Origin of the sequence: Legionella sp. 227, assembly GCF_043161935.1 — a bacterium.
Classification (GTDB): domain Bacteria; phylum Pseudomonadota; class Gammaproteobacteria; order Legionellales; family Legionellaceae; genus Legionella; species Legionella sheltonii.
This window is the reverse complement of the sequence record NZ_CP171154.1, coordinates 3,830,139-3,887,809: the sequence shown is the minus strand read 5'-3', so window position 1 is coordinate 3,887,809 and position 57,671 is coordinate 3,830,139. Positions and strand designations below refer to the sequence as shown.

Here is a 57,671-nt window from a genome sequence, read left to right as displayed (position 1 = left end):
TCAGGAGGTTGGAAGGGTATTTATTTTAAGTCCAATCATAAAATAATGGTGTAGCAGGCAAACTATTTCAACCAATCATTGAGAATATCGATGATTTTTTGTGCTTGTTCCGCACTAGAAATGTTAAATTTAGATTTTTGCCAGTATTGATTATTTCGTTTTTGATAACGGCGAATTGAAAATTTAACTGGACCAAAATCATTTTGCGCGTTATCCCAATCCTGGTATTTGAACATAATAGTAGTCCAGGCTCCTTTGCTTAATACTTTCTTATCCAGCTCTTTAACAGTTTCTGTTCCATTATCATTATATCCAATAGTGATTTCATCTATGCTTGCAGTCATGTCGAGTCTTGCCTCAATAAATATCCAAGAAAAAAAAGGTACATCGAGAATGATGTATCTCTTCGCCAAAATCTTGAGAGTTTATCTTATTTTTTTTACTTACCATAGTATTGAACTGTGATTTGTTATAATAGAATTATTGAATGGATTGCAGTTTCCCATTAACAAAAGTCATGGTTACGGAAGGTTGATACTCCCCAGGTTGATAGATCCAAACTTGAGGTTTTTCTGCTGTGGGTACCACTTCATTGATAAATGAATTATTTACTATAGAAGGAGAGCCGCACGCATAATATACTTTCTGGACGGGATCGCCGGCTTGAATGTTCGCGCCTTGGCAGACTGAAACTGAATTACTGTCCGAACCATTCATTTTAATGGAGCGTACTTTTTGGTTCACAATATCTATTTCAAGCTGAACCCCACCGCTACCTGTAGGTACATTCCATACTCCATAAAAAGCAGTACTCGTTCCCATGTTATTGTAAATGAGTTGTTGCACGGGAATTCTTTGGAGTACCGGTTGATTTGATTCTTGTTGGCTCACTGGTTGACCACAGGCTGCAATGACTTCATCGGGTGTCATACCGATATTAATGTATCCGTGGTTTTGTGGACAATAATAGGATTGAGTATCAGCAAATAAACTAAGAGGTAAAATGATTAATGCAAAGCCGGTACTACTGAGGTACGTCAATTTCATAATTTATTCCTGATATTCCTCTGCATAAAAATAAGTATAGTTGCTTTTATAATAATCTCCAGGGTAGGTTTGCTCTGATAAATAGGGTGATAATTTTTAATAAGACTATAATGATGAAAGGAGAAAAATCAAAACCGGAAATGTCAGGAACAATCTTTCTACCGAGTTTTAACAAAGGCTCTGTCAACAAACGTAAGAGGTCTGCAATTGGACCTTGCCAATTGGGATTAACAAAACTCATGATGACGCGAATGAGTATGGCAAAAAATAAAATGTCGCAAGGCTGAATGATTAAGTCAGCAATGATATAAATCAGTATGAAACCAATCGGGATTAACCCTTGTAAGGCAAGAAGGCTAATGCAGATGATTTTTAATAATTCAACTAAAAATAAGGTAATAAATGCGGGGACATCATATTTTTGGCCTGGTTTATAGGGTTGCTTTGACAGGGTTTGTATTGGATTGACTATCGGATTTGTCATTTTATAAATGAGTTGGTTTACAGGATGAAGTGCGCTAACACGCAAATACCGTAAGGCAATACGAATCCATAAACTGAAAATAACCAGTGAAAAAAATAAAGAAACAACAAAAAGTGTCACTGCGATAAGACCCGACATATTTTTCTCCTGAAGCAACTGATTTTGCAAGATTATATCGTGTTGCCTTATTTTTGTCGCTCACCAAATAATGCTTGGCCGACTCGGACTATGGTGGCACCTGCTTTAATTGCAGGGACAAAATCATGACTCATTCCCATGGATAAAGTATCCATGTCTAGACCAAGTTCTTGATTGAGTGAATGCATGAGCTGATTGAGCTCAATAAATAAATCATATTGTGCTTGCATCTCTTTTTGTGGTGGGGGAATAGTCATCAAGCCTCTTAACTTGAGATGCGGAAGTTGACTTACTGCCAAAGCGAGTTCAGCAGCATGTTCCGGAGGAATTCCAGATTTAGTTTTTTCATCTACCAGATTAATTTGTAAACAAATATTGAGTGGGGCTAAATTGCTGGGGCGATATTCATTAAGATAATTAGCAATTTTAAGGCGACTGATGCTGTGGACCCAATGAAACAAAGTGGCAATGCCTTTTGTTTTATTACTTTGAATAGGGCCAATAAAATGCCAACATATGGGTATATTATTTAAGGCATTGATTTTTGATTGGGCTTCTTGAAAATAACTTTCTCCAAAATGAGTGATCCCCAGCTGAAATAATTCGTGAATCGCCTCGATACTTTGTTGTTTACTCACCGCGAGCAATAAAACACTTCCTGGTTTTCTTCCACATTCCAGTTCAGTTTGTGTGATTAATTGTTTTATTTGATTTAGACTTTGTTGAAGACTCATGATCATTTAAATACATTTGGAAAACCTCAACAATAGCAAAAGAAACACTGTTTGCCGAGTGTTACTTGGTTTCTAGGAGATTCATCCCAAGCCAAGCAAGTGATTTCTAAAAATGGCTCTTATTAAAAAATTTAGAAAATTGACTTGTTGAATTATTTAATTAAGATCAGTTAGTGATTTAACGATCAATGCACCATGACCCAATCTGTTATTGTTAAATAATCAGGATGAACCAAACAATGGATATAGCAGAATTATTAGCGTTTTCAGTAAAAAATAAATCTTCGGACTTACATATCTCTGCGGGATTGCCGCCCTTAATTCGTGTGGATGGGGATTTACGTAAAATTAATTTGCCAGCCATGGAACACAAGGAAGTAATAAAAATTATCTATGATGTGATGAATGATAGACAAAGGAAGGAGTTTGAAGAGAGTTTGGAAACCGATTTTTCTTTTGAAATACCCAATTTGGCTCGCTTTAGGGTGAACGTATTTCATCAATTACGTGGTGCAGCAGCTGTTTTTCGTACTATTCCTTCTGAAATTTTAAGTATGAGCGATTTGGGTTTACCCTCTATTTTCGAGGAAATGTCCAGTTACCCTAAAGGATTAGTTCTTATTACTGGTCCAACAGGGTCAGGAAAAAGTACTACCCTGGCCGCCATGATCGATTACATTAATTCCAGTCGTTATGATCATATTTTAACTGTTGAGGATCCAATAGAATTTGTACATCAAAGTAAAAAGTGCTTGCTAAATCAGCGCGAGGTTCATCGAGATACACTGAGTTTTAACGCTGCTTTGCGTTCTGCACTGCGTGAAGATCCTGATGTGATTCTGGTGGGGGAGTTGCGTGATTTGGAAACGATCCGTTTAGCCATGACTGCTGCTGAGACTGGACACTTGGTGTTTGGCACCTTGCATACTAATTCGGCAACTAAAACCATTAACCGGATTATCGATGTGTTTCCCGCCGAAGAAAAATCCATGGTACGTTCGATGTTGTCTGAGTCATTGCAAGCTGTAGTTGCACAAACGCTATTGAAAAAAAATGGGGGAGGGCGAGTTGCTGCGTTGGAAATCATGATTTGCACTGGCGCAATACGAAACTTAATTCGCGAAGATAAAGTGGCTCAAATGTATTCCTCCATCCAAACAGGCCAAGGTAAAGGAATGCAAACTTTGGATCAGCATTTAACAGAGTTGGTGAAAAAAAATATTATTTCCACTCATACGGCACGTGATGTGGCTATTGATAAAAACCTATTTTAAAAAATAGGTTTTCTTGAGAGGTAGTGATTTACGACCCTCATCCTGAGGAGTTTATGGCGAAGGATCTCCTGGTTGCAGCATCCCACTTAATCATTATGCTCTGCGACACACTGGGGATCCCTCACTATGTTAGGGATGATATTCTTAGAGAGGGGCTAAGTACCTAAGCATTTTTTTGTAATTCAATTAATTGCGGTATACCCTGTTCAGCAAGTGCAAGCATAGTGTTTAATTCATCGCGATTAAAATGTCTGTCTTCCGCCGTTCCTTGAACTTCAATGAAATGTCCTGCTTCGTTCATCACAATATTCATATCGGTTTCAGCCAGGACATCTTCTGCATAATCCAAGTCGAGTACGGCTTGGCCTCGATAAAGTCCTACAGAAACGGCGGCAATATAATGGAATGCAGGCATTTTACGTATTTTTTCTCGCTCAACCATCCAATTGATTGCATCTCTCATTGCCACACAAGCGCCAGTAATGGCCGCTGTCCTTGTCCCTCCATCTGCTTGAATCACATCGCAATCTAAGGTTATCGTATTTTCACCTAAAAATTTTAAATCAACACAAGCTCTCAAAGAACGGCCAATAAGACGCTGGATTTCCATAGTTCTACCGCCTTGTTTCCCCTTACTTGCTTCGCGTTCTGTACGACTGTGTGTTGCGCGTGGAAGCATGCCATATTCAGCGGTAACCCAACCTTGGTTTTTTCCTTTAATAAAACGGGGAACTCCATCGATTACAGAGGCATTACACAATACTTTGGTTTGCCCAAATTCAACAAGGACAGAGCCTTCAGCGTGCTTTGTATAATTTCTAGTTAATTTAACAGGGCGTAGTTGATTGGCTTCACGGTTACTTGGGCGCATTGGATAATCCTCGCAAAATTGAGAATTATACCGCTTAACTTCCTGAGTTGCATCCTAAAGTAGCGTTATATAAATAAAGAAGTGATTATTGTTTTATTATGAAGATGTTTCATGCTTTCTAAAAATAAAAAATACATGTTTAAACGGTGAGTAAGTTTATAAACACGTAGAGTTATTTTGATGCAAAAAATTCTTTAAATACCTATTGAATAACAATAGTTCATCGTGCTATGTTCGAGATCCAATTTTAAAATAAAAATCCATTATGAACTATCGTAGTCATGAAATCAGTGTTGCACCTTTTGCAGATTTATCTGCAAGCACGCTGTTTGTCTGCGATTTAGTTGCTTCTCAAACTATTATTTCTTCTTTAGTGATTTTCTTGCCTTCCTTTCCCTAGGGCGGTCTTTCATTATCCGCGCCTCCCTAGGGAGGCGGGACAAGCGGGTAATGAATTTATTTGAATCAACTATTGGAGAATATTATGACCCAAGCTAAATTTGAGTCCCATAAAGAAGACATGCCCCCTAAAGAAAAGAAAAACAATCTCAGTGTGTTCCAAAGCATCTTCTCTGGAAGTGTTACAGGTGCTTTTGAAGTGTTGGTCGATCATCCGTTGTGGTCGATAAAAACGCGAATGCAAAGAGGAGAGCCGTTCACGCTAAATCCACAAGTATTGTATCGAGGTATTTTGCCAAATGCAGCCAGTATGATCCCTATAACTTCAGTGCAAGTGGGTTTGAATCGTTTTTTCCAGAATTGGTTTTTTGGCAATAAATATGAGCTATCTGATCGCCAAAGATTGGTTAGTGCTTTTGCTGCCGGGGTAGGCTCTGCGCTGATAAGTTGTCCTACAGAAATGGTGATGACCCATCAAAAAAAGGGTTTCTTCTCAGCAGGAACCGACTTGGTGAAGCAAGGGGGTTGGTCTCGTCTTTATACAGGAATGTTGGCAACGATGCTGAGAGAAGGAATGTTTTCTACCTTTTTTCTGGCAGTAACTCCTGCATTGAAAAACCAAATAAAAGGGCATTATTCAAACGATTACTTTGCATCGCTGTTCGCTGGGATAGTGGCAGGAGTAGGTGCAACATTGGCTTCACAACAGTTTGATGTGGTGAAAACAGCCCAACAGTCCTCAGTTGCTACAAACCCAGCTGGTTTTTTCAAAACCACCCAAAATCTCTATGCAACACATGGTGCTTCTATATTTTTCAAAGGTGGTTTGCCACGAGGCTTGCGTGTGATGTCTGCGGTGACACTTATGAGTTGGATGAATGAAAAAATGAGCGAGTTGTTGTCTCAAAATCAGCCATCCGAAGCAGTCACACCATCATCATCAAGTAAATAATTTTTAGTCCCGAGTTTAATTCGTTAACTCGGGTACTTACTTTGGGGTATTTGTTGATATTCACAGGTTATCGCAACGGAGTCATAAGTATTATTACTGCTGATAATTGCTGTACCCTCCGGATCGGCCCACTTACCAGAGACTCGTTCATTATTCTTTAATACAACAGGAAGACTAGCAAAATATTGGGATCCTTTGTAATCCCAGTAAATATTGGAATAGCTAAAACCACTTTTATCTTTACAAATCATTACTTGATCATTTTTAAGACTGTATTTAGCGTGAATTTTTTCTCCATAAAAGAGTTTAATATTATAAAAAGGTACCGAAAGGTCCACTTCGTTTGCCTTCACAATATCACTGAATGAAAAGCACAAAACACATATCGTTAAAACATTGTTTAAATTCATCTCATTCTCCTAAAATTATCTTTATGGCCGACTTTGTGAATGCCACAAGGCCGGGAGTTTTAGCTTTAGCACATTTTGAGGTTAAGAGTGAAGCAAAGTTGCACGAACAACTTAGAGCGGATGAAGAATTTAACTTATATTTTTGAATTAGGTAGAAATTTTATTCGATTTTGTTAAATTGGCATCCTCTATGGAGTATGTTTTATTTTCCAATTGCTTTAAATTGGGGTATATTCGCGCAAGGTTTATTCATTGGTATTTACAATGCTTCAAAGTATGACGGCTTTCTCACGAGTGCAAAAGCAGATTGAAGAGGGTCATTTTTGTTGGGAAATCAAGTCAGTTAATCATCGTTATCTTGATGTTTCATTTCGTTTGCCCGAATCGTTCCGATTTATAGAACCACAATTACGCGCTTTATTGCGAGATAAGATAAATCGAGGGAAATTGGAGTGTCAGCTGAAATATCAAGATACAAGTTCTAATAATCAGTCTATGCTTATAAATATAGGCATGGTAAATGCATTAGTGAATTTAGGGGAGAAACTTTCCATATCACACCATTTGCCGAACGATTTAGGGGTTAGTCGTGTTCTTTCTTGGCCTGGGGTAGTCCAAGCCAGTGTACCTGATGTGGACGCGTTAGGTGAAAGCGCGCTTTCCTTATTTAATGAAGCGATCGAGCAATTAAAGCAGATGCGGTCTACTGAGGGTGCTGCATTAAAAGCGCACGTGGAGGCGCGTTTAAGTGAATTGGGTCGGGAAATTAAGCATGCTCGCTCTATAGTATCAACACAAGCAGAGCAAGTTAAAGATAAGTTATTGACCCGGCTGCACTCAGTGAAGATTGAGGTTCAGGATTCACGAGTAGAACAGGAAATTGCTTTAATTTTGACTCGTATTGATGTGAGTGAGGAACTCGATAGATTAACGACTCATGTTGATGAAGTGAGTCGGACGTTAAATTGCGATAAAATAGCAGGCAGACGTCTTGATTTTTTGATGCAAGAATTAAATAGGGAGGCGAATACGCTAAGTTCAAAGTCTGACTCTGTGGATTTAACTCAGAGTGCGGTGCAAATGAAAGTTTTAATTGAACAAATGCGTGAGCAAATTCAAAACATTGAGTGAGTATTATTGTGGGTGATTATTCCGGTAATTTATTTATTGTTGCAGCACCTTCTGGGGGAGGCAAAACAAGTTTAGTAAAAAAGTTAGTGGAGTCCCTTGAGGATATTGAGGTATCCATCTCGCATACGACGCGAGCCATGCGACCTGGTGAACAGCATGGAGTGAATTACTTTTTTATTGATGAAAATGAATTTATACGTATGATTGATGAGAGTGCTTTTTTAGAGCACGCCCGTGTTTTTAATCATTTGTATGGCACGTCGATCAACCAAATTACCGAGCGTTTGCAAAAAGGTATCGATGTTGTTTTGGATATAGACTGGCAAGGGGCAGAACAGATTAGACGTTCCTTTCCAGATGCGGTGAGTATTTTTATTGTACCGCCATCTTTAGATGTATTAAAACAACGATTATTAGATCGTCGGCAAGATAAGGATGAAGTGATTAGCGATCGGATGAGAAAAGCGCAAGATGAATTGAGCCATTATCCCGAGTTTGATTACCTAATCGTAAATGATAATTTTGAAAAGGCGGCGATGGAATTGGAGGCGATTGTCATTGCAAACCGCTTACGTATTGAGCGGCAGATAAATAAACAATCAAAATTGCTTTCTTTCCTGATGTCATCGCAGTAAAATGCGATGTTTTGCTACTGGAGAATGAATTATGGCGCGAGTTACCGTTGAAGATTGTTTAAAAAATGTTGCGAATCGATTTGAACTGGTTATGGTGGCTACTAAGCGTGCGCGCCAAATTGCAGTTCGAGGCGATCAACCTATGGTTGAATGGGAAAATGATAAACCTACGGTTGTGGCTTTGCGTGAAATAGCTGAAGGTTTGATTACCCCTGAAATTTTGGATAAAGAATAATTTTTAGATAACAAAATCATTTGGCTTGGGTGAAGTGAAACGGAACCCAGGCTTTTAGGTGACTAAAATGTTCCGGGTTCCGTTTCACTTCACCTATGTTATGAATCATGAAAGATCATGATTTATTCGAGGCGTCTTAAATGGTGTGAATTTAGGGGTAAAGGGGTACGGTCATGTTAGATACTAGGGAGTACTGCGTGAGCTACTTTAAGGAGCTCGATGAAGAGCTGAAATGCTATCTTGAGCAGTCGCAAATAGAAAAATGTTACCAAGCCTATTTGGTCGCTGAAAAAGCACACCAAGGTCAGATGCGTCGTTCCGGCGAGCCCTATATTACTCATCCTGTCGCAGCAGCCCTAATTCTTGCCCGAATGCGCTTGGATTATCAAACAATCATGGCGACTTTACTCCACGATGTTGTTGAAGATACTTCCGTCAGTAAAGAAGATTTAACACACCAGTTCGGCGAAGAAATTACCTCGCTTGTTGATGGTGTTACCAAGCTGACCAAAATAAAATTTGAATCAAAAGCTGAGGCCCAGGCCGAAAATTTTCGTAAGATGGTCTTGGCTATGGTCAAAGACATCCGCGTAATTATTGTTAAGCTGGCTGATCGTTTGCATAATATGAAAACTCTTGGTGCAATGCCTTATGCAAAACGTCGGCGAATTGCCATTGAAACCCTGGAAATTTACGCGCCCATCGCGAACCGTTTGGGAATGCACTCAATTTATGTTGGTCTTGAGGATTTGGGATTTCAAGCTTTATATCCTATGCGTTATCGAGCGATTAAATCTGCAGTGGAAAAATCTCGTGGTAATCGGCGTGAATTAACCCAGACGATTGAACGTGATTTGCAATTGGCTTTAGCACAATTAAATATTCCTTATGAACAAGTATTCGGTAGACAAAAGCACTTATACAGCATTTATAAAAAAATGCGCCAGAAGAAAGCCTCATTTACTGAGATTACCGATGTTTTTGCTTTCCGCGTAATTACTGAAGATATTGATTCCTGTTACCGTATTTTAGGTGCTTTACATTGTACCTACAAACCTGTTCCACAACGCTTCAAAGACTATATCGGTATTCCTAAAGCAAATGGGTATCAATCCTTGCATACCACTTTATTTGGGCCTTTTGGAGTTCCTCTGGAAGTGCAAATTCGTACTCGTGATATGGATAAAGTTGCTGATAATGGGGTGGCTGCACATTGGATTTATAAATCATCTGGCCTTGAAGTCAATGAAGCGCAACTGCGTGCAAGAGAATGGGTACAAAGCCTCTTGGAAATGCAACGCAGTACAGGTAGTTCATTGGAGTTTATTGAAAACGTCAAAATTGATTTATTCCCGGATGAGGTATACGTTTTTACCCCCAAAGGCCATATTATGGAATTACCTAAGGGGGCGACACCTGTTGATTTTGCTTATTCAGTTCATTCCGGAGTGGGTAATAGTTGCGTGGCAGCGAAAGTCAACAGAAAATTAGTCCCCCTCAGCATTCCTTTATCCAATGGGCAGACCGTTGAGATAGTGACGGCGGCCGGTGCACATCCTAACCCGGCATGGTTAAATTTTGTGGTTACCGGTAAAGCGCGTTCTAATATCCGTCATTTTCTGAAAAGCCAACAAAACACCGAATCAATTAGTCTAGGAAAACGTCTACTGGAACAATCATTAATTGAACTATCTAGCGATTACGCCAAAATACCACCAGAATCATTGCAAGCGCTATTGAGTGACCTGCATTATAAAACGATGGATGATTTGCTCTATGCGATTGGTATAGGCAACCAAATGGCGATGGTAATTGCCAAAAGATTGGTAGTCAGCCAAGACTCTAATGAGTTAGACAAAGGAATTAAAACACGACCCTTGGCAATCAAAGGCACAGAGGGAATGGTGGTTCATTTTGGCGAATGCTGCCAACCTATTCCTGGAGATAATATTGTTGGAAAATTCCAACAAGGTCGAGGAATTATTGTTCATAGCAGTGATTGCACCACGTTAAAAAATTCTCGAACCAGTCCGGAGCAATTCGTTGCCTTACGTTGGGATGAACAAGTTGAAGGAGAATATTGGGTTGATATTACTGTTGATGTGGTGAATGAGCGCGGCGTTTTGGCTGCGCTGGCAACTGCTATTGCTGAGTCAGGCTCCAATATAGGTAATATCAATGTAGATCCACGTGATGGTCGGCACAATGCGGTTACCTTTTCAATTAGTGTTGTAGATAGAACGCATTTGGCCCGGGTAATGCGTAGGTTGCGAGCAAATAAAGTGGTGATGCGTCTTTATAGAAAAAAACAAGGGGATAATTAATGCGACCTATAAATACAAAATTGGCTCCCGAAGCTATTGGAACCTATTCACAAGCCATTCAATGTGGCGATACAATCTATCTATCAGGACAAATACCACTTGATCCTGTAACAATGCAACTCTGCAGTGAAGACATTAAACTGCAAATTACTCAAGTTTTAGAAAATTTGTCGGCTGTTTGTGAAGCGGCTGGTGGTAGTTTGGCACATATAGCGAAATTGAATGTTTACCTTACCGATTTACGCCATTTTCCTCTAATTAACGAAGCAATGAGTCGTTACTTTGCAGCACCTTACCCTGCAAGAGCGGCAATAGGCGTTTCTGCATTACCCCGTGGTGCTCAGGTCGAGATGGATGGTATAATGGTTTTATCTTCAAAGTAAATTCATTTAAAAAGTAGTCTAATATTAGTATTGTAGTCTGGGTGAAGCGAAAGCAAAAAACCTCGTCAACCAATGACAGCGAAATGCTCGGGTTTCGCTTTGTGCTTTATTCAGGCTGTAACTTTATAGTCAGAGTTCGTGTATGAGTATTATTTCCCTTCATGGAGTGTCCCTCAATATTGCGGGTAATCAGTTATTAGATAATGCCGATTGGCAGATCCAACCCTACGATCGCATTGCATTAGTTGGGCGAAATGGAGCGGGTAAATCCACGCTTCTAAAACTTTTGCAAGGTGAGTTGACTCCAGATAGTGGTCAAATCAATCAACTTTCTGGTTTGCGCGTTGCTGGTTTGACTCAGGAAGTTCCAATTACCGGAGAAGAGTCTGTTTATCATTTTCTAGTGAAAAGTCTTGGTGAAGTAGGCGAGGTTTTATCACGTTTTAATGAACTTTCCCAATTGGGTGATATGGAGAAATTGGCCGCATGTCAGCAACAGATGGATAATTTACATGCATGGGATAAATTGCCACAAATCGAGACGATGGCCAGTCGTTTAGGTATCACAACTCATGAACGGATGAATAATCTATCAGGAGGGATGAAACGTCGTGTATTACTGGGGGCGGCATTAATTGCGACAGCGGATTTGTTACTTTTAGATGAACCGACAAACCATTTGGATATTGAAGCAATCGAATGGTTAGAGTCTTATTTGAAAAGTTTCAAGGGATCTGTGTTATTGGTTACCCATGATAGAGAGTTTTTAAGCCAAGTATCCAATCGGATTGTCGAAATCGACAGAGGCAAGCTCTATCAGCATGATTGTGATTATGAAACCTATCTCGATAGAAGAGAATCGATTCGTCTGAGCGAACAAAAACAAAACGATTTATTTGATAAAAAATTGGCTGAGGAAGAGGCCTGGATTCGGACAGGTATCAAAGCGCGACGAACACGTAATGAAGGTCGGGTTCGCGCATTAAAGGCTTTACGAGAAGAATATAAGGCACGACGTAATCAATTAGGTAAAGTTAAGTCATTTTCACTTGATGTGACTCGTTCCGGCTCGGTAGTGATCGAAGCGAATCAGGTGAATTATAAACTAGGGGATAAAACAATTTTACGTGATTTCTCCTTATTACTGACTCGTGGGGATAAGTTTGGAATAATTGGCCCTAATGGATGTGGTAAAACGACTTTAGTACGTCTATTGCTTGGGGAGTTACAGCCTGACTCTGGACAGATAAAGTTGGGTACTTCTTTAAGTGTTGCCTACTTTGATCAATTGCGTCGGCACTTGCGTGAAGATCAAACCGTCATGTTTAATGTGGGTGATGGTGCAGATTATGTAACAATAAATGGCAAACAAAAACATGTTGCCAGCTATTTGCGCGAATTTCTATTTTCACCCGAACGATTTAATCAGCCTGTTTCTGTGCTTTCTGGTGGAGAAAGAAACAGATTGTTGTTAGCCAAGCTGTTTGCTAAACCCGTCAATTTGTTGGTGATGGATGAACCTACCAATGATTTGGATATTGAAACTTTGGAGCTCCTTGAGGATATGTTAGTTGATTATCCGGGAACTTTAATATTGATTAGTCATGACAGGGCATTTATCAATGAGGTGGTGACCAGTGTCTTAGTTTATGAAGAAGCAGGGCAGTTCAATGAATTTGTTGGTGGTTATGATGAATATAAAATGCATAAGAAACAGGAACAGCGCGAACAGGGAGTCAAAGCACCCGCTGTGAAACGCAATGTAGCAACCAATAAATTAAGTTTTAATGAGCAACGTGAGCTAGCTCAGTTGCCACAGAAAATTGAGCAACTGGAAGAAAAAATTGCTGAATTGCAGTTAAAAATGGCTGATCCCAAATTTTACCAACAAGAAGCTCAGGTGATTGCAAAGATAAATCAGGGTTTGGCTGAAGATGAAGCATTATTAACCCAATTTTATGCACGATGGGAAGCACTGGAAGATGTTGAGAAAAGGAGCTAATAAATGTTATTGACGCTCGCTCTACTTGTACTTTTTGGTTCGATTTTGGTGTTTTTTTCAGAAGAATTCATCAAAACCATTAAGAAAATTTTTGCCATAAGAGGAGCTAAATTAATAATACCTCTCTTTGCTGCTTCCTGGTTAATCTTTTCTTTTGATTTATGGGTTTTATGGGCGATCTTTTATCTGCGTGAAATGCTGCATGATGTTCTGAATTATTTAGTACAAATGATGCCTTTTCAGAACTGGGCACTGCAAGTGGTACTTGTGTTCATGTTGACTTTTCTTTCCGTAGTTCCAGTACTTATTCTTGATTATCTCTCGCGAAGAAAAAACTTTAAGAGCTATCAGCATCCATATGTAACAGGTGGAATAATTTGGATACTATCTGTTTTCTTGCTAATCATTCTCTGATCTTTTGTAAAGAAATGTAATTATTTTGTAAAGAAACCTGCATTTTCTTAATAAAACCTTAAGTTTTCTTTTTTATACTTCTCCCTGCTAGGCTGGATTTTAATAATAACAATAAAGGAGACTAAAGTGCACAGTAAACATCATGGTCATGATCAATATACTGGTTCTCGCGGTGTAGGTCCTCAAGTTACTGTAGATTCGCAACATCATACCCATAATATCCCTCCATTTAATCCCCAAGTTCAAGTTTATAGACCTATTTATCCCAGGGTTCCTCAGGTTGAAGTAATTCCCCGCGGAAGAGCTTATAGTTATCGTCAAAGTTATTCCTCAGGTACAGGCTGGGGGACTGGAGCATTTCTCATCCTTGCTTTTGTTGTTGCTCCAATTTTCGTTCTTGCTTTAATTCTCAAACTTACGCTTGGTGCGGTTGGATTAGCTGCCACATCACTGACTGCTGCTGGAGTTACTGGAGCAAGTGCCGCCGGTGCAATGGCATTGAGTGTCGGCACTCTTGGGGCTATTGGCATTGGTGCACTCGCTTTTTATGCAATTTTGGGATTTGCTTACTTAAGTTCCAGTGCTAAAGAATGCTATAACAGTGATAAAAACGTATTCGCGATGATTAAATCACGTGTTGTGAATGAAGATGGACTGAGTTTTACGGGTGTCATAAAATCTGTAGGTGCTGTGCTTTGGTCTCCATTTTTACTTGTTGGCGGTGTGGCTGGTATGGGCAGTAAATTTGCTGCAAAGCTGTTTTCTTCAAAATCTTCGCCTGCAACAGAAAGTGAAGCATTGAAAATGAGTGCATCTCCATATTCAATGTTAAGCAGCGACGAGCCTACCAGGCAATCCAGCTCTCGTTCGGAGAAAGACAGAGAACCAGGTAATTTTGGTTCTGTGTTTTCTGCGGAACAAACGTTTGCTGATGGAGAATCTCTGTTTAACTCTGCGACATCTTTCCCTTCATCTCAATATCCTTCGAATTTATATCCTCCTAGTTACTAGAATCTATTTGATTCAAAGAAGGGGTAGGTTTTTGGGTTCGATGTTGCTGAACCCAAAAACCAAATAAAGAGATAGAACTTTTAATCAGTATCCTGTGAATAAAAATTATACGCACCGTCAAACGTGATGGCTGTGTGTAAGCGGTCTTTTTTCTCCATAAATAGCCTATAATTTAAACAATGGTGCTTTATTGGAGTATCAAAGTGATTCCTAAGAGTTCGGTCATGCCTGAAATAGAAGCAGCTACTCCAATATGGCAGAATTTAAGCTTTACAGATCAAAAAAATATTTCAAACCGGATGGAGCAATGGTTTGCAGATATAGAAAAACAAAATCAACCTAATAACACTGAAACAAATTCTTATTTAGCGACTCAATTTTTGGCACATTTTGGCTTAAAAAATGCCTCAGAGGTATTTGATTTTCTGAAAACGGCTGGCGGTAATGTGACATTAACCATGATAGCTCGAGAAATAATGAAAGAAGAGGCACGAATTGAATCGATCAGGGAACGTAATACAGAAGAAATACTCAGCCAACAGCGACACTTGATTTTTCTTCTTATGGGGATTATTGCAGAACGAGAAGAACTGGCTAAAAATGTAGATCAGCTGATTCGACTCGAAATCGACAAACATCTTCTAAAGGATAAACAGGAACAGAGTAAAGAAACAATTTCAGATCGCTCTCCAATTCAAATTATAGACGATATGATCGCTCATTACGTGGAGACCATTAAAGTTTTAGATGAAAAACTGGATGAATTGGAACACCAATTAGAGCAGGTTGAAGAAGAGTTAGTGGCTATCGAAGAGGAAGGGCAACGAATGGAAGCTTACCATGAGGCACTTCATACCCATATCGATATACTGGATACTTATTTGCAACTGCCTATTTTCAAGCATCCTCAAGGAAACCCTACTGCGTTTTCTGCACAAAGAATATCGGTTTTGGTGAACGATCTAAAACGGTATAAAGCGCAGGAAGAACTCTATAAAAGCACAGCTTCTGATGATACCCTGGCACATGAAGTTGAAAAAAGACGTCTCAGCAGACACATTAGAACGATTGAACATGAACTGAGTTTTCATAAAGTTCATCTGAGCCAAACAACAATGAACTATGAAGAACTATTTCGCTTCGCTTTGGAACAAACCCGAGCTAAAATACGAGAGCATCAGAGTATTCCTGGGCAATTGGACCCTGAAATGGAAGGCTTGAAATTACGTGAACAAGGATTGGTTTCCGCATTGAAAGTGATGAACAACAAGAAAATACTTCTTAATGATAAATTGGAACAAGTTTTTGATTATTCCCAGGCCCGTTTTAGTATCAAACATGAGGATGCAAAATTTCTTGTTCAAACAGATGATGGTTCATATGCTCTGCTTCCTAAAGATAAGGATCCTAATAAATTGACGGAGGAGGACTGGGTACAAGCTAAGCGTGATTTTGAGCAAGCTAAAGAACGCATTCAAACCCCTCGCTATAATTGTCTTGAAAAGATACAAGAAAATTTGCAGAAGCATATACATCGCTACGAACAACATCTAAATTTAAGAGAAGTATTAAAAAACCAAAAATCAGAAATGCAACGAGCCAGAAATGAAATGGGAGATACATTAAGAGAAACGCGTGCCCAAAAAGTATTATTAAGTAAGAATCCCAGTTTGTCGCATGCTCCAAAAACAGATCCTCATGCAAGTTATTCACAAATGATAGAGAAATTTGAATCTTTGGTATTAAAAGCACCTAAAAAAGACGATATAGAAAAAGCACGGAATATTGTCGAGAGCTCAACCATATCACCTAAAAACAAAGGAGAGCTTAATAAATTAATCGAACAAGTTTCGCCAGAGAAAATTATGGAATCACAGCAAAGGCTCCAATGGCTCTATAGTGCCAGACGATTAATAAAAGATACATCACCCACCCCTAATGTCGATCCGAAATTGCCCAAAAAAGATTAAGCCAAACAAAACTTTAAGATTCAAATGTAATTTTGTTAGGAATTGCATTCAGTAGGGATGATGAATGAGGGTATTCCGTGTATAATACCGACAATTTATTTTTCAGGTTGCTTTATGAATAAACAGGACTTTTACTTCGATTTACCTCCAGAATTAATTGCGCAGTATCCCTTAGCAAATCGTAGTGATTCACGCCTTTTAATTTATGATCGTCAAAAAGGTGAATACGGTCATTACCAATTTCGTGAAATCGCTGATTTTTTAAACCCCGGTGATTTATTGGTAATGAATGATTCCAAAGTTATCCCCGCCCGACTTCATGGCCATAAAACTACTGGAGGGAAAGTTGAGTTATTAGTCGAGCGAATTACGGGTGAGTTCACTTTTCTAGCTCATATTAAAGCCAGCAAGTCATTAAAATCGGGCTCAATTATTAAGCTGGAACAAAATAAAGAAATTGAAGTTCTTGATAGGCAGGATGATTTATTCACTTGCAAAGCGGATATGGACGTCTTGAAATTATTAAATGGAATAGGACACATTCCCTTACCTCCTTACATTACCCGAAATGATGAAAATCTGGATCAAGACCGTTATCAAACAGTGTATGCAAAATATGAAGGATCTGTAGCGGCACCCACCGCGGGTTTGCATTTTGATGAATTGGTATTAGCCAGCTTACATTCACGAGGTGTTGCAGTAGCTTATCTTACTTTGCATGTTGGGGCTGGGACATTTAGACCTGTTCGTTGCGATAACATCAAAGATCATAAAATGCATAGCGAGCGATTTACAATAAGTCCTGAATTATGTGCTGCGGTACATGCTACAAAGGCTGCAGGAAATAGGGTAATTGCCGTCGGTACAACTGCTATGCGAAGTCTTGAGAGTGCGGTCCACAATGGAATACTAAGTCCCTGCAGTAGGGATACAGACATCTTTATTTACCCAGGCTATGAGTTTAAGATTTGTGATGGATTAATGACCAATTTTCACTTACCTGAATCGACTTTATTAATGCTGGTTTCCGCTTTTATTGGTCATAAACAAGCAATGATGCTTTATCAAGAAGCAATTGAAAAGAAGTACCGGTTCTTTAGTTATGGTGATACCAGTTTATTGCTGTAAATCAGATAACCGTTCACCAAAAGCTATATTTGGCACAGGTTGAAACGATCTCAATTAAAAAATGCTCATATTGATGTATGCTGCGCTTTTTTGAATCGAGCTCCTTCCAACCTGAACTCAAATCTGACTTTTTCCCTAAAGCACTCAAAATTTTGGTGAATGGATAATAAATCAGGAGATTAGAAATGTTGACTGCAGTACAGAATTTTATACCTGTTTTAACTTCAGAAGCAGGTGCGTGTCTTACAACAGCAAATTGGCACGAAGCAAAAGTAATGGCAGCATCTTATTCTCTAGAGAGCCTGTTGTATAAACCTGGCCAGGATGCGCTCAAAAAAATATCCGATATATCCCATTATCTCGTTTGGCCAGGTGTTATCGTGCTGAATGCAGCATCGCTTGTGGCGAATAAAGAGGGAATTTTTACGCTTAAATCACCTTATGATGGTTCTAGAATAAAATTTACTGTGGGAGAGTTGCTCCATCTTATTCAGCACTTAAAGCCCAATGCAGTCATTTTACCCCAAAACATCATGCAGGATTTTCCACAAATTTGGGATAATTGGAATGATGCAATTGTTCCATTTATGCATGTTAATGACTTAAAGAAACACGAAGTAATTAAGCCGCATGGAGTTTATTTTAATGTTTTGAATGAGGTGGATTGGGAACAATTAAATCGGTGGTCGCATGTACCGCGCTATATTATGGGTCGTTTTGACTCCGAATTAATATGGCGCTTGCGTGATCAAGGTATAGGATTTATTGAGACCGATGAACCTGCACAAGCAGCGATGCAAGGAAAGGTATACAGCCGTGCAGGGGATGTGGATTTAACGGATTCAAAAACACAAATGCAATTTGAACTCATTGATGCTGATTGCGCGTGTCCTACTTGTTCGCAACGATTTACGCGCGCTTATCTGCATCATTTATTGCAACATACTCCTTTATTATGTCAGCGATTTTTGATTCAGCATAATGTGTTTTATGTGCAGAATGATAAATAGATTTTTACCCTCACCCCAGCCCCTCTCCCGATAACGGGAGAAGGGATTTTTTTATATTTTGCCTCAAAAGATGCCTTCTCACCATGGGGAGAAGGTGCCCGTCAGCACGGATGAGGGTTGTTCTTATTATAATGTTTGACAGTTTTTTCCATAACAGCTAGCATTACCAACAATTGATGGCGCGGGGTGTCGTGATAAACGTCTGAGAAATACCCGTTGAACTTGATCTGGTTCATACCAGCGTAAGAACGCCTTAAAACTGAATTTCATTTGAGAACAGTTGAGCTTTTGAATGGCCTGTCATGGTGCATTTGCTCTTATTTGCGAGTGATTCCCAACAGTTCTAATGAAGGTTAACTTCTTCAATTTAGTCTTTACGCGATATCTTTAGCCATCCTTTATTTTATTAATTAATCTAAGGAGCTATGGCATGAACGCATTATCTACAAGAACAACTTTATTACTCAATTGGTATGCAAACCCATACCATACCCCAATTTTTGTTGCTCATTCATTGGGTTATTACCAACAAGAAGGCATAAAACTTGCAATTTTGGAGCCTAGTGATCCCAGTGATGTGACAGAAATTGTAGGTATGGGGCATGTTGATTTTGGCGTTAAAGCCATGATTCATACTTTAGCCGCTCGTGCAAAAGGTTATCCTGTCACATCAATTGGAACGCTATTGGATGAACCTCCTACTGGGCTTATCGCACTTAAGTCCAGTGGCATTACTTCATTTCAAGATATTGTTGGTAAACGGGTAGGGTATATTGGTGAGTTCGGCAAAATCATTATTGATAATTTGGCACAATTGGCTGGTATTGATTCTGCAAGCTATGAAACAGTCCGTATTGGCATGAATGTTACTGATGCAATTTGTCGTGACATTATTGATACTGGCATTGGTTTTATTAATTTCCAAAAAGTTGAATTGGAGCATCTGCGTGGTGAAACAGTATTTTTACGCCTGGATCAGCTAGCTGGTCTAGGTTGCTGCTGTTTTTGCTCCATTCAGTTTATTGTGCCAGAAAGGATGTTAAAAAATCCTGAAACCATTAAAGGTTTTCTCAAAGCCACACAACGTGGAGCAGCGTTTACTACCGAAAATCCAGATGAAGCTTATGAACTCTTATGTAAAACAAAGCCCCAGTTACGAACGCCCATGTATCATACGATTTTTATTCGTAGTTTACCCTTTTTCTCGCGCACGCTTTTGAATGTAGAACGTGATTGGAATAAGGTAGGACGTTTTGGCAAGCATTTAGGAGTGATTGATGATTCTTTCTCAGTGCATTCCTGTTATACAAATGAGCTGCTGCCCAAGATGCCTCATTCTGATTTAGAGCCTATCGCATGTTGTGTGGGTGAATAATTGTGGGTTAGGCCTTGGCCCAACTTTAGAAAATTTAAGCAGTTTGGTATTGATCTTATTGTTTATCGTTGGGACAAGGCTCAACCTACGGTAGGTTATTTTTGAGTGATTTTAATTAAATGAAAAATGTTGCTGTTGTTGGTGCTGGAATCATGGGGTGTTTGCTGGCTTTGCGGTTACACAATGATGGATGGCAGGTAACCCTATTTGAGGCAGAAAGCGCGTTCAATAATTGCAGCTACGCCGCTGCAGGTTTATTGGCACCTTGGTCTGAGCTTGATAAAGCGGAGCATGTAATTTTCAAGTTGGGAATGGAGTCCGTTGCTGGATTATGGAAGTCTATTTTGCATCAATTAACGGAACCTGTGTATTTTCGTCAAAAAGGTTCTCTTGTAGTGCACCACCCTCAAGACAAAGCAGAATGGCAGCAGTTCAGTACACGGATTGTCAATAAATTAAGTGACTCATGTTATCAAGTGCTCACTCAAGATTCTCTGGGGCAGCTTGAACCGGAGCTGAATCATTTCCAGGCAGGGTATTATTTCCCCAAAGAAGCGCAACTCGATAATCAGAGTTTATTGCTGGCACTCAAAAAACATCTTTGCCAGCAAGGAGTCGTTTGGCGGGACCAAACTTATGTTTCTTGCATCCATTCAGGCAAAGTAGAAACAGCAAAGGAGTCCTATTTATTTGATTTTGTTTTTGATTGCCGGGGTCTTGGAGCAAAAAACACGTTTACCAATTTACGTGGGCTTCGCGGGGAACTTATCTGGTTGCATGCACCTGAAGTTCAATTGCAAAGACCCATACGCTTTTTGCATCCAAGATACACTATTTATATTGCTCCTCGTCCTAATTCTTATTACCTTATCGGAGCCAGCGAATTGGAGACAGAAGACTCCAGTCCAATTTCAGTACGAACGACACTTGAACTATTAACAGCTGCTTACTATGTACATCGAGGTTTTGCTGAAGCACGAATCATTAAAACGGTGACGCACTGTCGTCCCACTTTAGTGCATCATCAGCCGCGTATAAAATATGCAAAGCAACTGATTGCGGTAAATGGACTTTATCGTCATGGATTTTTAATAGCCCCGGCATTGGTAGAGGAAATTTTACGTGGACTAAAGAGCAATAAAAAAGACATTTATTATCCTGAGCTCTGGGAGGCTTATTGATGATCATTTATATAAATGATGAACCACTAACTGTAGATGCATCCAGTACGCTACAGGCAATACTTGAACAGAAGAACGGTATTGCCGCACATGTGGCAATCGCAATTAATAATCAGTTTATCCCCAAATCGATGTTTGCGGAGACTACCTTATGCGAGGGAGACCGTATTGATCTCATCGTGCCGATGCAAGGAGGGTAATCATGTGGCATTTAGCAGATAAGCTTTTAACAAGTCGGTTGCTTTTGGGGACTGCGGGTTATCCATCACTTGAGGTAATGACCGATGCGGTACGGGCCTCGAAAGCGGAGGTAATTACCGTTTCTCTGAAACGACAAATGGCCAGTGGTACAGGTAGCGATTTATTTTGGCAAACCATTCAGTCTTTGAATTGTTGTTTACTGCCCAATACTGCTGGTTGTCGTGATGCACAAACTGCGATTACTACCGCCGAAATGGCGCGTGAACTTTTTAATACGTCATGGATTAAATTAGAAGTGATTGGTGATGAGTTTAGTTTGCAGCCGGATCCCTTTGAGTTATTGCGTGCAGCGAATGAATTAGTAAAACGAGGATTTGAGGTCTTTCCTTATTGTACTGATGACTTGGTTTTATGCCAACGTCTCATGGATTGTGGTTGTAGGATTTTGATGCCATGGGCTGCGCCTATTGGCTCAGGAAAAGGATTACTCAATCCTTTTGCGTTGGAGACATTACGCCATCGATTAACGGATGTAACCTTAATTGTCGATGCGGGGATTGGTAAGCCATCTCACGCGGCACGGATTTTGGAATTAGGTTTTGATGGGGTTTTACTGAATAGTGCAGTTGCTTCAGCGATTCATCCTGTAGCAATGGCGGAAGCTTTTTCGCATGCAGTTATTGCTGGACGAGGTGCTTTCGAGGCAGGTCTTATGCCGGAGCGGATTACCGCACAATCATGTACCCCTTTGATCGATACACCTTTTTGGCATCAGGAGGTTTTATGATGAGCACGGTGTGGAGCAATACTGTCAATGAAGTCGATTGGCAAACACTACGTGGATTGGGTCTTGAAATGCAACAACAGCAATTAAATGGATCAAATCATCCCAAGGCAATTAAAATAAACGAAAGCATTTCTCGCGAAGACTTACAAATCTTAAACAATTATTCTGGGCCTGTAGTTTTGGATTTTACTTTAACTTCTCAGTATATTGATAAAAATGCGGGTGATTTCACTACAGGCTTTTCTTTTGCAGATGTTTTAGTCTTGAATACACTTGAGGCCGAATTGATTTTAAAGCGAAAGATCATGACCCATCAAGCCATGCAGGAAGCGGCTCATGAATTATTAACGCTGGGGGCTAAAAGTATTTTTCTATTGGGGCAGCATCTGCAAGAAAATTCATGGGAACATGATTATTGGACAAATGGGCTTACTTCATTTTGGCTGACACAAAATCGCTTCTCTGATGCAAAATATCCGGAACTTCGATCGGTTTTATCCGCGGCGATTACTGGGGCATTAGCTCTGGAGTATTCACTCGAAGATGCACTAATTATCGCAAAAATGTACGCAAACCAAGCAGCCCGTCTGGCAGGAACCGGTATATGTTATGCCGGTTTCCCAGAGAATGAGATGGACCTGCCTTATCTTTCATCCAAACCTCTTAATGAGGTCCCCCAACCATTTAAACCATGTCATCGATTAGGTCTTTATCCTGTGGTTGATTGCTTCTCCTGGGTCGAAATGCTTCTGAAACTTGGGGTAAAAACCATTCAATTGCGAATTAAAGAAAAAAGTAAGACCCTGGAAGAGGAGATGAAGCAAAGTATTGCTTTAGCTAAAAAGTATGGTGCTACTTTATTTATTAATGACTACTGGGAAATGGCTTTAAAGTTGAATGCAGAAGCAGTCCATTTAGGACAATCAGATTTAGATACTGCAGATCTTGACGCGATTAGAAATCAGGGATTGTTTCTCGGAGTGAGTACTCATTGTTATTATGAGGTGGCACGAGCCCATGCGATTTGTCCTTCATACATTGCGATCGGACCCATTTATCCAACGACCAGCAAGGAAATGCCTTTTCTAGCACAAGGTATTGAACGCTTACATCGTTGGCAACGCACATTAAATTATCCTTTGGTTGCAATAGGGGGGATCAATATTGAGCGTATGCCAGATGTGGTTGCTACAGGAGTTCAAGGTATCGCTCTGATTTCTGCAATTACTCAAGCGGATGATCCCCAAAGAGCGACGGAGCAACTTTTGCGTTTTGTTGATTGAAAGACATTATTGCTCAGCATGTTAAGGCACAAAGCTAGGTTAAGGGACCCAATATGACTGTTTTATCTGAGTTAGAACGTTATTCCCAGCAAATTAAATTAGACGAAATTGGCGTGCAGGGACAAAAAAAGCTGCATGCGTCAAGGGTATTATGTATTGGTGCAGGAGGGATTGGGGCTACACTTCTTCCTTATCTAGCTGGTGCAGGAGTGGGAACGATAGGAATAATCGATGGTGATTTCATCGACGAAAGTAATCTACATCGGCAAATTCTTTACCAAGAAAAAGATGTTGGCCAGGCCAAAGCTGTTGTCGCAAAGATGAGGTTAAATACGCTCAATTCAGAGATCAAGGTTCAAGCGTATGATTTTCGTTTAATGGCCCATAATGCAGAAGAAATCATTACTCAATATGATCTTGTGGCGGATTGTTCCGATAACTTTTATACGCGTTATCTTGTTCACGATACGTGTTATCGTTTAGAAAAGCCCTATGTGTACGCCAGTGCTTACCAATTCCAAGGACACTGTTCTTTATTTTATGGACAACAAAATCCATGTTTGCATTGTTTGTTTCCCGTCATTCCTGATACCACCGCCAATTGTCAAAATGGGGGAGTTATCGGTACGTTGCCTGGATTGTTAGGGATCGTGCAAGCAACTGAAATAATTAAATGGATTACCGGTAGTGGTACTTCATTATTAAATCGATTGCTTTGCATCAACTTACTGGCAATGGAAATAAAAAATATCAATCTGAGTAAAAATATGGAATGTTCCTTTTGCGTCTACGGTCATACTCTAGACGAAAACGCGTTTGGATTGTGTCTGTCTTCAGAAGAGGTACACGCTGTTGCGATTTCCGGTAAAAATTTGCCCAATTTTTTGCAAGAAAATCCCAAGTTATTTCTGTTGGATGTCAGAACTGCTGAGGAACACCATCTTAAAAATATAGGTGGAAAATTAATTCCCTTGGCTGAGCTCGCTGTACGCCTGGAGGAGCTTGATCCCCTAGATCCTATTCTTATTTATTGTCAGTCAGGTCAGAGAAGCAAGAGGGCTGTAATGTTATTAGAGCAGGCAGGATTTCGTTCGATTTATTATCTTGATCAGGGAATCAATTCATTGAATGAGGTTCCATATGAAACGGGTTTTCGTTTAGGTAAAGAATGAAGAATGACTGGCTGGATTTCTTTAATGGCTTTAGTCTAAACACAGACGGGACTAATTCATCGGCTGCTTTTTCCTTTTCTATCGTACCTTCTAAGTTATAATATTAATTTAGAGAATTATGATGTCGCACAAAGATGATGCAATTGCAGCGTAACCTATCGAGGGAATTTTTTTCATATAAACTGGAACGCGTTAATTTTAGTTTTATGACCAAAAATAATCAATTCAACAAAACATGAACTCACAGTTTGTGAGCTTATTTGCTTATTTTTAGTCATCTGTAGCACCCGATTTTCTTCCTGAGGAATGAGGTTCACTCTGTAAGTGTACTTAAAACACATAAAAATGAGATAATTAGTTACAGATCCAATTATGATGATTACTAAAATTAGTAATATAATCCAACGCATCTGATTTGAATAAAGTGATAAAAAAATGCAATTCACGGACAGAGACTGGTGTCTACAAGAGTTACCTGAACAAGTTGATTATAGTTGGTTGTTAAGATTAATGAAGGTCTGGCTCGAAACAGAAGATCTACCATTTAAGATGGGTGTTTTAGCGACCGTAGATGAAAATGGATTTCCAAGAAGCCGTACGGTAGCTATTCGTGAAATAAACGAACATGGGTTGCTTTTTTTTACCCAGCTGGGTAGTGCGAAAGTAGCACATATTTCAGTCAATCCCTATGTTTCTTTTACTTTTATGTTACCGAAGACACAAAGACAAGTTACTGTTTTTGGAAAAGTAAGTCCGGTTTGCGAACAAGAAAATTTAAAAAACTGGGAGACTTATGATCAAGAGCGAAGGTTGCGTTTTTTAGTTTATGGGACAAAGTCCGGACAATTGATCAATAAACCACAGGAGTTAGATGAGGAGTTGATTGCTTTAAAAGAGCAATATAAAAAAAATCTCCCAGAAAGGCCTCGTGAATACGTGGGTTATATCATTATTCCTGAGGTGATAAAATTTTATCAATTAAATGAACATCGGTTGTCGGATTCAATAAATGCAAAACGCATCCATGAAACGTGGACTTTACAGCGGTTTGTTCCTTGAGGTGAACATTGAGCACTAGAGGTGAGACAATTTTTAATGCTGAAATCCAGACAAAATTTTAAAAGCTGTTGTTTCAAATAGGATAAATTAAATAATGAATTTATTTGTAGTATATATTGGTGGTTCCCACCCGAATTCTTTAATCGAACTCCATGATCTCCGCTTTATAGTCGCTAACTCAATTGAAGATACCTATGATGCTCTTAAAAAAAGCTGGTGGGGTATCCCCAAAAGTTTGCATATAGATGCTTGGGGTATTTTAAAGTATGCAGATGGACATAGCATTCAGATTTCACAGGAGCCGTCAGAAGCTATTGATAATAAATTATTTTTCGTAAACCTGGGCGGTTACGATAAGAAGCAATTTACCGAATTACATAAAAATATTTTTGTAGTTGCTGCTAATGAATTCGAGGCGAAACAACAAGCATTAATACAAATTGCTGACTGGGAGTCCCCGCATCGCGATTATTTATATGAAGTTGATAATTTACTTAATATTAATACATTACTTAAACAGGAAGGCTATTATTTACATTTAAAGAGGCACGTCGAGCCTCAGCCGTTTGAATTTACTTGTTGCTATAACCCAATTGGTAGAAATTAAACCATTTAAACGAGTGATTGCACCGTGTCAGGGCGCAAGCTCCTGGCATTTCATGATCTTTTTTTGACGTGCGAGCTGATTATGCCTGCATGTCTTCATTCAGTCTGCGTGTAATGTTTAGGATGTCGCTAATATTATTTGCACAGCATGGGCATTTTTAATATATTTGCTGCCTATCGATAACAAGGATCCGTATGTGTATTAGATCTCACGGCTGTATATGCCACCATTTGGAAAAAGCCATTAAGCAAGATGATAAAAAAAAGTTAAAAGTAATTTTTGCTACGAGCTATATAGATGAGCTTTATGATTTTTTATTAGATTCCTATAAATTACTTCAAATCGAGGGATATTATAAATATGTCGTAAGCATGAATAAATTAGTAAAAGCCTACCTTTTGGAGAAATCTCCAAAATCAATTAATGTGCAGAATGACCAGGTAAAAAAAGATTTCATGGATTTATATGATGAAAAGCTTGATGATCTTCCTGCAGCAAAACGATTGCTTCATGAGAAATTAAGTTTGCTAATACAAGATGTTCAGCACCTAGCCTATCAAAACCTGTCCCATCTCGACTCCTTTACCAATTGCCTCGAAAATGTGGATCAATCGAATGCCATTGCAGTGGAGGATAAAACAGCTCACCACAGGAGAGGATGCCTCATTATTTAAAAAAATATTCGAGGTGATGGGGTGGAGAGGTATCGATCACCACCCTGAACGCGGTTTCTTAAAGCTTTGTGGTGTAGCCTCTCTTCAGCATTTCACGTCACCAAGAAATTGGCAAAATTTACAAGTCTAAAGATCGCATAGACTCACAATTATTTCCAAATGAAGCGTCGTCAATTAGAATAGTTTCTTTTATATTAAGAGCATATATGCAAAGAAAGAGTATTTTATCTTGTTTTTTTATTGGAATGTTAATTTTCTCTTGGTCTACAGTGGCGAATTGTGCTCTAGAACGGGATTTTCAAACCTGGTTCAATATTACCGCAATAGGTAAGTCTCACAGTGATAACAAATTTTTAAGTCGTCTAAGATATTGGTTGGAAGATCAAGAGCGCTTAGGGGATGATAGCAGTCGTTTTTCACAGATTTTATTACGTCCAGGATTAGGCTATGCATTAACTGATAATTTGAGTATCTGGATTGGATATGCCTGGATTTATACTGGGAAACCAAACACACCTAATCCATTTGAGGAAGATCGTATTTGGCAACAATTGTTATGGACTAAAACGAATCAATATCTAACGTTTACCAGTAGAACTCGTGCAGAACAGCGCTTTTTAGAAAATAATCCCAAGACAGCCTTTCGTTTGAGACAACTGATTAAAATTTCTTTTCCTTTCAAGCATTTTGATAAAATGAGTTTTGTTACAAGTGATGAAGTTTTTTTTCACAAGAATAATTTTGTAGGTACAAACAGCAGTGGCTTTGATCAAAACCGATATTTTGTTGGATTAGGTTATAAAATAAATCCATTGTTAAACACTGAAATTGGTTATATGAATCAGTATATTCGACGTTTTGGTGTTCCAGATTTTTTAGCCAATATAGTATCCTTAAATTTTTTCCTAAATTTTTAGTCGGCTTGCCAAAACAACTTATTCGAAAGCAACATAATGCAGGACCTGAGTTCTTCAGTGGATTACTTCAGATGGGAAGTTCAGTTTATTAGAATGGCTAATCCATTTAATGAACTTCCCTAATTTTGTACAAAAGGATTTTTCTTTAAAATTGGACATCTACCTTAGTCAATCTCCGCAAAAGGTAGACGCAGCCCCCCAACTTATTGGCTACCAAAAATAATTCCATTAGGTCCTGCAGTTTCACCTCCACTCGATCCAAACATGGTTACTTCGGTTACACCTAGAATGGAAGGGAGAAATAATAAAGCAGCAGAAATAAAGACCATAGCAATTGGCGTTCCAATTGGAATTTGTGTTGGGTTATCTTTGTGCTGTTTAAACTTCATAATAGCTCCAATAGAGAATCCCAAGCCTGCCAAGTAAGCACCCGCAGTAATTAATTTAGCCAGACTAGTAAATGATCCTGTAATATTTGAGGCCATTTGCCCTAAAGATACTACAGTGTTTGCAGCTGCATGGTTGCTTACTAATGTTAGTAATGTAAGAAAAGCAATAGTGCTTAACCGGCATTTAAAATCAGATTTCTCTGGAATCTTACTTTTCACTTCTAATTCTCCTAAAACTAAACTTAACCAAAACTCCGGGCAAATACTTAGTTGGTATGCCCTTAATATTTAAATGTAATCATGAAACTTGAACTATACCGCGATTTCTTCCTTAATGAGTACTTTTATCAGAAGAAGCTTAGAGATGATGTTTTAGCATCCAAAATTTCTTGAGCTTTTTCAATGTCTGCCTTGTATTTATCGACTAATACGCGGATATCTTTTTGATTTTCTTGTTCCATGGCTCTTGCTAGGGCAATATCCTTTGTAGGAAATTCAGACTCATCATCGGTTACATATTTTTCAAGAAGAGGCCTAAGAGTGGATTGATCTGCTCCTAGCCAGCATAATGTATTAAAAACACCGTGTGGCTCCATCTGATTATTATAAAAAGCCCAGTCCAAAGCCGTAAAACCATTACTACTTTTGTTGTTAATATCGGCCCCGAAGTTATTAATTAGCAACTCAACATCCGCAACACTTCCTTGGTGAGCTGCTCTTCTGAGGGCGACATTTTTATCTTTTGTTTTGTATCTCTTTAGAATGCTATCCAGGGTAACTGAAGTGCTACTCGTTGTTTGACTCATTCCGGTATTATAGATACTGCTTGACGATACTTTATGATTAGAATCCGATTGCACAAAGAATGAAAAAAATTGTCCAACTAGAGAAGAGTTCTCAGATGAACGAAATTTTTTAAACTCATCGTCTATAGAATCCGCCAAAGCTAAAGTCTTTCGGCTTAATAGATCAAGTTCAGAATCATTTTCATCAAAAAAAGCCTTGAGCTCAGATGGAATATCAGCATTATCCAGTTTATAGCGTTCTCTAGTTTGAAATAGAGAATAAATTTCACTGAAAGTTCCCATAAATTCTGTTAATTCTTTAAATGAAGATTTATCAACTTGCTCATACATCAGTTCAGAGAGTTCCGTCATTGCTTTTAAATCACTCAGTTTCATACCATTATTCTCTAGAAAAATAGGATGCAATAATACGAAATTATGATGTTAATGGGAACATTGATCGATTGTTGTTGCCGAGACAAGCTTTTCAGCCCAGTCTACGCTTGCTGCACATGTTATCGCTTTAATTTGGATTTGAAGCTGCGACTTTATTTTTCTAAGTAAAAAATAAGTTTAAGTTCCTGCAGCTTAAAATTAGAGATTATTTTAAGGCTTTTTAACAGTAAAAGTGAAAACTTTTTATCAAGTATCTTATTGTTTTCAAATAAAATATCTTGATCCTATTTTACCTTGACGAGTCATTTTTAACATTGGATACTGACCCCCATCTTTTGTCTCACATAAGAGTTTTGTTATATGACTGCGCCCCTGTACTGGCAATATTGGCTAATGTAGATGAAAAAAGAAAAGCATCTTCGTCAAAGGGAGTGGAAAATACTGAACTGAAAAATTATAGCGTGAAAGCCAGCAAATGCTTTTATGGATTGGATGATACTAAAAATATAAACAAGGGTAGAAATGTTTGGACTATTTTCTAAAGGAAAGGAAAAAGCTAACGATAAATTTGATCTCGAAGCTCAACCCCTAGTCTCCAGAGAAAAGGAAGAGAAGGGAGCGATTGAAACCCAAATGGTGCCTAAGCCTGATTATCCTGAAATAGAACCTATTGGAGAACATGACCTTTTATTAACTGAACTTAAATTCCGTCAAATAGATCTAAATCGTTGTTTTGAGCTTATTAAAGCGGAGCCTAAATTAACGAGCGGTCAAAAATCGAGTATAAAAATGGTAGCAACTACTACTCTTTTAAGTGGGGCTTGGGGAGGAGGTTATAGTTATTTATTATATGATTTTATTACTCGATTCATAAAAAAATCACAGCTTGAAGATCTTTGGAAAAATTTAGTAGTAAGTACCAATGCTGGTAGAAATTCTACCTGTTATGCACTCAATGGAACCCTCATGGATCCCAACTATTCGATTGTTGATGAATGTAGTCGTCACAATGATTTGAGACCGGATGAGTGCATACAATTGCATAATGAATATTGTTCAGAAGCGATGCTCTACTATACTCTCCCTGAAGCTATAGGTGTGACACTTCTCGGAATTATTTTTCTCTTCCTGTTATATCTTCTATTGTGTGCCCTATATCAGTTATTGAAATCCTGTCGACAAGACATTCATAGCCTCCAACTTGACCAATGTTTGAGTGATGGAACTCTTTTTCTTCTTAAATTTTATGCGGAAGAGCATATTTTTATTAGAAAAAGTATGACAACAAAAGAGGTAATGACTAGGCTAGAGCATTCTATAGCTGAGGATGTGGCATTTATCAGATACTGTTTAGAATTAAAAAAACATGCTCATTATCTTTTCTATATAAGCAATAGGTTAATTGAAATAAATGGGATTGAAATACCCTATGAAGTAGCAGAGTCGATTTTTCTTGATGCGACTAAACATATAAACATTGCAGGTATAGAGAAAACAAAGACAAATACAGAACCATTTGAAGAAGAAAAAGACAGAGACTGGGAAAAAATTCAAAATAACTCCTGTGAAAGGGGTCAATATTTATTAAAAAAGGATTCAAAACTGAAAACAGAGCTTTTCGCAAGATTTTTTAGCAGAGCAGAAGTCGTTCCTGAAGTTGATTCCAAAAATCACAACATCATTGAATCTAATATTTTACAAGTATTTAGATAAAAACCAGCTAGGCTAGGTTATTGGGGCTTGGGCGTAAGGTGAGGGCAGCTTAGCTGCCCTTGTTCTTTTGTATCACAAGAAATCACTTCTATAATAATCTGGGGCATGAAGCAGCGCCCATTTAAATAATGAAAAACTCTTTTAATTTCCACATAGATTCATTTACCTTAAGGTCAATTCACTATATGATGTCACGCGGTTATCAATAGTAGATTAAAGGAGACAGTATGAGTTTTTTTATTAGCGATGCTCTGGCTGCAGCGGGGACTACAGCAGCGCCTCAAGCAGATGGAACTTTTTCGCTCGTTATGATCGCTGCTATTTTTGTGTTGTTCTACTTTATGCTTATAAGACCTCAAAATAAAAGAGCAAAAGAACATCGTGAATTAATAAGCCGTTTAAAGAAAGGTGATGAAATCGTTACTTCAGGTGGTATTTTAGCTAAAGTAGTTAGTCTGGATGACCAATACATCAAGATCAGTCTTGCAGAAGGTGTTGAGATTAATATACAAAGAGGCGCAGTAAGCACTGTATTGCCCAAAGGCACTTTAAAATCGCTTTAAATAAAGTCATAGGGACACACGGAAATGCAAAATAAATATCCTCTATGGAAAAACCTAATGCTGATTGTTATTGCAGTCGTTGGGTTTATTTACGCCATACCCAATTTGTATACAGAGAATCCTGTAGTACAAATTTCGTCTGAAACGCCTGTAGATTATGATGAATTAAAGAATCAGGTAGAAGCGCTCTTACAAAAAGATAAACTACCTTTTCAATCAATCATCGCTCAAAGCGAAGCGGTTGAAGTCGTTTTTTCATCTACTGATTCCCAGTTATTAGCTCGCGACGCCATTAAAAATTCTTTAGGCTCCCAGTATACTGTAGCCCTGAATTTGGCTCCTTCTACACCCAATTGGTTGGACTCTATTCGTGCTGCACCTATGAAGCAAGGTTTGGATTTACGAGGAGGAGTGCACTTTCTGTTAGAAGTTGATGTGGACAGTGTGATTAGCCGACGTTATGAAGGGATCATGAAAAACATTAGCCAAGAATTGCGAGATCTTGGTATTCGTTATACAGGTATTCGTTATATAGCAGATAAAGGCGTTAGTTTACATTTCCGCGATAGTGAATCTATGAATAATGCCTATATAGGTTTAAAGGAAAAAATTCCTGATCTTGTTTTCGCAAAAAGTAAAACAGATAATGAATTTATGGCATCGATTACACCAGTCGAATTGAACAGCATGCGTCAAAATACAATTGAGCAAACAATGAGTATTTTACGCAACCGAGTTAATGAGTTAGGTGTTGGTGAAGCGGTCGTTCAGCAACAAGGAGCAACCCGTGTCGCTGTTGACTTACCTGGAATTCAAGATGCGGCCCGTGCAAAACAAATTCTTGGCGGAACAGCAACCCTACAATTTTACTTAGTGGATCAGGATAATGACCCACAAATTGCGAAGCAAACAGGAGCTATCCCTGTCAATGATAAATTACTCATGATGGATGGACGTCCTATTTTGTTAAAGAGACAAGTGGTATTGAGTGGTGATTCAATTACTTCAGCAGTTTCTAGTTTTGATCAGCAAACAGCAACTCCAGCAGTACAAATACAACTTGGTGGGGGTGGTGAAAGTCTGTTTACCAAAGTGACTCGCGAGAACATTGGCAAACGGATGGCTATTGTTTATGTTGAAACAAAAAATAGCATACAAACTGTCAATGGAGAGGAAAAAAGGATTACCCATAGAGAGGAGCGTGTGATTAGTGCTCCAGTGATCCAAAATGCTTTAGGAAACAATTTTCAGATTACTGGACTCGCTGACAGTAAAGAAGCAAGTAACTTGGCTTTATTGCTCAGAGCAGGAGCCTTACCTGCTGCCATCTATCCTATTGAAGAGCGCACTGTAGGTCCTACTTTAGGTAAAGAAAATATTCGTAGAGGTATTGTTTCTTTACAAGTGGGAATGGGCTTAATTCTGATCTTGATGCTGGTCTATTATCGACTTTTTGGTCTCATTGCTGATATTGCATTGTTACTTAACCTAGTATTGCTTTGTGCTTTATTGTCTGTGATCGATGCCACATTAACTTTGCCGGGTATCGCGGGAATTGTATTGACAGTGGGGATGGCTGTCGATGCGAACGTATTGATTTACGAACGCATTCGAGAGGAACTGCGTCATGGATTATCACCGCAAGCTGCAATTTATGCAGGATACGAGCGCGCATTTGCTACCATTCTTGATGCGAACGTAACTACATTAATCGTAGCCATCATTTTATTTGCTGTGGGTACAGGACCCGTACGCGGATTTGCTGTAACTCTTTCTTTAGGGTTGATCACTTCCATGTTAACAGGCATTACTTATACTCGGGCTATTGTAAATTGGTATTATGGTGGTAGAGCTGTTAAGAAATTATCTATTGGTATTTAAGGCGGGGCTCAGATGGAATTTTTTAATCCAAATTCAAATGTGGACTTTATGGGTGCTCGTCGCTGGACGGCGATATTCTCCATATTGATCTTTGTGGTTTCTATAGGTGCTTTAGCAATTCATGGCTTAAAGTGGGGTCTTGATTTTACAGGTGGAACCCAAATTGAAGTTTCTTATTCTTCTGCGGCAGACTTGCCCTCGATTAGAGAAAGTCTGAGTAAGGCAGGATTCAAAGAGGCTCAAGTTGTGAGCTATGGAACCTCTAAAGACGTACTAATCAGTATTGCCCCTCGGGAAGATAAAGAGCAAGCACGTCTAGTAGACCAAGTTATGAGTGCTCTTCCAGGTGCTGTAAAACAAAGAGTGGATTTTGTCGGGCCACAAGTAGGGCAAGAATTAGCAACTAAAGGTGCCCTTGCGGTTGTTGTTTCCTTACTAGCAACAATGATTTATATCGCCATGCGCTTTGAGTACCGACTTGCAGTGAGCTCTGCGGTGGCACTCGTCCATGATCCAGTATTAATATTAGGTATCTTTGCTTTTTTTGGCATTGAATTTGATTTGAAAGCACTGGCAGGCTTATTGGCAGTAATAGGTTATTCTCTAAATGATACCATCGTGGTTTTCGATAGAGTGCGTGAGAATTTTGTTAAGGTACGTCGTGCCACATCAATCGAAATTATGAATATTTCGATAAACCAAACTCTATCACGAACCATTATGACTTCAACATTGACGCTTTTTGTTGTGCTTGCCCTGTTTATCTATGGAGGTGAAGCAATCCATGGATTTTCTCTGGCGTTGATCATTGGTATTGTTATCGGTACTTATTCTTCGATTTATGTTGCTGGAGCTTTGGCTGTAGCAATGGGGCTTGATAGAAAAGACTTCATGCCTAGCCAACGCAAAGAAATTGATAATCGTCCTTAAACTAGTTTGCTGGGTGCAGATGCACCCAGTTCAATGCGTACTTCCATTTAAACCACTTAAACCAAGCTAAAGGTATCCGATTCCGCTTCCTCGCTTTTACTTCCTTGTTCGGGTTCTTGTTTAATCTCTGGTTTTTCTTGTGTCTGCGTACGACTTGCTAATTGTTTCTTTAGTTCCTCGATAACTTCAGGAGGAATTTGCATTGGTTTTTGTGATTCTTTTACTTCTTCGCCTTCAATGCGAATTTCACCCTTTTCAGTTATTTCAAGGATTTTTTTAGTACAACCTTCAGGTAATGCATTTTCAGGAACTAATTGAACCGGTATACCCGCAATAATTGTTGCACCGTCTGCAATACGTATTCCATCTATTGGAGCAAGCTCTGGTATTTTGCTGTAATAATTGCTTATTAGTGAGCAAACGGACCAAAGTAAATTGTATGCGGCATCAAAAGGAAACCCTATACCAATGCCTACTCCTTGCCCTAAATATCCTGCTGCTGTTCCCATTAGATGGGCCAAACTGATAGTACAAAATGAAGTGAGGAGCCTTGTGGCAATTACGGGTGCAAAAAGAGCGACACCAGTTGTTCCGGCAGGACTAAAAATTAATAAAGTACTCCCGACGAGAGCGGTTAATTGAACTCTAGGTGATATTGCGGTGGTAGAATTACTTACTCCCTCGGCCAGGACGACACCTACAGTAGCTCCTACATAAGAAAAAGCTGCTCCAAATAAGGGTTGGGTAAATGAAATAACAGGAAAGTTTCTGACTTGATCCGGAACTTCCTTTTTATGGCACATCTCTTTCAAAAATTCAGCAAAATCATTCCATTCTTTTTCAGTAAATGGCTTATGCCCATCTTTTCCTAATGCTATATTGGCATGCTCAAAGGCACTTGGCGTTTTAAGGAGCCGCTCTGCAGTCAAATAACACGTTTCTTTATCTTCATCATCCAGGAAGTTTTCAGTAGTTACTCCCAAATTGTCTTCGATGATTCGGTATAAAGCAGAATTTCGTTTGGAACTGCCAATTTGAGATTGCACAAACAAACACGCTGCAATCATAAAGCGTTCTGCAATGATGTATGCTTGTCGTTGCAGAGGTGTTTTTATGTCTTCCTCATGGAGTAAGTGAACTTTAAGCACCGCTTTTACTTTTTCTAAAAAGGCAACTTGTTTACTACGGCTGACAACATCAGTTCCACCAAAAAAAACGGGTGTGCCTATCATTGAAGGCTTTGCATTCAAATCAACATGCCGTTCTGCTTCATAATCCTTACGTAAATGGTCAAACTTAGCGATACATCCAGGTGCAAGAATAAAGTGCATGATATCCCCCGTCCATTGGCATTCTTTTTGCGTGATACGCGTAAATTCCTTTTTTGTATATTTTATCTTACTTCGTAATTGTATAATTGCAATGTTATTTGGCTATTTTTTACTAAATTGTTTCAATATGTTGAAAGTTTTTATTTTATTTAGCAATTAACCTATTGAAATGATGCATTTTTTCAGGATTATGATACTTTTAAGCTTAATGACTATAGTTATTGTATGTGGTGTGAAGTACATAGGCTCATCATCCCGCATAGCGAGGTTTTTCCGCGCTGCAATATCGTGTGACGATGGGAGATCCTTTGTTATGTTCAGGGGGAGGGCAGCTTATGCGTTACTCCGCCCTAGCTCCATTTTACAGGAATAGATAAGGTGAGTGAATCGATGAATGATGTGAAAAATGTGAGTTTCACGGAAAGGCTGAAACATTTGTTTATGCTTCTTCGAGTGTCTCACTGGGCTAAAGCAGTCTTTGTGATGCTTGGGTTTTGTTATACACCGACTCCTGGATATTTTATTCCGGCGTTACTTGCTTCTTTAGCTTTTTGCCTAATTTCAAGTGCTGTTTATGTTTATAATGATATTGAAGACAGAACCGAAGACAGCTTGCATCCTCACAAACGACATAGGCCTATAGCGAGTGAGAAAGTTTCTGTATCTGAAGCGATTTTCATGTTGTTTTTATTGCTACTGACTGGACTAACTTTGGGATGGCTGATTTCGAAGAAACTGGCTATTATTCTTTGCATTTATTTAGTAATTAATGTCGCCTATAACCATCTGTTCAAGCTCATTCCTATCGTTGACGTGCTTTGTATTGCCGCAGGATTTATGCTGCGCGTATTAGCTGGAACTTTGGGTATTGGATTACCTATTTCTACTTGGTTAATTGGAGCAGCAACCTTACTTAGTCTCTTTATTGCTTTAAATAAACGGCGAATGGAGATGCAGTTAGGATTAAAGCATGCTACTCGCAAAGTGTTGAAGAAATATAATCCTTTAGTCCTTCATTGGCTGATTGTAGCAATAGGATTTAGCAGTTTTATTACTTACGTTTTATATATTATCTATGCTCGTGATGAGTCATTTTATTTTATGTTAACAGTACCCTTTGCAGCAATTGCATTGTGGCGTTTTGCCTGGCTGGCAACGCAAGATATTGAAAATGATGATCCCGTTATTGTTTTTTTAAGTGATCGATTGTCACGAATCAATCTTTGGTGTTTTGTCGTCTTGACCTTTATGGCTTTGGCTCAATGAAACCTCGGTTTCAATGGTATGATAGCATTCTTATTGTATTATTTTTCTATCTATTTGTTTTGCAAATACAAGCAATCTGGCCGTTTACCATTGACGATATGTTTATCTCGTTACGTTACGCCAAGCATTGGGCAGCAGGAGAGGGGCTTTTATGGAATTTGCACGCTCCTCCAGTAGAAGGTTATTCCAATTTTAGCTTTGTTGCTTTAGGGGCTTTAACACTTCTGTTCAAAGGTAATCCAGTGGTTGTTTTAAAAATGGCAGGATTAATAGGTCTTTTTATTACCTGCTGTTTCATTTATTTAATTAGTCGATTTTGGTTTTCACAACGTGAATCACTTTTGCCTTGTTTGGGGCTGTTACTCTATAAAGGGCAAATTATATGGGCTACCAGTGGTTTGGAAACCACAGTGTACGAAGCCCTCTTATGCGGAACCGTCTATTGTTGTTTCAAAGGCATGGGGTATCGATTTGCGCCTAACCCACGCGGAGTCGCAATAAATGCTTATTTCATAGGTGCTGGGATTTTGCTTGCGCTTGCTGGAATGACACGGCCAGAAGCCCCTGCATTCATGGTTTTATTTTTTATTTTAATGTATTGGGATAGACCTAGGGAGGAAATAAGGCACTATCAAGTTGGGGTTTTGCTTTTTTGTATTACGCTGGTTTTATTCTATGGCTCTTATTTTGTTTGGCGTCTCATTTATTTTGGATTTCTATTCCCCAATTCAGTGTATTGTAAGGGATTATCTAAAGCATTTACCTTTGCTTTGGATCTTCACTACCTTAAATTGATTTGGCCTTTAGCTCTTTTAGCTATGCCAGCTTGTATTAAGGCTAAAGATAAACGCCATTATTTTTTATGGTTACCTAGTGTTGCCTATCTCATTATGTTGGCCGATTCAGACCCTGTTGTAGCTTTTGAAAATCGGCTTTTTTTACCTGCTTTTGCTTTGCTCCTTCCTTTAGTAGTTCAAGGAATTAGCATTCTCCTGTCTGTTTTCCGAGGCAAAAGAGAAGCTACTTCCTCATTACTTTTTTATTTAAGTGCTGTTGTTATTTTAGGCCTTTTAATTCCAAAAATGAGTTTGGCCGATTATCGCTATTTCAGTCAAAATCCGGTTCAAGGAGAACTGTTACGCAATAAGATAGTAGATTGGTTAAATAACCATGCTGCTACTGGGGATTGGGTTGTTTTGGCGGACAGTGGATTGATTCCTTATGCCAGTCGGCTAAATTTTATTGATTCCTATTGTCTAAATAATTTAGAAATGACCCACCATTCTTCCCAGAATATGTATCAGCACTTTTGTGAACGCATTTGGCAAAAAAAGCCCCAAATTATCATTTTAACTTCGCTTACCAAACACGGAAAAATTATCTATACACCGAGTGACGCTTGTTTGAAAACACGGTTGAACAAATATCACTATAAACTCGGTGTAACCTATGAGAGTAGTAGTTCCGATTCGATATATCGTTATGAAGTATATGAAATTATTCTTCCATCTAAAAAGCAATAGTTTTATCTAAGGTTTTCCAGGGGTTTCTATTTTTTGACATGATAAATGTAGAAATATAGTGTACTATTTCGCTAGTAATAAAAATGAGTGAAGGATTCTCGTATGATACAAAAGATGTCAGTATTTTTACAAAAATTGTATAAAAAATTACCTGTTCTTTTGTGTGATTTACTCGCTATTCCGGTAGCATGGTATGTTGCATATTGGTTGCGTTATAACATGCAGCCATTTCCTAAAATAGTGACTTCGACTCATTCAGTTATTGGTTTAACTTTATTGACAGCAATACAGGTTGCCTGTTTCTTTTATTTTAAAACATATCGTGGTTTATGGCGCTTTTTTTCGTTAAATGATGTAGTGAGAATTTTAAAGGCTACGTTGACTGCTACGATCTTGGGAATTCCTGTTTTGTATTTAGTGTCAATGCTTCACGAAGTTCCCCGTTCCGTATTTCCCTTATATTGCATGATTTTAACTACTATTCTTTGCAGCTGCAGGATGTTGCGGAGGATTTATTGGGACAAGCAAGCCAGCAGTAATAAATCAGTTGAATTGAAACGAGTCCTTATTATTGGTGCGGGGATGGCTGGTGAAGGTCTTGCTCGCGATTTAAAGCGCTCCAAGCAATACATTCCTGTCGGTTTTATTGATGACAACCTAGCAAAACGGGGTTTGGAAGTTCATGGAGTACCTGTTTTAGGAACTACGAGTCAAATTACTCAGCGCGTCAATGAGCATGCAATTGATTTGATTTTTATTGCGATTCCCTCAGCAAGCTCTTCAGTGATGCGACGTATTGTAACGTGTTGTGAAGAAAGTAAAACACCTTTTAGCACACTTCCAAGTCTTAATGCTTTAGCTTCTGGAAGAGTGGAGGTTAATGCACTAAGGCCGGTTAACATAGAAGATCTGTTAGGCAGGGAACAAGTTAACTTGCAATGGGATAAGTTAACCGCGGGCATTGCTGGAAAACGAGTATTAGTTACTGGCGGGGGAGGCTCCATAGGATCAGAGTTATGCCGACAAATTTTAGCGCTTAAGCCCAAGAGCTTAGCAATTATTGAAAACTGTGAATTTAATCTGTATCAAATTGAACTGGAATTAAAACAAAACTTTCCAGATATTTCTATAGAATTCATGTTGATGAGTGTTACTGATGAAGTAGCAGTAAATCATTTCTTTGTGAATTTTCAACCTGAAATTGTATTTCATGCTGCGGCTTATAAGCATGTACCTCTTTTGCAAAATCAAATACGTGTTGCGGTGATGAATAACGTGCTCGGAACCCAGGTTGTTGCTAGGGCTAGTGTATCGGTAAATGTTGGAAAATTTATTTTGATTTCTACGGATAAAGCAGTGAATCCGACCAATATTATGGGAACTACCAAGCGTGTGGCTGAAATCTATTGTCAGAACTTGGATGGTAGGTCTAAGACTCAATTCATTACGGTCCGTTTTGGAAACGTTTTGGGCTCGGCTGGAAGTGTCGTTCCATTATTTCAAAAACAATTACTGAGCGGGGGGCCGATCAAAGTAACTCATCCTGATATGCAACGATATTTTATGACAATACCCGAAGCATGCCAGTTAATTTTGCAAGCCATGGTTAACGGAAAAGGTGGAGAAATTTTTGTTTTGGATATGGGCGAACCCGTTAAAATCAGCTACTTAGCGGAGCAAATGATTCGTTTGGCAGGGAAGGAGCCTGGAAAAGACATCATGATTGAATACACGGGATTACGTCCAGGAGAGAAGTTATTTGAAGAGTTGTTCCACGAATCGGAACAATTGGCGCCAACCGAACATGAAAAATTATTCAAGGCAAAATTCCGAGAGCTAAATTGGGACGAACTAATCCAAACAATGCGCCTGTTGCATTCAGCATGTGAAGAAAATCAGGATGACGAGTTATTCATTTTATTGAAAAGCTTAGTTCCTGAATTAAATACAAACAGCGCAGTGCCAATATCTTAATGGGTTGATGCGTATCGTTTGTTTTATTGTATTCATTGGTTGAAGAAGTGGTATTGATGATGATTGTTTCTTATGATGATTTTGCCAAAATTGATTTACGCTCTGGCACGGTGGTTAAGGTTGAAGAATTTCCTCGTGCAAAGAAACCTGCTTATAAGGTTTGGGTGGATTTTGGGAAGGATATTGGCATATTACAAACCTCTGCCCAAGTTACCGTGCACTATACGCCAGAAACCTTATTAGGTCGCTCTGTGGTTGGATGCGTCAACTTAGGTGAAAAAAATATAGCGGGCTTTACTTCTCAATTTTTATTAGTTGGATTCTCTGATGCTAATGGCGCGATATGTCTCATAACAACCGACCCCAAAGTTCCTAATGGAGAAAAGTTGCATTAGTTACAAACTAGTGTGTAGCCTTGGTAGAGGAAGCGGAGTACGGAGTTTCGAGCATAAACTAACACGCTGTCCTGGCTGCTACTGTCCTTCATCTGAAGCTTCTGTACCTCTCTAAAAAGCTAGCCTAGCATGGCTCTCCGAAGTCGTGCAGCTTGTCCTCGATATTCAAGAGTGTACCCTAAAACAGGGGTCCCGGGGCTAACCGGGAACAAGTCGTTGTCGGGCGTGGACAGAGAGGTGAGTAAGAGACAGGCGCTTCACCACAACACGCCACATTTTAAACTGGAGGAAAAAGATCCTGAAACTTAACACGAGTTTTAACGTGAAGCGCTTTTTTCCTTTTCTTCGATAAATCAAAAATCTTATAGATTATGATGGGAACTACAAAGCTCACCATGCCTATATAGAAAGCAAGTTTATAGGTGGGATCTTTATTCAATACTAAGAAAAACAAAGCAATGAGCATGAGTACAATTGCCAAAATGCCGGTATAGGGTGAATAGGGAGTCACATAGCGCAGATTTTCGGTAGTGTATCCCGCTTGGTATAGTCGATTTCTAAAGCGAATTTGTGATGTGCATAAAGAAATCCATGCCAATGTGCCGGTAAATCCGGATACTAGAAGTAGGGCGATATAAAGTTTTGTTTGTCCAAAAAAGTAACCTACACCTAAAAGAATCCAGATGAAAATTAAGGTTGCGATGACCGCATTTTGAGGTACTGAATTATGATTGAATTTAGCAAAAGTGTGCGGTGCCATACCATCACGTGCCAAGGCATTTAATGCCCGCACGGTGCCATAAAATCCGGAATTAGCACAAGATAAAGTCGCACTTAGGGTCACAAAGCTGGTCACAGCACCAGCCCATTTTAGATTGTAAAAGTTTAGTGCATCAGCAAAAACGGAATTGGATAAGCCTGCTTTTTGCCAGGGAAAAATTAATACCAAACAAAATACGGGGATGATATAGATAAAAAGAATTCTTAACGTTACATTTCGAATCGCATGAGGGATCATGCGCGCAGGATTTTCTGATTCTCCAGCAGCAAGGCCAATGATTTCTGAGCCTTGGTAGTTAACCAATAAAAGAACCATAGCGGTCAATAAGGACATGGTGCCATTAGGAAGAAGCCCACCATCACCAAAGATGTACTTGGATCCAATAAATCCACCCGATTCTGAGCCATTGATGAGACCAAAGAAAATTAGGATAGCTAAAATAACAAACCCAAATAAAGCTAAGATTTTGATTAAAGCAAGCCAAAATTCGATCTCCCCAAAAGTATCGACTTTAGCAAGATTAATGTAAGTAATAAGTAAACCAAAGCAAACAGCCCATACATAACCATTTACTCCTGTGAACATCTCCATGATTATCCCCCCTGCAACGCATTCGGCAGGGATGTACGCCACCCAACTGATCCAATAAGACCATCCTACGCCACAAGCAACTGATGGGGAAATAAAATCAGCAGTATAGGTAACAAAGGAACCTGAGATAGGAATTGCTACCGCAAGCTCACCCATGCAGAGCATGGTTAGAAAAATAATCAATCCGCCCAGGATATAAGCTAAAAATACAGCAGGGCCAACCAGGTTAATTACTTCACCCGTGCCTAAAAAGTAACCCGAACCGATAATTCCCCCCAAGGCTATAAGTTGCACATGACGGTCTTTCAATCTTCGGCTATAACCACTGTCTTTAATGGGTTTATCTATTGCTATCTTGCTCTTTTTCACGGACTGTTTGTTTCTCACAGGTTGTCATATTTTTGGGTGACGCTATGTTATATTCATCTTTAATAATTTAAAACTAAATTTTTTCTATTTACACTAAATTTTTTAGTAAATGGATAGAAAAAATTAATCAGGACGACATTATAAATCATTTTTTACCTGTTTGAATATTTTTTCACTAAATTAATAAAAATTATTACAGAGCAGGCCATGGTTTGGATATTAATCGAAGATCAACCCAATAAAAAAGAATATAGTCCCTTGTTTTTTTATAAAAAATATTAATCTCAAACGATGCGCACAGTTGCATCATCATTTAACTTAAGTATACTTTTCCTTGAGCCGCTGTAGCTCAGTCGGTAGAGCAGTTGATTCGTAATCAAAAGGTCCGCAGTTCGATTCTGCGCAGCGGCATTGTAGAATCAATGAGTTATGAAAATTTATTTTAGAATTTAAAATACGTGTCGAATATGTGTCGAATAATGAAACCTTAAATACTTGTTTGAAAATATGAAATATTTATTTTTTATTAAAAATATCAAAAATAGATCAAACCCCCTTTTTTCAAATCATATATGGTTCCATAATTCTCTTTAAGTATTTTTGGGGACTTATCACTAATGAAAATGACAGATGCATAATTCATTGAATGAACACAAGCAATAGATCTAAATCCGAATGTTTTTAATTTTTGTTTATTATTATGAATGCACTTTTCTGTAAATTTTAAAGCAAGAGTATCTAGATAGATAAGAAGATCAAGGTTTTCTTTAATATCACTTGGATATAAATTGGTAACCTTATCAGATATATAATCGTTGATTACATCAATTCCCGGTCTTTGAACCTTATCGAATACTAATAATTCCGGTGTGGTTTTAGTTTCACCTTTGTAATATTTAATAAAAGCTTTTGTTGATCCTTGTACACTATTGTTTTCTGAGGTACTTATGGTTTCGGAGTCATAAAGAATTTGTTTAATTTGAAAATTATAGTTTTCTTGGCAATGTGTAAGTAAAACGTCAATTTTTGAATGGTCATTTTGGCTTATACTCTTTATAGTTATATTTTCATCTGTAGATTTGTAATTAAAGGCCGAAAGAAAAATTAGTACCATTTCTATTTCATTCATTGCTTTAATAAAATTCCTCATTTAATCGCTCCATTTTCTCTTTAATAAATGTTTCTCTTAAAAGGATTTATTACAAGACAAATACATTATTGATAAAAATAGCCAGTGTAGGTCGAGCGCTTGCTACCATACTACTTTGCTTTTTCAAATTCCTTGGCCATTTCAAGTAAACTGTGGAAGCATTGTTTTAATTTTTCAGAATCTGAATTTGCAAATACGTACTTATAGCATTTTATGAACATTGATTTATTAAATGATTCTATAAGTTTTTTGAGATCAACAGAGTTATTGTTAACTACTGGTGGATTATTAATATTAAAAACTATGCCTTCCTTGAACTGATCATTATTTACCAACATTAGAGATAATGTATTTGAAATTGGGATATGGACACATACATCTTTTATTCCCAAACCTATTTTGTAAAATCCATCATTAATCTTGGGATGATAAATATGCATAAAGTTGTCAGAAACTATAAAGGGATTATTGGAATCACTTTCTATAAGAGCCCATTTCATGTGTAATAAATGTGAAGCAATTATTGAGCCTAAATCAAGCATGATTTTCAAAAGATAATCATTATTTATCTTATATGTGTATTCATCCGTGAGCATTGATTGTCGTACTTCTTCAATTTCATCTTCGTTAAGATTTGGATCGAATCTTTTATAGGACTCATAAAAATGCTCTTTATTTGAAGCAAGAGTATGAGCATGAAACCTTAAGTACCTAGACTGTTCTATATTTAAGTGATTTATATATGAAGGAGTTCTGACCATTTGCAAGCCCCAAAAAAGCGAGAGCTTTTCTTTTTCTTCAGCATTGGGAAATTTTTTATTTAATAATTTTGTTAATGCATTAGATGCCGGTGTTTCTACTTTATCTGAAAAGTAATCTTCTACAGCAGTTATATTCTCATTATGTTGAAGATGATAGAGCTTGTTTATAACAGCTGTATCACCCGGTCTGTTTGCAAAAGGATCTGATGGACTGTCCTTAGGATAAGTCCATACACGACCATCGTTATCGCAAAAACCCTCTAAAAATTTCCGGGTTATATAATGATTTCTTTTTTTAGTGTTAGCCATTGTTGTCGCATATAGTCATTTAGGATTAACTATTCCATCGCCATAAGTAAGACGGTCTGATAGAAATTATCTGTCTCTGGGCTTTAGTGAGATGTGTTCTTCACTAGCTTTGGTTCTAACGGCTGATTCACTCCGTTCTAAATCTTTTGCTATATCTGGAGTATCTATAGTTCGGACTAATTGCTTTAATCTCCTCAATTCCGAAGGTGTCCATTTTTTCCCACTAATATTCGGTTTCCTTGGCATATATATTCTCCATGACACAGATCCAGATTAAATATAGCACAATTTTTGATGTGTAATTTGTGAAGATTGAATAGAGTTTGTTACAGACATCTAAAAAATACGTGGAACAAATGGGACAAGTGGAACAACTGCATGATTACTGGGATAACGGCGTTCCACAATCAAAAACGAGAGTGGAACGGGTGGGACAATTAGAATTCATCTGACCAGACTTTCTCGGTAAAAACATAACATCTTGGAATGCCAACCCCTTTAATTCGTCGCTTTTGTGAAGCTTTTCCATCATTACCCGGAACTATCCAGCCGGCATTAATAAGCACTTTATTCACCATTTTATGCTCAAACCCTAGGCAAATCTCCTTCCTGTAAACCTCGGATAAAACCATAAAAATCCGAAAACCTTCGCTATCAGTTCGAAAAAAGCCAGCTCTGTTATAAAGGCGTTCACTATTGGGATGATTTTCGCTTTCAAACCGACTTGCCCCTTCTTTTTCAAAGAATGCACGAACTTGCGACAGAATGGCTCGATCCTCTCGGTTACCATGCTCTCCAAAATCTTCTAGCCAAGCGTTAAAACACTTTTCCGCTGCTTGGCATGCAGTGCCTCGTTTCCAACCGGTTAATTCAAAATGACTCACTATTTCCCCAGCCATGGCAACTAAAGCAAAACGTCTGGCTACTCGTTGAATTTGACCTGAATGTTCGGGTTTAGTGACCTTCGCTACAAATTTTTGGATTTTATTGGCGAGTACGGGTATTAATTCATTGCGATGACTTACAATTTTATCTAGCCATGCAATTCCAACTGCACCATGATATTTACTGGACATCTCTTTTAACGCAAGTGACATAGAGGCTGGGTTTATATGATCATGTAACTGTTCAAATAATCCCATCTGCGCACCAGCATCTGCTTCAATATCTGCCAAACGAATTTCTTGACCTGCATTGCATCGCTGCCCAGCTTTGGCCATTAACGAAGTTAACGACTCTTCTCCAGCCGATAAAAAGAGTAATGACCATCGCATGGATTGTCTTGCTGTACCACAACGAGAGGCACGTGTTTTACCTTGACCATTGGCAAGCAGGTAAGCACACTCACCGGCTTCTTTAGGATCCATCTGGCTCAGTTCGTCTAAGATTAATAATCCATCATTATGGAGAGCAGCTAATCCTTCTAATCCGTTTGCTGTACTTCGCCACAGACGAATATAATTGTTCGGATTACCCCAAACAGAAGCTGCAACTTTTAAAGCTGTTGTTTTTCCAGAAGAAGACGCACCTCTAAAATGAAACCCTCCCGAATCTTCCCCAATAAGCATGGCAAGGCTCGGGGCAAAGGCAGCAGATATTGCAAAGACCAATCTGGAATTACCATCTGCCAAGCGAGCAACAGAATTCTTCCATTCCTCAACAGTACCAGCAACAGATAAAGCAGGTTCAAGGCTATTCGCATTTTGAAAAACGATCTTGTCACTGGATTGCCCAATAGTTTCATTCGCGGTAACAAAAACGTCTTCATACCACCCCAGTTTATCGACACAACGAGCACGCTCCTCAACAGGAAAGACTTGTATATAAGACGCTAACAAATCCCTAGCAGTTTTACTGGGCGAAATAGTCAATCCCAATCGTGCAAGCTCTCGCCTTACATCGCTAGAATCGCCTTGTAATAAAGCCAAAGGCATTGCCCATTGATGTTTCACTCCATCATCATCGACCCATTCGAGCAGTCGGCCCCATTCACCACTTTGCGCGTCCCGAGTTTTAGCGACCACATACAAAGAAGAGCATATCCATCGAGGAGGTAGCTCGTTATTGTCTTTATCCTTTCCAACAAAAATTACCCCATCAGAGGTTAATTGAAACAAGCCACCTGCATAGGGAAATGATTTAATGCGTTTAGACTGTTTAAAATCTACATGATATATTTGGTTCGAATTCATTTTCTTTTTCTCCAACAATGTTCGCTGGAAGGTGTTCCACCACCTTCCAATCAATTACAAGACTTAATCACAGAATTGCTAAACAGCATCTTGAAGGACGTTATAAGTGCATTGTTGTTGAAGATAATTGAGAATATCTGATTTGCGATATCGAACCGTACGACCAATTTTAATATAAGGTACACCTTGACCAGCCCATCGGTTTCGCTCAAGTAATTGAACTGAGCAATCTAAAACTGCGGCAAGTGTATTTTGATTAAAGAGAGTAGAGTCTGGTGCTGATTCAAATTCGTTGATGAATTGTAAGCGGGATACATTTTTTCTATACATAGTAATACCTCGTCATTAAAAGAATTTTCAATCGGCAATAAAATGCCGCCAAAGAGGCTTTTTCCATAAATCCAATTTGAAAATTCCAGTAACACTGGTACTTTCTATCCAAAAATCCATATAGCTTTATAGCCATTTTCATAAAGCTATTTAAAACAACGAATAGATTATTACGTGGTTTAAAAATTAAAGTCAACAATTGAAAACAAATTCAAAGAAATTGTTACTTAAATAACCCTACTGTCCCACTTGTACCCCATGTTCCCTAAACTTTTATTCAATCAGATAGAGCTACATACAGAAATATCATATCAGATAAAGTGTCGTATTTTTGTTTTGAAAAGTGTCGTATTTTTGCTATACTTGTGTTGTAAGAAACTATCGGAAATATAGTCATGTCACGCGTATCACTTAGAAGTAGAATTGAGAAAAAGATAGGCCGATCTAAACGGCAGGTTTTTTTACGCTCTGATTTTGAACAATTAAGTGATTATGATCAAGTTGGCAGGGCATTAAAAGAATTATCCAGAGAAGGAAAGTTGCTCAAAATAGGTTATGGTTTGTATGCAAAAGCCAGAATAAATAGAATTACCGGCAAACCCATGCTTGCTGCTGAGGGCGGTTTTACAGCTATCTCTAAAGAAGCATTAACAAGACTTGGTGTAAAATGGCAATATTCCGATGCAACGAAATCTTATTTGACGAACTCTACACAAATACCCGCAAATGCTGAGGTTGTTGTAAAAAGCAGGTTTAACCGTAAAATTGGCACAGATAAATTTACCCTAAAGGTTGTTTGCTCTTAATGGAAGAAATAGACCCTACGATTTTTGCAGATGTTGCAGATGCCCTTGGTATAGAAGAACCAGTTCTCGTAGAAAAAGACTACTATGCTATTCAATTACTAAAGTTGCTTTATTCAATCAATGACCCTGAATATTCAATTGTTTTTGCAGGAGGGACTTGCTTATCCAAGGCTCACATAGACACATTTCGTATGTCTGAAGATGTGGATATCAAGTTAATACCATCCTCGGATGTTCAAAACGAAACGAGAAGTCAGCAACGGAAATTACGTAGTTATTTTCATCAAAAACTTTATGCATTGTTAGATGCACAGACAATACTTGAGTTGAGTGAAGACAGAAAGCGTGATGAGGGCAAATATTTACAATGTTATATAAAATATCCTCGTTTTCACCCTACCATAAGTGCTATTCGTCCTGAGATCCAATTAGAAATAACAGAGTCATCCCTCCTTGATTCAATTATTACAGTCCCCATTTCTTCTATGTATTCAAAAACGCTTAAATTACCCCCAGAAATTCCTCAATGTCATTGCGCAACAATTGAAGTTACTGCCAGCGAAAAACTGGTGGCTTTACTCAGAAGAACCGCGGATTATGAAAGAAGTCCTTCAAGAAAGGAAGATGAAACATTGGTTCGACATATTTACGATCTCCATCTCATAAATCAATCTAATGCAGATAAGGACAAAATAAGTAAATTAGTCAAGGAAGTCATTGAAATAGATATTAAAGAGTTCGGTAACCAGCACCCTCAATTTAGAGATGATCCTTATAAAGAGCTCTTATATGGTTTTGAACGAATTCAAGAACAGCAGAAGTTCAAAGTGAGATATCAAAATTTTATTGGTCCTTTAGTATACAATAAAAATCCTGCTAGCTGGGAAGAATCGATGAAATCACTCAATGAGATCGTTATGAGTTTAATAAAAGTATAGATATGCGCTTAATAATGTCCCACTAGTCCCATTGCAAATTTTGAACGTGGAACGCTGATAGCTCAATTAAATCAAGTTGTCCCCTTAGTTCCACTTGTACCACTCAAAATCATTAATATGTTGTTCAAATGTGTTTTGTCATTTGTTTGAAGGGGCAATTTCTCTTCTCAGCAATTTGGAACGCACTGCGTGCCAAATTTAATAATCCGGTTGTCTCCGATAAATCTCCAATACTAGATGAAGTATCCGGAAGTTCCGGAATGTTCATTTTAGTTTAATTAAAAATGCAAATTGATGCAGTTCAGAATTTAACTTTTTATAAATTGCTATTTAGTGGTCAAGGATTACTTGACTACTGAACTCTCCCGTACGACCCAATAGAGATTTTGAATTGAACTCCATATTCGATTTTCAATTTTTCCCGAGAAAAGAATTTTCTAAGGGCGCAATATACATTGCTTTGCAATGTTTGGAATTTTGGCAAAAATCTCTAATGGAATTTGATCGTCAGATACGTTAATTATTAGCAGCAAACTATACTTATAAAGTAACCATTTTAAATGGAGTTGGTAAATGGTATGTATAATAAAGTGCAAAACTGCGGATGGGTTTTTGAATGAATTAAGTCTCGCAAATAAAAGATGGTATGAAGATAAGGATATAAATTGCAATTGGATTTTTCGCGGACACAATGATTCTACTTACGATTTAATACCATCTCTTTATAGAGATACAAAATATCTGGATAAATTTGATGAAATAATAGGTGATTTTATACCAGGTGTTCCCACTCCAGGTTTGAGAGCGGCGATTTCTAATATTATTGCTAGTACTTCACTACAAGATGAATTTAAAGAACGATTAGAAAATATAATAAAAAGTGTTTTTATTGAAATCAGGTTAATTGAGGAATTCTTAGTTAGAGCTAATAATATCGGTTTACTAATACCTACCTTAAATCTATTCCCCAAACAATCTAATGAAATTAGCTCAGTAAATTATTTTTATTATAATTTATCTAGGTATATAAATAATTTTATTTACATAGATAAAAAGCAAACAGTATTAAGAGAAAATTTTCATCCTAAAGGCAATAATGCTTTTCCTTATGTTCCATTATTTGAATTTTTTTTTCCCCAAGCTACGGCATTAGCTCAACATCATGGTATACCAACTCGATATTTAGATTGGACTACTGATCCTTTAATCGCTGCTTTCTTCGCAGTAAAAAGTAATGATAGCTCTAAAAAGCAACATGATATTTGTGTATGGGCATTAAATACCAAATATTTAAGACATTCTACTTTAAAAGGAGAGGTTAAGTTACATAAAAGGTTACAAAGGGCTGGGTTAGAATTTTTACATAAGCAAAGAGGGCTTTTTTACCGAAATGGTCGGTTCAGAAAGTTATTATTTTCATAATGCTGAATGGCCTAATTTAGAGGAATATCTACAAGCTTCAAATTATTATAAAGAGGGTTTAATTAAAATTGAGTTGCCCAGTGATAAAGCAAAATCTGTTGCCAGTATACTTTCTAATATGAGCATTAATGAATATTCATTAATGCCAACTTATGACAACGTAGCTCAATCAATTTTATCTTCAAACTAGATAGCTATAAATTGTTTCTTAATTTAGCAGTCATTGTTGACCAAATTGGATATTTTGAGTTCCAAGAAATCAACTGATTGGACTCTCATACACTTTAAAAAATATTCTGTAATTAATTGCATTGGTTTTCTTAATCGTTCTACATCAGTAATGATATAACCAGCAGTTACATCATTAGTCATTTTATGATTCATTAATCGTTTAAGCGCATAAGCTGAAATATCCAAGCTTTCAGCAATAGTAATAAAGGTCCGTCTTAAATCATGTACAGTAAAATGAATACCTGATGCTTTAGTCACCTTGGCCATTTGCTTACGTGGTTCAATAATATGACCAGCAGCACCAGTTCCAGGAAATACATAACCATTAATTTTCTTCTCATATCGAGCATTCAACAATTCATATAGAAAATCAGAAAGGGGCAGGGTATGGGATTCATTGTTTTTCGTTTTAACTACTGTAAATGTTTTTGCTGTTAAATCGATACTCTCCCATTTTAAAGTGGCAGCTTCCTCTCTTCTTAAGCCAGTTAGTAAAACGAATAATAAATAATCTCGTAAGGTTTCATTTTCTATTTTCATAAGTCCTTTATACCAAGCCTCTAACTCATAGGGTTTAATATAGGATTGCCGACGTTCTACACGATACCATGCGCGAGTTTGTGAAAGACGTCTTACAGGGTTCTCCATGATTAATGATTTGCCTTGAGCATCTTCATATTGCCCAGAAGCAAAGTTAAATAGGGCGCGTAGTACTCTCATAGCAAGATTTGCATAAGCTTCGCCATGTTCATTACCTAGTTTTTCATGTTGTTTACTGATGCGATCTTTGGTAATGGAGAGAATTGGTTTGTTTTTCCAAGTAGGAAACGCTTTATTGATTACTTGCTCGTAGTTGCTAATGGTTTTCGGTTTTAATGTTTTTCTGGTTTGTAGGTATTCTTGAAATACTTCATTAAGAGAGATTTCTCGCATGGACTGTGCCCTTTTTTCAGCCACCGGATCTTTACCCATAGCAATTTGCCCAAGTAGTTCAGTGGCTTTCTTTCTCGCCATATCGGGACTTATTTCGGGGTAACGACCAATCGTTATTCGATTAAGTTTTCTATTAATGAGTTTTTCGACAAAGAACGCTTTAGTGCCTCCAGAGGTGACACGAACTCCAAAACCTTTGAGGTTATCATCGTAATATTTCTTTTGTGCACTTTGCCCCGCTTTAATGGCTTTTGGGATATCTAAGTTTTCAATATTTGTTTTGTTGATTCGCATCCTGTTCTCTCAATTTTTATTTTGCGTGTCGAAACGTGTCGAATATGTGTCGAAGAATGAGGTCAAATTCATTAAAAGAACTTATAACTTAATATGCTATTAACGTCAAGTAATTAAAGGGAAATTAAAAGAAAATCATAACGTGTCGAAATGGCTAAAAACCCTAATTTTCTAATTCGTAATCAAAAGGTCGTGTGTTCGATTCACATCAGCGGCATTGTAAAATCAATAGGTTACATTAAGATATGTTCTGTCAAAACTCTCTGGAATACACTTTTTAAAGTTTTACTTTCAAAGTAAAACGTGACTCAGTTGTAAACAAACCCTACATATTTGACATTAAATTGTTCGATATTTATACTGGTTCGAGTAATTTGCAAAAGAGAGTTCCATGCCAATAACGATTCCCCATTCCTTTTTCAAAGCCTTTTTTAGATTGCTAAAATCGTCTAGTAAACAAGTATTCTTTTTTGGAATTGCGGCAACGTTAGCTTCAAATGCTCTTTTTGCAGACACAAATTATCCGCATGAACGATTAGAACTTGAGAATTTTTACAAAGCAACTAACGGGTCAAATTGGATTAGACAAGACAATTGGCTTTCTGATTCTATTTCATACTGTGAATGGCACGGGGTAGTATGTGATACAAATGGGCATGTAACGGAACTGCAACTTTATGATAATGGGCTGGAAGGATCGTTGCCGGATACACTATGTAATTTAACTGAGCTGAAAACACTTTACCTAAGCTTTAATCGCATAGGAGGGCGTATTCCTGCGACGATTGGTCAATGCAAAAAGCTTGAAAATATTTGGCTTAAATCCAATCAGATAGACGGAGAGATTCCTGATAGTATTGGTGATGTTGGAAATTTGAAATGGCTTGATTTACATGTTAATAAATTATCAGGAGTTATTCCGCCCTCCATCGGGAATTTACAACGACTTGAAATATTACGACTTGATGATAATGAACTGAATGGAGTTCTACCTGACTCTCTTTACATGCTTAAAAATTTAAAAGAAATTTATTTATTTAACAACCACATTTCAGGTTCCATAAGCCCTAAAATAGAACAATTAATGCAATTGGAACATATTTATCTTGGACACAATCAATTCAGTGGGATTCTTCCGGATACAATCACAAAACTTCACTTTCTTAAAACATTGCGCGTTGAACACAATGCCTTGGAAGGTATAATTCCTGTTGACATTGGCAACATCGCTAACCTGCAAGTATTACGCCTTGATCATAATCAATTTACAGGCAAGGTTCCTGACAGCCTATTAAATCGAGAGCATGAACTTCAAGTTGTTGATTATTCAAATAATAATTTTGAGTGATTTTTTCTGGGTACTATCTAAATAATAGCCCCTAAATTTAAATGATTCTATGAAATAATGAATCTATAATCGCCCCCCTTCTAAAAATTATTTTGAATAGGGAGATGTTATGAAAGAGTATTTTTCTAATAGAATCGATACTGAAGAAGACAAGGATGAGTACATGCCTTGGTAGTTAAAGGAACCTAGAGGGTCAGGCCTTGAGTTTTGATTATTTTTCCTTGCAATGTTTTAGTTGATTTATCCTGATAGTCAATAGATTCAGTAACTTTTAATTGATAATGCACAATTCAAGGCCTGACCCTCTTAATCCGTTATGAAAATTAATAAAAAAATTGGTCCGCATGAATTTACTTAGCACAATGTGCTCCTTTTAAATTATAGGAACTTATTTTATGAAGTTTAGCCCTAGTTCAAACCCAAAGCATTTAGCAGCTATTACCAAACCTACATTAAGAGGGTTGGTTCTTAAATCAGATGATGAATTAATAGAAAGCCTAAGGTCTCTACCAGATGAAATAAATTTTGATGTGCCAGATGGAGACTTCAACACAATTCTCTATCTTGCAGCTGCAAATAACTATGTTAAAACAGTAAGTTATTTGTTATCTGAAAGAAAAGTTAATCCTAATGTTAAAGTATCTGAAGATTTAACTGCTGCGCATATTGCCGCAGCTATTGGAAATATTGGCGTATTAGAGAAATTAGCTAGTTGTGAAGGCATCAAATTTGTTGAAAAAGACATATATGGAGAAACTCCTCTATTTCGTGCAATAGGTAATGCTCCAGATGAAAAACTTTTAGAAATTGTGCATTTAATTGTTAACGCAGATATTGCTTCAATTTCAGTTCCTAATGAGGATGATACATTTCCAATTGAACTAGCGCTTCAAAGACAACATTCATCTGTTATTCAATTACTAATAGAAAAGGGTGCTGATGTGAGCAAACGTTGTAGTATAGTCGCAGCAGAGATGATGATGTCACGCAGTATCCCTAGTAGTCAATTTAATGGAACTCATGTGTTTTTTACTGGTTCATCGAAAAATGATAATTTACGTCAATGCGCTAAGTTAATTATCGAAGCTTATAATAAACAGCATCTAGCTGATGATCTTAAAGAGATAACGTCGAGTAGCAGTTTCGGTAATTCTTAATTACTTTTTAATTTAATTAAATCTTGAACATAGCATATTGAGAATTTAATTAGGATTGGTTGTAATTATGCAGCTTTTTGATGCATTAAAAAATGATTAATAAAACCATACTTTATTAATCATTAATATGCTATATTTTGATTAATAAAAAGCGAGGTTATTAATCATGAAATGGAATTGGCAGCTTGAGAATTGGCCTAATTTTACTTGGGACTCCGATAAATTAGTTGTGTATGAACAGTCGTTTACTGAGAGTGCTGGCGTTATTATTGGTTCCTCACAACATATTTCTCAAGAAGGTAAGCAAAATTTATTTATCGATTTGATGTGTACTGATGCTTTGGATAGCTCTGAAATTGAAGGGGAGCATTTAAATAGAGATAGCGTTCAATCTTCTATAAAAAAAGAGTTAGGGTTGTCTATAGAAGCTCCTAGAGCGAGCATGGCAGAGCGTGGGATTGCTAAAATGATGGTTAATTTATATCAAACGATTCCTAGCCCGCTAACACATCGGGTTTTATTTGAATGGCATCAATTTTTAATGGGTAATAGCCAACATTTAGAAAATATTGGTCAATATCGTAAGCATGAAGAAGCGATGCAAATTGTTTCTGGACCTGATTATGATCGAACAATCCATTTTGAAGCGCCTCCCTCATCATCTGTTCCGGCTGAAATGGAGCAATTTATTGATTGGTTTGAACGGAGTTCTCTCACTGGTCCAGCCCCTTTACCTACATTAACCCGAGCAGGAATAGCCCATTTATGGTTTGAGAGTATCCATCCTTTTGAAGATGGAAATGGACGGATAGGGCGGGCTATAGCAGAAAAAGCTTTATCTCAAGGATTTTCAAAACCAGTAATGACGGTATTGGCAAAAATATTATTAAAAAAGAGGAAGGAATATTATCAACAATTAGGTTTAGCAAGTAAAACCTTAGACCTGACATCTTGGTTAATCTGGTTTGCTAACATTGCTTTAGAAGCGCAACAAAGCACTTATTTGTATATTGATTTTATTATTAAGAAATCTGTAATTTTAAGGGAAGCGGAAGGGAAAATTAATCCAAGGCAAGAAAAAGCTTTATTAAGATTATTTCATGCTGGACCTGATGGATTTGTAGGTGGTTTAAGTGCTAAAAATTATATGAGTATAACAGGCGCACCCATAGCGACAACAACCAGAGATCTGAATGACTTGGTTAAAAAAAATATTCTCAAACGAACCGGCGAACTCAAAGCGACTCGTTATTTTTTAAATCTTGATAAGGTTTAAATGGAGTTTGTTGAATTGGGTACGCAGTGAATGCCCAATCTAAGTGCCTCGCAGGGAGTTCCAAAATGGAACTTACTGAAGCTTATAATTTGCCAGACATTGTAAAAATTATATTTGTTCTTTATTTATAGTTTGTATCGCAATTACTTCAGCAGAATTAATCACTCCCATACACTTCAAAACATAATCAGTAATAAGCTGTAGCATAAAGGGTCAGGCCTTGAGTTTTGATTATTTTTCCTTGCCATGTTTTCGTTGATTTATCCTGATAGTCCAATAGATTCAGCGACGTTTAATTGATAATTCACAATTCAAGGCCTGACCCTCTTTTATATGGGGCAAGAACAAGCAAGAACATTATTGGCAATAGAATTTGAAATATGCCTATAATGGTTGAACGGACTAAGTAATTTTTTATCACAGGGAAGGCTTCAAATGAGAAAAATATTTCAATGGGTAGTTGAATTTCTTGATGCTATTGTTGGTGTTACGGAAGATAAACCTAATGATCGCTCTATGAGTATTCATGAGGCTCGGGAAAAATATGAGGCCGGTTTGATTAGTATGAGTGAGTTCAATGAAGTATTTGAACGCAAGGAAGTGTTTTAAAAACATCATAATGCCTCCCTCGGAGGCGATTTTTAATCCTGTTTTGGCAACGCGCATTCCGGATTGAGCCATGCTTTCGCTATGTCGTTCAGAGCCACTAATTAAATCCACTAACCCCGCTCCCGCCTCTCCACCAAAGTGGCTAGATAGTTTGAGCAAAAATACAGGTGCAACAAAACATCACTGCCATAAAAACCTAGAGGGTCAGGCCTTGAGTTTTGATTATTTTCCCTTGCCATGTTTTAGTTGATTTATCCTGATGGTCAATAGATTTGTCAACTTTTAATTGATAATGCACAATTCAAGGCCTGACCCCATTAATCCAACCAGAGATCTAAATCACTTGGTTAAAAAAATATTCTCGGGGTCAATCAGGGTTCTATAAGGGCTCAATCTTATGAGTTGTATGCCTATAATATAATAAGAATGTTTGGATTGAGGTCGTTATGAGGGCCAGAATTCTATTTGAATCGAAAAGACTAGATGAAATAGAGGCTTTTTCACCGGATGCGAGGCACGTTAGTGCATATGCTGTTTTGTTAAGAGATTTAGTTCAACAACTCGAAAACTATTTTGTTAAAGATGAAAAAACTTTAAAGACATATACCCTGCAATTTTTTGAGCCTCAGTCAAAAATATTTAATATTGATAAAAAGTCATTAAGTCTCATCCTTGAACATCTGGCGGGAGTGATGGATCAACAAATAGTATCGTTTATTGAATATGACTTAAAACAATATCGTGAACAGGAATACGGAATCCCTGTAGATGCTGATTATAGAACTATAAACAAACGAATGAGAGAAATCGCATTAAATCGTCGGATGGAAAAAAAGCCAATGACTGAACGCGAGGAAGATGTATATTTTGATTCTTTTTTAAAAGAAGAACTTAAAAAATATTATGCTCAGCGCCATGATTTTGCTGAATACTTTACTCAGTATCTTCAAATGGAACAATCACTTCGTCAAATTCAACAAGATGCAATACGAAATATCGAGAAAATGCTTCAACGGATTGAACATGATTTCCCAGTGCTGGAAAAAGGATTTTTAAGTCATATGAACGAGCCAAAACTAGTTGGTATTACGCCAAGCGGTAGCGATATGCATAAGCAAGGCCAACAAGTTTATTTTTTGACGTTTAGAGATAAGGACGAAAAAGAACTTAAAATTGTTTATAAACCAACTTCTGTCCAAGCAGATGCGATGCTGGTCGGT

Annotated in this window: 57 protein-coding genes, 1 tRNA gene and 1 riboswitch (1 of these 59 only partly in view); of the genes, 42 read left to right on the top strand and 16 right to left on the bottom strand. The window is 37.9% G+C overall.

Annotated elements, in window-relative coordinates:
• Positions 1 to 62: 62 nt before the first annotated feature.
• From ACF8MK_RS16820 to ACF8MK_RS16805, 4 genes are all read right to left on the bottom strand, one after another.
• Entirely contained in the window at positions 63 to 344 is a 282-nt protein-coding gene (locus ACF8MK_RS16820; RefSeq protein ID WP_392537627.1) for a hypothetical protein, read from the bottom strand.
• A gap of 136 nt (positions 345 to 480) precedes the next feature.
• On the bottom strand, positions 481 to 1,047 hold the full coding sequence (locus ACF8MK_RS16815) for a DUF2845 domain-containing protein (RefSeq protein ID WP_392537626.1): 567 nt from the start codon (positions 1,045 to 1,047) through the stop codon (positions 481 to 483).
• 46 nt (positions 1,048 to 1,093) lie between these two features.
• Entirely contained in the window at positions 1,094 to 1,669 is a 576-nt protein-coding gene (locus tag ACF8MK_RS16810) for a YggT family protein (RefSeq protein ID WP_392537625.1), read from the bottom strand.
• A 47-nt stretch (positions 1,670 to 1,716) separates the two neighbouring features.
• Positions 1,717 to 2,403: a YggS family pyridoxal phosphate-dependent enzyme gene (locus tag ACF8MK_RS16805; RefSeq protein WP_392538983.1), complete on the bottom strand. Its 687-nt coding sequence runs from the start codon at positions 2,401 to 2,403 to the stop codon at positions 1,717 to 1,719.
• Positions 2,404 to 2,642: 239 nt separating this feature from the next.
• Between ACF8MK_RS16805 and ACF8MK_RS16800 the strand changes: the two genes are divergently transcribed.
• Entirely contained in the window at positions 2,643 to 3,677 is a 1,035-nt protein-coding gene (locus ACF8MK_RS16800) for a type IV pilus twitching motility protein PilT (RefSeq protein ID WP_265702880.1), read from the top strand.
• A gap of 163 nt (positions 3,678 to 3,840) precedes the next feature.
• Here ACF8MK_RS16800 and rph read toward each other — a convergent pair whose 3' ends face one another.
• Positions 3,841 to 4,548: a ribonuclease PH gene (gene rph, locus ACF8MK_RS16795; RefSeq protein WP_392537624.1), complete on the bottom strand. Its 708-nt coding sequence runs from the start codon at positions 4,546 to 4,548 to the stop codon at positions 3,841 to 3,843.
• A 265-nt stretch (positions 4,549 to 4,813) separates the two neighbouring features.
• Here rph and ACF8MK_RS16790 point away from each other — a divergent pair, with 265 nt between their 5' ends.
• A complete protein-coding gene (locus ACF8MK_RS16790; protein ID WP_392537623.1) occupies positions 4,814 to 4,948 on the top strand; it encodes a hypothetical protein in 135 nt (44 codons plus the stop codon).
• Between the two features lie 84 nt (positions 4,949 to 5,032).
• Positions 5,033 to 5,899, top strand: a complete 867-nt coding sequence (locus ACF8MK_RS16785; RefSeq protein ID WP_392537622.1) for an MC/SLC25 family protein — start codon at positions 5,033 to 5,035, stop codon at positions 5,897 to 5,899.
• Between the two features lie 23 nt (positions 5,900 to 5,922).
• On the opposite strand, the gene ACF8MK_RS16780 is transcribed toward ACF8MK_RS16785, so the two are convergent.
• The gene (locus ACF8MK_RS16780) at positions 5,923 to 6,309 is read right to left on the bottom strand and encodes a hypothetical protein (RefSeq protein ID WP_392537621.1); all 387 of its coding nucleotides are present in this window, start codon (positions 6,307 to 6,309) and stop codon (positions 5,923 to 5,925) included.
• Between the two features lie 264 nt (positions 6,310 to 6,573).
• Between ACF8MK_RS16780 and ACF8MK_RS16775 the strand changes: the two genes are divergently transcribed.
• The 21 genes from ACF8MK_RS16775 (at position 6,574) to ACF8MK_RS16675 (ending at position 27,808) form a co-directional block, all read left to right on the top strand.
• The gene (locus ACF8MK_RS16775) at positions 6,574 to 7,440 is read left to right on the top strand and encodes a YicC/YloC family endoribonuclease (RefSeq protein WP_392537620.1); all 867 of its coding nucleotides are present in this window, start codon (positions 6,574 to 6,576) and stop codon (positions 7,438 to 7,440) included.
• A 5-nt stretch (positions 7,441 to 7,445) separates the two neighbouring features.
• Positions 7,446 to 8,075, top strand: coding sequence for a guanylate kinase (gene gmk, locus ACF8MK_RS16770; protein ID WP_392538982.1), 630 nt, complete (start codon positions 7,446 to 7,448; stop codon positions 8,073 to 8,075).
• Between the two features lie 31 nt (positions 8,076 to 8,106).
• Positions 8,107 to 8,310: a DNA-directed RNA polymerase subunit omega gene (gene rpoZ / locus ACF8MK_RS16765; RefSeq protein WP_010653170.1), complete on the top strand. Its 204-nt coding sequence runs from the start codon at positions 8,107 to 8,109 to the stop codon at positions 8,308 to 8,310.
• A 173-nt stretch (positions 8,311 to 8,483) separates the two neighbouring features.
• Positions 8,484 to 10,634, top strand: coding sequence for a bifunctional GTP diphosphokinase/guanosine-3',5'-bis pyrophosphate 3'-pyrophosphohydrolase (spoT, locus tag ACF8MK_RS16760; RefSeq protein WP_392537619.1), 2,151 nt, complete (start codon positions 8,484 to 8,486; stop codon positions 10,632 to 10,634).
• Complete coding sequence (locus tag ACF8MK_RS16755; RefSeq protein ID WP_392537618.1) at positions 10,634 to 11,017, top strand: RidA family protein; 384 nt, start codon at positions 10,634 to 10,636, stop codon at positions 11,015 to 11,017. The genes spoT and ACF8MK_RS16755 overlap by 1 nt, the downstream gene beginning before the upstream one ends.
• Positions 11,018 to 11,159: 142 nt before the next feature.
• Positions 11,160 to 13,019, top strand: coding sequence for an ATP-binding cassette domain-containing protein (locus tag ACF8MK_RS16750; protein ID WP_392537617.1), 1,860 nt, complete (start codon positions 11,160 to 11,162; stop codon positions 13,017 to 13,019).
• Between the two features lie 3 nt (positions 13,020 to 13,022).
• Entirely contained in the window at positions 13,023 to 13,433 is a 411-nt protein-coding gene (locus tag ACF8MK_RS16745; RefSeq protein WP_392537616.1) for a hypothetical protein, read from the top strand.
• A 126-nt stretch (positions 13,434 to 13,559) separates the two neighbouring features.
• Positions 13,560 to 14,444, top strand: a complete 885-nt coding sequence (locus ACF8MK_RS16740) for a hypothetical protein (protein ID WP_392537615.1) — start codon at positions 13,560 to 13,562, stop codon at positions 14,442 to 14,444.
• Between the two features lie 203 nt (positions 14,445 to 14,647).
• Entirely contained in the window at positions 14,648 to 16,414 is a 1,767-nt protein-coding gene (locus ACF8MK_RS16735) for a hypothetical protein (RefSeq protein WP_392537614.1), read from the top strand.
• A 114-nt stretch (positions 16,415 to 16,528) separates the two neighbouring features.
• Positions 16,529 to 17,542: a tRNA preQ1(34) S-adenosylmethionine ribosyltransferase-isomerase QueA gene (gene queA, locus ACF8MK_RS16730; RefSeq protein ID WP_392537613.1), complete on the top strand. Its 1,014-nt coding sequence runs from the start codon at positions 16,529 to 16,531 to the stop codon at positions 17,540 to 17,542.
• A 185-nt stretch (positions 17,543 to 17,727) separates the two neighbouring features.
• The gene (locus ACF8MK_RS16725) at positions 17,728 to 18,552 is read left to right on the top strand and encodes a tRNA-guanine transglycosylase (RefSeq protein WP_392537612.1); all 825 of its coding nucleotides are present in this window, start codon (positions 17,728 to 17,730) and stop codon (positions 18,550 to 18,552) included.
• A gap of 172 nt (positions 18,553 to 18,724) precedes the next feature.
• Positions 18,725 to 18,818: riboswitch (TPP riboswitch) on the top strand.
• Between the two features lie 164 nt (positions 18,819 to 18,982).
• The gene (locus ACF8MK_RS16720; RefSeq protein WP_392537611.1) at positions 18,983 to 19,927 is read left to right on the top strand and encodes an ABC transporter substrate-binding protein; all 945 of its coding nucleotides are present in this window, start codon (positions 18,983 to 18,985) and stop codon (positions 19,925 to 19,927) included.
• Between the two features lie 119 nt (positions 19,928 to 20,046).
• The gene (thiO, locus tag ACF8MK_RS16715) at positions 20,047 to 21,108 is read left to right on the top strand and encodes a glycine oxidase ThiO (RefSeq protein WP_392537610.1); all 1,062 of its coding nucleotides are present in this window, start codon (positions 20,047 to 20,049) and stop codon (positions 21,106 to 21,108) included.
• Positions 21,108 to 21,308: a sulfur carrier protein ThiS gene (gene thiS / locus ACF8MK_RS16710; protein WP_392537609.1), complete on the top strand. Its 201-nt coding sequence runs from the start codon at positions 21,108 to 21,110 to the stop codon at positions 21,306 to 21,308. The genes thiO and thiS overlap by 1 nt, the downstream gene beginning before the upstream one ends.
• A 2-nt stretch (positions 21,309 to 21,310) precedes the next feature.
• A complete protein-coding gene (locus ACF8MK_RS16705; protein WP_265702864.1) occupies positions 21,311 to 22,096 on the top strand; it encodes a thiazole synthase in 786 nt (261 codons plus the stop codon).
• Positions 22,093 to 23,379 (top strand): thiamine phosphate synthase, encoded by a 1,287-nt coding sequence (gene thiE / locus ACF8MK_RS16700; protein WP_392537608.1) that lies wholly within the window; start codon positions 22,093 to 22,095, stop codon positions 23,377 to 23,379. The genes ACF8MK_RS16705 and thiE overlap by 4 nt, the downstream gene beginning before the upstream one ends.
• A gap of 53 nt (positions 23,380 to 23,432) precedes the next feature.
• Positions 23,433 to 24,551: a ThiF family adenylyltransferase gene (locus ACF8MK_RS16695; protein ID WP_392537607.1), complete on the top strand. Its 1,119-nt coding sequence runs from the start codon at positions 23,433 to 23,435 to the stop codon at positions 24,549 to 24,551.
• A gap of 435 nt (positions 24,552 to 24,986) precedes the next feature.
• Positions 24,987 to 25,610, top strand: a complete 624-nt coding sequence (locus ACF8MK_RS16690; RefSeq protein ID WP_392537606.1) for a pyridoxamine 5'-phosphate oxidase family protein — start codon at positions 24,987 to 24,989, stop codon at positions 25,608 to 25,610.
• 94 nt (positions 25,611 to 25,704) lie between these two features.
• The gene (locus ACF8MK_RS16685) at positions 25,705 to 26,217 is read left to right on the top strand and encodes a DUF1543 domain-containing protein (RefSeq protein WP_392537605.1); all 513 of its coding nucleotides are present in this window, start codon (positions 25,705 to 25,707) and stop codon (positions 26,215 to 26,217) included.
• Positions 26,218 to 26,411: 194 nt separating this feature from the next.
• On the top strand, positions 26,412 to 26,891 hold the full coding sequence (locus ACF8MK_RS16680) for a hypothetical protein (protein WP_392537604.1): 480 nt from the start codon (positions 26,412 to 26,414) through the stop codon (positions 26,889 to 26,891).
• Positions 26,892 to 27,097: 206 nt separating this feature from the next.
• Positions 27,098 to 27,808 (top strand): DUF2490 domain-containing protein, encoded by a 711-nt coding sequence (locus ACF8MK_RS16675; protein ID WP_392537603.1) that lies wholly within the window; start codon positions 27,098 to 27,100, stop codon positions 27,806 to 27,808.
• Positions 27,809 to 28,011: 203 nt separating this feature from the next.
• On the opposite strand, the gene ACF8MK_RS16670 is transcribed toward ACF8MK_RS16675, so the two are convergent.
• Positions 28,012 to 28,416, bottom strand: coding sequence for a type IV secretion protein IcmD (locus tag ACF8MK_RS16670; RefSeq protein WP_392537602.1), 405 nt, complete (start codon positions 28,414 to 28,416; stop codon positions 28,012 to 28,014).
• A gap of 128 nt (positions 28,417 to 28,544) precedes the next feature.
• Entirely contained in the window at positions 28,545 to 29,378 is an 834-nt protein-coding gene (locus tag ACF8MK_RS16665; protein WP_392537601.1) for an ankyrin repeat domain-containing protein, read from the bottom strand.
• 522 nt (positions 29,379 to 29,900) lie between these two features.
• Between ACF8MK_RS16665 and ACF8MK_RS16660 the strand changes: the two genes are divergently transcribed.
• From ACF8MK_RS16660 to secF, 4 genes are all read left to right on the top strand, one after another.
• The gene (locus tag ACF8MK_RS16660; protein ID WP_392537600.1) at positions 29,901 to 31,091 is read left to right on the top strand and encodes a hypothetical protein; all 1,191 of its coding nucleotides are present in this window, start codon (positions 29,901 to 29,903) and stop codon (positions 31,089 to 31,091) included.
• Positions 31,092 to 31,318: 227 nt separating this feature from the next.
• Positions 31,319 to 31,654 (top strand): preprotein translocase subunit YajC, encoded by a 336-nt coding sequence (gene yajC / locus ACF8MK_RS16655; protein ID WP_058387535.1) that lies wholly within the window; start codon positions 31,319 to 31,321, stop codon positions 31,652 to 31,654.
• 24 nt (positions 31,655 to 31,678) lie between these two features.
• Complete coding sequence (secD, locus tag ACF8MK_RS16650; RefSeq protein WP_392537599.1) at positions 31,679 to 33,535, top strand: protein translocase subunit SecD; 1,857 nt, start codon at positions 31,679 to 31,681, stop codon at positions 33,533 to 33,535.
• A gap of 12 nt (positions 33,536 to 33,547) precedes the next feature.
• The gene (gene secF / locus ACF8MK_RS16645; RefSeq protein WP_265711478.1) at positions 33,548 to 34,465 is read left to right on the top strand and encodes a protein translocase subunit SecF; all 918 of its coding nucleotides are present in this window, start codon (positions 33,548 to 33,550) and stop codon (positions 34,463 to 34,465) included.
• Between the two features lie 56 nt (positions 34,466 to 34,521).
• Here secF and ACF8MK_RS16640 read toward each other — a convergent pair whose 3' ends face one another.
• Complete coding sequence (locus tag ACF8MK_RS16640; RefSeq protein WP_265702850.1) at positions 34,522 to 35,796, bottom strand: hypothetical protein; 1,275 nt, start codon at positions 35,794 to 35,796, stop codon at positions 34,522 to 34,524.
• 390 nt (positions 35,797 to 36,186) lie between these two features.
• On the opposite strand from ACF8MK_RS16640, the gene ACF8MK_RS16635 reads away from it, so the two are divergent.
• From ACF8MK_RS16635 to ACF8MK_RS16620, 4 genes are all read left to right on the top strand, one after another.
• Positions 36,187 to 37,062, top strand: a complete 876-nt coding sequence (locus ACF8MK_RS16635) for a decaprenyl-phosphate phosphoribosyltransferase (RefSeq protein WP_392537598.1) — start codon at positions 36,187 to 36,189, stop codon at positions 37,060 to 37,062.
• Positions 37,059 to 38,585, top strand: coding sequence for a protein LphB (locus ACF8MK_RS16630; protein ID WP_392537597.1), 1,527 nt, complete (start codon positions 37,059 to 37,061; stop codon positions 38,583 to 38,585). Before ACF8MK_RS16635 ends, ACF8MK_RS16630 begins: the two co-directional genes overlap by 4 nt.
• Positions 38,586 to 38,687: 102 nt before the next feature.
• Positions 38,688 to 40,559 (top strand): polysaccharide biosynthesis protein, encoded by a 1,872-nt coding sequence (locus ACF8MK_RS16625; RefSeq protein ID WP_392537596.1) that lies wholly within the window; start codon positions 38,688 to 38,690, stop codon positions 40,557 to 40,559.
• 59 nt (positions 40,560 to 40,618) lie between these two features.
• Positions 40,619 to 40,954 carry a tRNA-binding protein gene (locus ACF8MK_RS16620; RefSeq protein WP_028382115.1) on the top strand — a complete coding sequence of 112 codons (336 nt, stop codon included), beginning with the start codon at positions 40,619 to 40,621 and terminating at the stop codon, positions 40,952 to 40,954.
• Positions 40,955 to 41,231: 277 nt separating this feature from the next.
• On the opposite strand, the gene ACF8MK_RS16615 is transcribed toward ACF8MK_RS16620, so the two are convergent.
• Positions 41,232 to 42,713 carry an amino acid permease gene (locus tag ACF8MK_RS16615; RefSeq protein WP_392537595.1) on the bottom strand — a complete coding sequence of 494 codons (1,482 nt, stop codon included), beginning with the start codon at positions 42,711 to 42,713 and terminating at the stop codon, positions 41,232 to 41,234.
• A gap of 320 nt (positions 42,714 to 43,033) precedes the next feature.
• On the opposite strand from ACF8MK_RS16615, the gene ACF8MK_RS16610 reads away from it, so the two are divergent.
• Positions 43,034 to 43,106 (top strand) — tRNA-Thr (locus ACF8MK_RS16610).
• Between the two features lie 124 nt (positions 43,107 to 43,230).
• Here the strand turns inward: ACF8MK_RS16610 and ACF8MK_RS16605 are convergent.
• From ACF8MK_RS16605 to ACF8MK_RS16585, 5 genes are all read right to left on the bottom strand, one after another.
• Positions 43,231 to 43,845 (bottom strand): hypothetical protein, encoded by a 615-nt coding sequence (locus tag ACF8MK_RS16605; RefSeq protein ID WP_392537594.1) that lies wholly within the window; start codon positions 43,843 to 43,845, stop codon positions 43,231 to 43,233.
• Positions 43,846 to 43,955: 110 nt separating this feature from the next.
• Positions 43,956 to 44,915, bottom strand: a complete 960-nt coding sequence (locus tag ACF8MK_RS16600) for a DUF4238 domain-containing protein (protein WP_392537593.1) — start codon at positions 44,913 to 44,915, stop codon at positions 43,956 to 43,958.
• A 66-nt stretch (positions 44,916 to 44,981) separates the two neighbouring features.
• Positions 44,982 to 45,161, bottom strand: a complete 180-nt coding sequence (locus tag ACF8MK_RS16595; protein WP_392537592.1) for a hypothetical protein — start codon at positions 45,159 to 45,161, stop codon at positions 44,982 to 44,984.
• Between the two features lie 191 nt (positions 45,162 to 45,352).
• A complete protein-coding gene (locus tag ACF8MK_RS16590) occupies positions 45,353 to 47,107 on the bottom strand; it encodes a DUF927 domain-containing protein (RefSeq protein WP_392537591.1) in 1,755 nt (584 codons plus the stop codon).
• A gap of 78 nt (positions 47,108 to 47,185) precedes the next feature.
• A complete protein-coding gene (locus ACF8MK_RS16585) occupies positions 47,186 to 47,437 on the bottom strand; it encodes a helix-turn-helix transcriptional regulator (protein WP_392537590.1) in 252 nt (83 codons plus the stop codon).
• A 395-nt stretch (positions 47,438 to 47,832) separates the two neighbouring features.
• Here ACF8MK_RS16585 and ACF8MK_RS16580 point away from each other — a divergent pair, with 395 nt between their 5' ends.
• The 4 genes from ACF8MK_RS16580 to ACF8MK_RS16565 all read left to right on the top strand — a co-directional run bounded on the left by ACF8MK_RS16580 (position 47,833) and on the right by ACF8MK_RS16565 (position 50,793).
• Entirely contained in the window at positions 47,833 to 48,243 is a 411-nt protein-coding gene (locus tag ACF8MK_RS16580; RefSeq protein ID WP_392537589.1) for a DUF6088 family protein, read from the top strand.
• Complete coding sequence (locus tag ACF8MK_RS16575) at positions 48,243 to 49,181, top strand: nucleotidyl transferase AbiEii/AbiGii toxin family protein (protein ID WP_392537588.1); 939 nt, start codon at positions 48,243 to 48,245, stop codon at positions 49,179 to 49,181. The genes ACF8MK_RS16580 and ACF8MK_RS16575 overlap by 1 nt, the downstream gene beginning before the upstream one ends.
• Before the next feature lie 612 nt (positions 49,182 to 49,793).
• Complete coding sequence (locus ACF8MK_RS16570) at positions 49,794 to 50,603, top strand: FRG domain-containing protein (protein WP_392537587.1); 810 nt, start codon at positions 49,794 to 49,796, stop codon at positions 50,601 to 50,603.
• A complete protein-coding gene (locus tag ACF8MK_RS16565; protein WP_392537586.1) occupies positions 50,572 to 50,793 on the top strand; it encodes a hypothetical protein in 222 nt (73 codons plus the stop codon). Before ACF8MK_RS16570 ends, ACF8MK_RS16565 begins: the two co-directional genes overlap by 32 nt.
• 23 nt (positions 50,794 to 50,816) lie before the next feature.
• On the opposite strand, the gene ACF8MK_RS16560 is transcribed toward ACF8MK_RS16565, so the two are convergent.
• Positions 50,817 to 52,061 carry a tyrosine-type recombinase/integrase gene (locus ACF8MK_RS16560; protein WP_392537585.1) on the bottom strand — a complete coding sequence of 415 codons (1,245 nt, stop codon included), beginning with the start codon at positions 52,059 to 52,061 and terminating at the stop codon, positions 50,817 to 50,819.
• A gap of 391 nt (positions 52,062 to 52,452) precedes the next feature.
• On the opposite strand from ACF8MK_RS16560, the gene ACF8MK_RS16555 reads away from it, so the two are divergent.
• The 5 genes from ACF8MK_RS16555 to ACF8MK_RS16535 all read left to right on the top strand — a co-directional run.
• Positions 52,453 to 53,409 (top strand): leucine-rich repeat domain-containing protein, encoded by a 957-nt coding sequence (locus tag ACF8MK_RS16555; protein ID WP_392537584.1) that lies wholly within the window; start codon positions 52,453 to 52,455, stop codon positions 53,407 to 53,409.
• A 395-nt stretch (positions 53,410 to 53,804) separates the two neighbouring features.
• Positions 53,805 to 54,566, top strand: coding sequence for an ankyrin repeat domain-containing protein (locus ACF8MK_RS16550; RefSeq protein ID WP_392537583.1), 762 nt, complete (start codon positions 53,805 to 53,807; stop codon positions 54,564 to 54,566).
• 166 nt (positions 54,567 to 54,732) lie between these two features.
• Positions 54,733 to 55,842, top strand: a complete 1,110-nt coding sequence (locus ACF8MK_RS16545) for a Fic family protein (RefSeq protein WP_392537582.1) — start codon at positions 54,733 to 54,735, stop codon at positions 55,840 to 55,842.
• 435 nt (positions 55,843 to 56,277) lie between these two features.
• Positions 56,278 to 56,451: a hypothetical protein gene (locus ACF8MK_RS16540; RefSeq protein ID WP_265705153.1), complete on the top strand. Its 174-nt coding sequence runs from the start codon at positions 56,278 to 56,280 to the stop codon at positions 56,449 to 56,451.
• A 536-nt stretch (positions 56,452 to 56,987) separates the two neighbouring features.
• On the top strand, positions 56,988 to 57,671 hold the 5' portion of the coding sequence (locus tag ACF8MK_RS16535) for a DUF4135 domain-containing protein (protein WP_392537581.1). It continues 1,419 nt past the right edge of the window; only the first 684 of its 2,103 coding nucleotides appear in the window; the start codon lies at positions 56,988 to 56,990; its stop codon lies off the right edge, out of view.

What these genes read in the sequence shown, in the direction of transcription:
- yajC (WP_058387535.1), top strand. Translation starts at nt 31,319, where the DNA reads ATGAGTTTTTTTATTAGCGATGCTCTGGCTGCAGCGGGGACTACAGCA.
- ACF8MK_RS16690 (WP_392537606.1), top strand. Translation starts at nt 24,987, where the DNA reads ATGCAATTCACGGACAGAGACTGGTGTCTACAAGAGTTACCTGAACAA.
- ACF8MK_RS16780 (WP_392537621.1), bottom strand. Translation starts at nt 6,309, where the DNA reads ATGAATTTAAACAATGTTTTAACGATATGTGTTTTGTGCTTTTCATTC.
- ACF8MK_RS16545 (WP_392537582.1), top strand. Translation starts at nt 54,733, where the DNA reads ATGAAATGGAATTGGCAGCTTGAGAATTGGCCTAATTTTACTTGGGAC.
- rph (WP_392537624.1), bottom strand. Translation starts at nt 4,548, where the DNA reads ATGCGCCCAAGTAACCGTGAAGCCAATCAACTACGCCCTGTTAAATTA.
- ACF8MK_RS16680 (WP_392537604.1), top strand. Translation starts at nt 26,412, where the DNA reads ATGTGTATTAGATCTCACGGCTGTATATGCCACCATTTGGAAAAAGCC.
- ACF8MK_RS16600 (WP_392537593.1), bottom strand. Translation starts at nt 44,915, where the DNA reads ATGGCTAACACTAAAAAAAGAAATCATTATATAACCCGGAAATTTTTA.
- secD (WP_392537599.1), top strand. Translation starts at nt 31,679, where the DNA reads ATGCAAAATAAATATCCTCTATGGAAAAACCTAATGCTGATTGTTATT.
- queA (WP_392537613.1), top strand. Translation starts at nt 16,529, where the DNA reads ATGAATAAACAGGACTTTTACTTCGATTTACCTCCAGAATTAATTGCG.
- ACF8MK_RS16820 (WP_392537627.1), bottom strand. Translation starts at nt 344, where the DNA reads ATGACTGCAAGCATAGATGAAATCACTATTGGATATAATGATAATGGA.
- ACF8MK_RS16585 (WP_392537590.1), bottom strand. Translation starts at nt 47,437, where the DNA reads ATGTATAGAAAAAATGTATCCCGCTTACAATTCATCAACGAATTTGAA.
- ACF8MK_RS16555 (WP_392537584.1), top strand. Translation starts at nt 52,453, where the DNA reads ATGCCAATAACGATTCCCCATTCCTTTTTCAAAGCCTTTTTTAGATTG.
- ACF8MK_RS16625 (WP_392537596.1), top strand. Translation starts at nt 38,688, where the DNA reads ATGATACAAAAGATGTCAGTATTTTTACAAAAATTGTATAAAAAATTA.
- ACF8MK_RS16675 (WP_392537603.1), top strand. Translation starts at nt 27,098, where the DNA reads ATGCAAAGAAAGAGTATTTTATCTTGTTTTTTTATTGGAATGTTAATT.
- ACF8MK_RS16565 (WP_392537586.1), top strand. Translation starts at nt 50,572, where the DNA reads ATGGTCGGTTCAGAAAGTTATTATTTTCATAATGCTGAATGGCCTAAT.
- ACF8MK_RS16705 (WP_265702864.1), top strand. Translation starts at nt 21,311, where the DNA reads ATGTGGCATTTAGCAGATAAGCTTTTAACAAGTCGGTTGCTTTTGGGG.
- ACF8MK_RS16605 (WP_392537594.1), bottom strand. Translation starts at nt 43,845, where the DNA reads ATGAGGAATTTTATTAAAGCAATGAATGAAATAGAAATGGTACTAATT.
- ACF8MK_RS16640 (WP_265702850.1), bottom strand. Translation starts at nt 35,796, where the DNA reads ATGCACTTTATTCTTGCACCTGGATGTATCGCTAAGTTTGACCATTTA.
- ACF8MK_RS16810 (WP_392537625.1), bottom strand. Translation starts at nt 1,669, where the DNA reads ATGTCGGGTCTTATCGCAGTGACACTTTTTGTTGTTTCTTTATTTTTT.
- ACF8MK_RS16695 (WP_392537607.1), top strand. Translation starts at nt 23,433, where the DNA reads ATGACTGTTTTATCTGAGTTAGAACGTTATTCCCAGCAAATTAAATTA.
- ACF8MK_RS16725 (WP_392537612.1), top strand. Translation starts at nt 17,728, where the DNA reads ATGTTGACTGCAGTACAGAATTTTATACCTGTTTTAACTTCAGAAGCA.
- ACF8MK_RS16755 (WP_392537618.1), top strand. Translation starts at nt 10,634, where the DNA reads ATGCGACCTATAAATACAAAATTGGCTCCCGAAGCTATTGGAACCTAT.
- ACF8MK_RS16575 (WP_392537588.1), top strand. Translation starts at nt 48,243, where the DNA reads ATGGAAGAAATAGACCCTACGATTTTTGCAGATGTTGCAGATGCCCTT.
- ACF8MK_RS16620 (WP_028382115.1), top strand. Translation starts at nt 40,619, where the DNA reads ATGATTGTTTCTTATGATGATTTTGCCAAAATTGATTTACGCTCTGGC.
- ACF8MK_RS16580 (WP_392537589.1), top strand. Translation starts at nt 47,833, where the DNA reads ATGTCACGCGTATCACTTAGAAGTAGAATTGAGAAAAAGATAGGCCGA.
- secF (WP_265711478.1), top strand. Translation starts at nt 33,548, where the DNA reads ATGGAATTTTTTAATCCAAATTCAAATGTGGACTTTATGGGTGCTCGT.
- thiO (WP_392537610.1), top strand. Translation starts at nt 20,047, where the DNA reads ATGAAAAATGTTGCTGTTGTTGGTGCTGGAATCATGGGGTGTTTGCTG.
- ACF8MK_RS16790 (WP_392537623.1), top strand. Translation starts at nt 4,814, where the DNA reads ATGAACTATCGTAGTCATGAAATCAGTGTTGCACCTTTTGCAGATTTA.
- ACF8MK_RS16595 (WP_392537592.1), bottom strand. Translation starts at nt 45,161, where the DNA reads ATGCCAAGGAAACCGAATATTAGTGGGAAAAAATGGACACCTTCGGAA.
- thiE (WP_392537608.1), top strand. Translation starts at nt 22,093, where the DNA reads ATGATGAGCACGGTGTGGAGCAATACTGTCAATGAAGTCGATTGGCAA.
- ACF8MK_RS16745 (WP_392537616.1), top strand. Translation starts at nt 13,023, where the DNA reads ATGTTATTGACGCTCGCTCTACTTGTACTTTTTGGTTCGATTTTGGTG.
- ACF8MK_RS16540 (WP_265705153.1), top strand. Translation starts at nt 56,278, where the DNA reads ATGAGAAAAATATTTCAATGGGTAGTTGAATTTCTTGATGCTATTGTT.
- ACF8MK_RS16660 (WP_392537600.1), top strand. Translation starts at nt 29,901, where the DNA reads ATGTTTGGACTATTTTCTAAAGGAAAGGAAAAAGCTAACGATAAATTT.
- rpoZ (WP_010653170.1), top strand. Translation starts at nt 8,107, where the DNA reads ATGGCGCGAGTTACCGTTGAAGATTGTTTAAAAAATGTTGCGAATCGA.
- ACF8MK_RS16805 (WP_392538983.1), bottom strand. Translation starts at nt 2,403, where the DNA reads ATGAGTCTTCAACAAAGTCTAAATCAAATAAAACAATTAATCACACAA.
- ACF8MK_RS16775 (WP_392537620.1), top strand. Translation starts at nt 6,574, where the DNA reads ATGCTTCAAAGTATGACGGCTTTCTCACGAGTGCAAAAGCAGATTGAA.
- ACF8MK_RS16750 (WP_392537617.1), top strand. Translation starts at nt 11,160, where the DNA reads ATGAGTATTATTTCCCTTCATGGAGTGTCCCTCAATATTGCGGGTAAT.
- ACF8MK_RS16720 (WP_392537611.1), top strand. Translation starts at nt 18,983, where the DNA reads ATGAACGCATTATCTACAAGAACAACTTTATTACTCAATTGGTATGCA.
- ACF8MK_RS16630 (WP_392537597.1), top strand. Translation starts at nt 37,059, where the DNA reads ATGAAACCTCGGTTTCAATGGTATGATAGCATTCTTATTGTATTATTT.
- ACF8MK_RS16560 (WP_392537585.1), bottom strand. Translation starts at nt 52,061, where the DNA reads ATGCGAATCAACAAAACAAATATTGAAAACTTAGATATCCCAAAAGCC.
- ACF8MK_RS16800 (WP_265702880.1), top strand. Translation starts at nt 2,643, where the DNA reads ATGGATATAGCAGAATTATTAGCGTTTTCAGTAAAAAATAAATCTTCG.
- ACF8MK_RS16685 (WP_392537605.1), top strand. Translation starts at nt 25,705, where the DNA reads ATGAATTTATTTGTAGTATATATTGGTGGTTCCCACCCGAATTCTTTA.
- ACF8MK_RS16815 (WP_392537626.1), bottom strand. Translation starts at nt 1,047, where the DNA reads ATGAAATTGACGTACCTCAGTAGTACCGGCTTTGCATTAATCATTTTA.
- ACF8MK_RS16665 (WP_392537601.1), bottom strand. Translation starts at nt 29,378, where the DNA reads ATGAAACTGAGTGATTTAAAAGCAATGACGGAACTCTCTGAACTGATG.
- ACF8MK_RS16550 (WP_392537583.1), top strand. Translation starts at nt 53,805, where the DNA reads ATGAAGTTTAGCCCTAGTTCAAACCCAAAGCATTTAGCAGCTATTACC.
- spoT (WP_392537619.1), top strand. Translation starts at nt 8,484, where the DNA reads ATGTTAGATACTAGGGAGTACTGCGTGAGCTACTTTAAGGAGCTCGAT.
- ACF8MK_RS16635 (WP_392537598.1), top strand. Translation starts at nt 36,187, where the DNA reads ATGAATGATGTGAAAAATGTGAGTTTCACGGAAAGGCTGAAACATTTG.
- ACF8MK_RS16590 (WP_392537591.1), bottom strand. Translation starts at nt 47,107, where the DNA reads ATGAATTCGAACCAAATATATCATGTAGATTTTAAACAGTCTAAACGC.
- ACF8MK_RS16785 (WP_392537622.1), top strand. Translation starts at nt 5,033, where the DNA reads ATGACCCAAGCTAAATTTGAGTCCCATAAAGAAGACATGCCCCCTAAA.
- thiS (WP_392537609.1), top strand. Translation starts at nt 21,108, where the DNA reads ATGATCATTTATATAAATGATGAACCACTAACTGTAGATGCATCCAGT.